The sequence below is a fragment of the Streptomyces sp. NPDC058457 genome (assembly GCF_042720695.1).
GTDB lineage: Bacteria > Actinomycetota > Actinomycetes > Streptomycetales > Streptomycetaceae > Streptomyces.
The window spans coordinates 1-57,671 of sequence record NZ_JBHXLU010000013.1; the positions used below are offsets into that span (position 1 = coordinate 1).

48 protein-coding genes and 1 tRNA gene (1 of these 49 running past the window's edge) are annotated in these 57,671 nt (G+C 72.6%); 27 read left to right on the plus strand and 22 right to left on the minus strand.

Annotated features, from left to right (window positions below; translation table 11 throughout):
- Positions 1-152: 152 nt before the first annotated feature.
- The 11 genes from fabG (at position 153) to ACFWPS_RS13525 (ending at position 10,904) form a co-directional block, all read left to right on the plus strand.
- Entirely contained in the window at positions 153-938 is a 786-nt protein-coding gene (gene fabG / locus ACFWPS_RS13475) for a 3-oxoacyl-ACP reductase FabG (RefSeq protein WP_383704328.1), read from the plus strand.
- 29 nt (positions 939-967) lie between these two features.
- A complete protein-coding gene (locus tag ACFWPS_RS13480; protein ID WP_383704330.1) occupies positions 968-1,906 on the plus strand; it encodes an aromatase/cyclase in 939 nt (312 codons plus the stop codon).
- Between the two features lie 3 nt (positions 1,907-1,909).
- Positions 1,910-4,168 (plus strand): SDR family oxidoreductase, encoded by a 2,259-nt coding sequence (locus ACFWPS_RS13485; RefSeq protein ID WP_383704332.1) that lies wholly within the window; start codon positions 1,910-1,912, stop codon positions 4,166-4,168.
- Between the two features lie 4 nt (positions 4,169-4,172).
- Positions 4,173-5,723 carry an MFS transporter gene (locus tag ACFWPS_RS13490; protein ID WP_383704334.1) on the plus strand — a complete coding sequence of 517 codons (1,551 nt, stop codon included), beginning with the start codon at positions 4,173-4,175 and terminating at the stop codon, positions 5,721-5,723.
- A 2-nt stretch (positions 5,724-5,725) separates the two neighbouring features.
- Positions 5,726-6,181 (plus strand): acyl carrier protein, encoded by a 456-nt coding sequence (locus tag ACFWPS_RS13495; protein ID WP_383704336.1) that lies wholly within the window; start codon positions 5,726-5,728, stop codon positions 6,179-6,181.
- Between the two features lie 8 nt (positions 6,182-6,189).
- Positions 6,190-7,032, plus strand: a complete 843-nt coding sequence (locus ACFWPS_RS13500; protein ID WP_383704338.1) for a 4'-phosphopantetheinyl transferase family protein — start codon at positions 6,190-6,192, stop codon at positions 7,030-7,032.
- Positions 7,033-7,147: 115 nt separating this feature from the next.
- Complete coding sequence (locus tag ACFWPS_RS13505; protein ID WP_383704574.1) at positions 7,148-8,659, plus strand: acyl-CoA carboxylase subunit beta; 1,512 nt, start codon at positions 7,148-7,150, stop codon at positions 8,657-8,659.
- Positions 8,656-8,946, plus strand: coding sequence for an acyl-CoA carboxylase subunit epsilon (locus ACFWPS_RS13510; protein ID WP_383704340.1), 291 nt, complete (start codon positions 8,656-8,658; stop codon positions 8,944-8,946). The genes ACFWPS_RS13505 and ACFWPS_RS13510 overlap by 4 nt, the downstream gene beginning before the upstream one ends.
- Positions 8,947-9,180: 234 nt before the next feature.
- On the plus strand, positions 9,181-9,756 hold the full coding sequence (locus ACFWPS_RS13515) for a nuclear transport factor 2 family protein (protein WP_383704342.1): 576 nt from the start codon (positions 9,181-9,183) through the stop codon (positions 9,754-9,756).
- A gap of 2 nt (positions 9,757-9,758) precedes the next feature.
- Positions 9,759-10,067 carry an acyl carrier protein gene (locus ACFWPS_RS13520; RefSeq protein ID WP_383704344.1) on the plus strand — a complete coding sequence of 103 codons (309 nt, stop codon included), beginning with the start codon at positions 9,759-9,761 and terminating at the stop codon, positions 10,065-10,067.
- A 177-nt stretch (positions 10,068-10,244) separates the two neighbouring features.
- Positions 10,245-10,904: a TetR/AcrR family transcriptional regulator gene (locus ACFWPS_RS13525; RefSeq protein ID WP_383704346.1), complete on the plus strand. Its 660-nt coding sequence runs from the start codon at positions 10,245-10,247 to the stop codon at positions 10,902-10,904.
- 121 nt (positions 10,905-11,025) lie between these two features.
- Here the strand turns inward: ACFWPS_RS13525 and ACFWPS_RS13530 are convergent, their stop codons facing one another.
- A complete protein-coding gene (locus ACFWPS_RS13530) occupies positions 11,026-11,661 on the minus strand; it encodes a TetR/AcrR family transcriptional regulator (RefSeq protein ID WP_383704348.1) in 636 nt (211 codons plus the stop codon).
- 136 nt (positions 11,662-11,797) lie between these two features.
- On the opposite strand from ACFWPS_RS13530, the gene ACFWPS_RS13535 reads away from it, so the two are divergent.
- From ACFWPS_RS13535 to ACFWPS_RS13555, 5 genes are all read left to right on the plus strand, one after another.
- Positions 11,798-12,925, plus strand: coding sequence for a VOC family protein (locus tag ACFWPS_RS13535; RefSeq protein WP_383704350.1), 1,128 nt, complete (start codon positions 11,798-11,800; stop codon positions 12,923-12,925).
- A 23-nt stretch (positions 12,926-12,948) separates the two neighbouring features.
- Complete coding sequence (locus ACFWPS_RS13540) at positions 12,949-13,884, plus strand: fumarylacetoacetate hydrolase family protein (RefSeq protein WP_383704352.1); 936 nt, start codon at positions 12,949-12,951, stop codon at positions 13,882-13,884.
- A 157-nt stretch (positions 13,885-14,041) separates the two neighbouring features.
- Positions 14,042-15,637, plus strand: coding sequence for a bifunctional 3-(3-hydroxy-phenyl)propionate/3-hydroxycinnamic acid hydroxylase (locus ACFWPS_RS13545; protein WP_383704354.1), 1,596 nt, complete (start codon positions 14,042-14,044; stop codon positions 15,635-15,637).
- Positions 15,634-17,619 (plus strand): acetoacetate--CoA ligase, encoded by a 1,986-nt coding sequence (locus ACFWPS_RS13550; RefSeq protein WP_383704356.1) that lies wholly within the window; start codon positions 15,634-15,636, stop codon positions 17,617-17,619. Before ACFWPS_RS13545 ends, ACFWPS_RS13550 begins: the two co-directional genes overlap by 4 nt.
- A 337-nt stretch (positions 17,620-17,956) precedes the next feature.
- Positions 17,957-20,743: an ATP-binding protein gene (locus ACFWPS_RS13555; protein ID WP_383704358.1), complete on the plus strand. Its 2,787-nt coding sequence runs from the start codon at positions 17,957-17,959 to the stop codon at positions 20,741-20,743.
- Between the two features lie 311 nt (positions 20,744-21,054).
- Here ACFWPS_RS13555 and ACFWPS_RS13560 read toward each other — a convergent pair.
- Positions 21,055-21,130 (minus strand) — tRNA-Arg (locus ACFWPS_RS13560).
- Between the two features lie 321 nt (positions 21,131-21,451).
- On the opposite strand from ACFWPS_RS13560, the gene ACFWPS_RS13565 reads away from it, so the two are divergent.
- From ACFWPS_RS13565 to ACFWPS_RS13585, 5 genes are all read left to right on the plus strand, one after another.
- Positions 21,452-23,059 (plus strand): dynamin family protein, encoded by a 1,608-nt coding sequence (locus ACFWPS_RS13565; protein WP_383704360.1) that lies wholly within the window; start codon positions 21,452-21,454, stop codon positions 23,057-23,059.
- Between the two features lie 3 nt (positions 23,060-23,062).
- Positions 23,063-25,099: a YfjP family GTPase gene (locus tag ACFWPS_RS13570; RefSeq protein ID WP_383704362.1), complete on the plus strand. Its 2,037-nt coding sequence runs from the start codon at positions 23,063-23,065 to the stop codon at positions 25,097-25,099.
- A 490-nt stretch (positions 25,100-25,589) separates the two neighbouring features.
- Positions 25,590-26,057, plus strand: coding sequence for a single-stranded DNA-binding protein (locus ACFWPS_RS13575; protein WP_383704364.1), 468 nt, complete (start codon positions 25,590-25,592; stop codon positions 26,055-26,057).
- A 409-nt stretch (positions 26,058-26,466) separates the two neighbouring features.
- Positions 26,467-27,834, plus strand: coding sequence for a Cys-Gln thioester bond-forming surface protein (locus ACFWPS_RS13580; RefSeq protein WP_383704576.1), 1,368 nt, complete (start codon positions 26,467-26,469; stop codon positions 27,832-27,834).
- A 40-nt stretch (positions 27,835-27,874) separates the two neighbouring features.
- A complete protein-coding gene (locus ACFWPS_RS13585; RefSeq protein WP_383704366.1) occupies positions 27,875-28,216 on the plus strand; it encodes a hypothetical protein in 342 nt (113 codons plus the stop codon).
- On the opposite strand, the gene ACFWPS_RS13590 is transcribed toward ACFWPS_RS13585, so the two are convergent.
- The 4 genes from ACFWPS_RS13590 to ACFWPS_RS13605 all read right to left on the minus strand — a co-directional run bounded on the left by ACFWPS_RS13590 (position 28,213) and on the right by ACFWPS_RS13605 (position 31,656).
- Positions 28,213-29,274, minus strand: coding sequence for a zinc-dependent alcohol dehydrogenase family protein (locus ACFWPS_RS13590; RefSeq protein WP_383704368.1), 1,062 nt, complete (start codon positions 29,272-29,274; stop codon positions 28,213-28,215). The two genes, ACFWPS_RS13585 and ACFWPS_RS13590, sit on opposite strands and share 4 nt — an antisense overlap.
- 146 nt (positions 29,275-29,420) lie before the next feature.
- Entirely contained in the window at positions 29,421-30,179 is a 759-nt protein-coding gene (locus ACFWPS_RS13595; RefSeq protein ID WP_383704371.1) for a DUF2182 domain-containing protein, read from the minus strand.
- Positions 30,176-30,790 (minus strand): DUF1326 domain-containing protein, encoded by a 615-nt coding sequence (locus tag ACFWPS_RS13600; RefSeq protein ID WP_383704373.1) that lies wholly within the window; start codon positions 30,788-30,790, stop codon positions 30,176-30,178. The genes ACFWPS_RS13595 and ACFWPS_RS13600 overlap by 4 nt, the downstream gene beginning before the upstream one ends.
- Positions 30,791-30,924: 134 nt before the next feature.
- Positions 30,925-31,656 carry a ferritin-like domain-containing protein gene (locus tag ACFWPS_RS13605; protein WP_383704375.1) on the minus strand — a complete coding sequence of 244 codons (732 nt, stop codon included), beginning with the start codon at positions 31,654-31,656 and terminating at the stop codon, positions 30,925-30,927.
- A gap of 391 nt (positions 31,657-32,047) precedes the next feature.
- Here ACFWPS_RS13605 and ACFWPS_RS13610 point away from each other — a divergent pair, with 391 nt between their 5' ends.
- The 4 genes from ACFWPS_RS13610 (at position 32,048) to ACFWPS_RS13625 (ending at position 35,655) form a co-directional block, all read left to right on the plus strand.
- Positions 32,048-32,269, plus strand: coding sequence for a hypothetical protein (locus ACFWPS_RS13610; protein WP_383704377.1), 222 nt, complete (start codon positions 32,048-32,050; stop codon positions 32,267-32,269).
- A gap of 630 nt (positions 32,270-32,899) precedes the next feature.
- Positions 32,900-34,564 (plus strand): energy-dependent translational throttle protein EttA, encoded by a 1,665-nt coding sequence (gene ettA, locus ACFWPS_RS13615; protein ID WP_383704379.1) that lies wholly within the window; start codon positions 32,900-32,902, stop codon positions 34,562-34,564.
- 6 nt (positions 34,565-34,570) lie between these two features.
- Positions 34,571-34,984 (plus strand): acyl-CoA thioesterase, encoded by a 414-nt coding sequence (locus ACFWPS_RS13620; protein WP_383704381.1) that lies wholly within the window; start codon positions 34,571-34,573, stop codon positions 34,982-34,984.
- Positions 34,981-35,655, plus strand: coding sequence for a hypothetical protein (locus tag ACFWPS_RS13625; protein WP_383704384.1), 675 nt, complete (start codon positions 34,981-34,983; stop codon positions 35,653-35,655). The genes ACFWPS_RS13620 and ACFWPS_RS13625 overlap by 4 nt, the downstream gene beginning before the upstream one ends.
- Before the next feature lie 285 nt (positions 35,656-35,940).
- Here ACFWPS_RS13625 and ACFWPS_RS13630 read toward each other — a convergent pair whose 3' ends face one another.
- Entirely contained in the window at positions 35,941-36,345 is a 405-nt protein-coding gene (locus ACFWPS_RS13630; RefSeq protein WP_383704386.1) for a globin, read from the minus strand.
- Positions 36,346-36,424: 79 nt separating this feature from the next.
- Between ACFWPS_RS13630 and ACFWPS_RS13635 the strand changes: the two genes are divergently transcribed.
- Positions 36,425-37,402 (plus strand): methyltransferase domain-containing protein, encoded by a 978-nt coding sequence (locus tag ACFWPS_RS13635; protein WP_383704388.1) that lies wholly within the window; start codon positions 36,425-36,427, stop codon positions 37,400-37,402.
- 100 nt (positions 37,403-37,502) lie between these two features.
- Here the strand turns inward: ACFWPS_RS13635 and ACFWPS_RS13640 are convergent, their stop codons facing one another.
- The 14 genes from ACFWPS_RS13640 to ACFWPS_RS13705 form a co-directional block, all read right to left on the minus strand.
- Entirely contained in the window at positions 37,503-39,095 is a 1,593-nt protein-coding gene (locus ACFWPS_RS13640; RefSeq protein WP_383704390.1) for an FHA domain-containing protein, read from the minus strand.
- A 68-nt stretch (positions 39,096-39,163) separates the two neighbouring features.
- Positions 39,164-40,504, minus strand: a complete 1,341-nt coding sequence (locus ACFWPS_RS13645; RefSeq protein WP_383704392.1) for a VWA domain-containing protein — start codon at positions 40,502-40,504, stop codon at positions 39,164-39,166.
- 124 nt (positions 40,505-40,628) lie between these two features.
- Complete coding sequence (locus tag ACFWPS_RS13650) at positions 40,629-41,978, minus strand: protein phosphatase 2C domain-containing protein (RefSeq protein WP_383704394.1); 1,350 nt, start codon at positions 41,976-41,978, stop codon at positions 40,629-40,631.
- Positions 41,979-41,981: 3 nt separating this feature from the next.
- The gene (locus ACFWPS_RS13655; protein WP_383704396.1) at positions 41,982-44,507 is read right to left on the minus strand and encodes a tetratricopeptide repeat protein; all 2,526 of its coding nucleotides are present in this window, start codon (positions 44,505-44,507) and stop codon (positions 41,982-41,984) included.
- A 2-nt stretch (positions 44,508-44,509) separates the two neighbouring features.
- Positions 44,510-45,835 carry a hypothetical protein gene (locus ACFWPS_RS13660; RefSeq protein ID WP_383704398.1) on the minus strand — a complete coding sequence of 442 codons (1,326 nt, stop codon included), beginning with the start codon at positions 45,833-45,835 and terminating at the stop codon, positions 44,510-44,512.
- A 47-nt stretch (positions 45,836-45,882) separates the two neighbouring features.
- Positions 45,883-46,923 (minus strand): glutamate ABC transporter substrate-binding protein, encoded by a 1,041-nt coding sequence (locus ACFWPS_RS13665; protein WP_383704578.1) that lies wholly within the window; start codon positions 46,921-46,923, stop codon positions 45,883-45,885.
- Between the two features lie 14 nt (positions 46,924-46,937).
- Positions 46,938-48,353 carry a hypothetical protein gene (locus ACFWPS_RS13670; protein ID WP_383704400.1) on the minus strand — a complete coding sequence of 472 codons (1,416 nt, stop codon included), beginning with the start codon at positions 48,351-48,353 and terminating at the stop codon, positions 46,938-46,940.
- Between the two features lie 416 nt (positions 48,354-48,769).
- Positions 48,770-49,741 carry an N-acetylglucosamine kinase gene (locus tag ACFWPS_RS13675; RefSeq protein WP_383704402.1) on the minus strand — a complete coding sequence of 324 codons (972 nt, stop codon included), beginning with the start codon at positions 49,739-49,741 and terminating at the stop codon, positions 48,770-48,772.
- On the minus strand, positions 49,732-51,000 hold the full coding sequence (locus tag ACFWPS_RS13680; protein ID WP_383704404.1) for a 6-phospho-beta-glucosidase: 1,269 nt from the start codon (positions 50,998-51,000) through the stop codon (positions 49,732-49,734). Before ACFWPS_RS13680 ends, ACFWPS_RS13675 begins: the two co-directional genes overlap by 10 nt.
- A 6-nt stretch (positions 51,001-51,006) precedes the next feature.
- A complete protein-coding gene (locus ACFWPS_RS13685) occupies positions 51,007-51,900 on the minus strand; it encodes a carbohydrate ABC transporter permease (protein WP_089107451.1) in 894 nt (297 codons plus the stop codon).
- A gap of 2 nt (positions 51,901-51,902) precedes the next feature.
- Entirely contained in the window at positions 51,903-52,844 is a 942-nt protein-coding gene (locus tag ACFWPS_RS13690) for a carbohydrate ABC transporter permease (protein ID WP_383704406.1), read from the minus strand.
- A 2-nt stretch (positions 52,845-52,846) separates the two neighbouring features.
- Positions 52,847-54,190, minus strand: a complete 1,344-nt coding sequence (locus ACFWPS_RS13695; protein ID WP_383704408.1) for an ABC transporter substrate-binding protein — start codon at positions 54,188-54,190, stop codon at positions 52,847-52,849.
- A gap of 78 nt (positions 54,191-54,268) precedes the next feature.
- Positions 54,269-55,480, minus strand: a complete 1,212-nt coding sequence (locus tag ACFWPS_RS13700) for an ROK family protein (protein ID WP_383704410.1) — start codon at positions 55,478-55,480, stop codon at positions 54,269-54,271.
- 253 nt (positions 55,481-55,733) lie between these two features.
- Positions 55,734-56,576: a hypothetical protein gene (locus tag ACFWPS_RS13705; protein ID WP_383704412.1), complete on the minus strand. Its 843-nt coding sequence runs from the start codon at positions 56,574-56,576 to the stop codon at positions 55,734-55,736.
- A 253-nt stretch (positions 56,577-56,829) separates the two neighbouring features.
- Between ACFWPS_RS13705 and ACFWPS_RS13710 the strand changes: the two genes are divergently transcribed.
- Positions 56,830-57,369, plus strand: a complete 540-nt coding sequence (locus ACFWPS_RS13710; RefSeq protein WP_383704414.1) for a hypothetical protein — start codon at positions 56,830-56,832, stop codon at positions 57,367-57,369.
- A gap of 12 nt (positions 57,370-57,381) precedes the next feature.
- On the opposite strand, the gene ACFWPS_RS13715 is transcribed toward ACFWPS_RS13710, so the two are convergent.
- A protein-coding gene (locus ACFWPS_RS13715; protein ID WP_383704417.1) for a hypothetical protein crosses the window boundary here: on the minus strand, positions 57,382-57,671 show its 3' portion. The gene runs 10 nt beyond the window's last position; only the last 290 of its 300 coding nucleotides appear in the window; its start codon lies off the right edge, out of view; it ends in the stop codon at positions 57,382-57,384.

A 57,671-nucleotide genomic window follows, 5' to 3' on the forward strand; every position in this document is an offset into this window, starting at 1 on the left:
AGGGTCGGTGACGACGCCGCCGCTGCCTTACCCCCCCCCCCACCCCTTCCCCCACCCCCCCTGCCCCCACCCCCCCTTCCCCCCCCGCCCGCCGGCGCCCGTCCTGACCGGGCGCCGGCGGCTTCCCCATGCCCTGAAAGGGATCGGCAGACATGTCCGAACAGCAGCAGAGGGTCGCCCTGGTCTCCGGGGCCACCAGCGGAATCGGTCTCGCCACGGCACGGCTGCTGGCCCGGCAGGGCCACCGTGTCTTCATCGGCTCCCGCGACGCCGGGAACGTCGAGCGGACCGTCAAGGAACTGCGTGCAGAGGGGTTCGACGTCGACGGGGCGACCCTCGACGTGCGCTCGGCGCTGTCCATCGAGAACTTCGTGCGGGCCGCCGTCGAGCGGTACGGCACCGTCGACGTGCTCGTCAACAACGCCGGGCGGTCCGGCGGCGGCGTGACCGCCGACATCGACGACGAGCTCTGGTACGACGTCGTCGAGACCAACCTCAACAGCGTCTTCCGCCTGACCCGCGCCGCCCTCACCACCGGCGGCATGCGGGAGAAGAGCCGGGGGCGGATCATCAACATCGCGTCCACGGCCGGGAAGCAGGGCGTCGTGCTCGGCGCGCCGTACTCCGCGTCCAAGCACGGGGTCGTCGGGTTCACGAAGGCCCTCGGGAACGAGCTGGCCCCCACCGGTATAACCGTCAACGCCGTCTGCCCGGGGTACGTCGAGACGCCCATGGCGCAGCGGGTGCGCGCCGGTTACGCCGCCGCCTACGACACCAGCGAGGACGCCATCCTCGACAAGTTCACGGCGAAGATCCCGCTCGGCCGCTATTCGACCCCGGACGAGGTGGCCGGCCTCGTCGGCTACCTCGCCTCCGACACCGCCGCCTCCATCACCGCGCAGGCCCTCAACGTCTGCGGCGGCCTCGGCAACTTCTGACACCCCGGCACCCCTCTAGGAGTTCACCCATGTCCGAGCCGAAGGAAGTCGAGCACGGGATCACGATCTCGGCGCCGGCCACCGAGGTCTACCGGCTGATCGCCGACGTGGCCAACTGGCCGCGGATCTTCCCGCCGACCATCTACGTCGACCACCTGGAGCGCTCCGGCGACGAGGAGCTGATCGGGATCTGGGCCACCGCCAACGGCGAGGCCAAGAACTGGACCTCGCGCCGGGTGCTGGACCCCGAGGCCCTGCGGATCACCTTCCGGCAGACCGTCTCCACCCCGCCCGTCGCGAGCATGGGCGGCACCTGGATCATCGAGCCGGCCGACGAGGGCGCCTCGCGGGTGCGGCTGCTGCACGACTACACCGCCGTCGACGACGACCCGGCCGGGCTGGCCTGGATCGACGAGGCCGTCGACCGCAACTCCCGCTCCGAGCTGGCCGCGCTGAAGACGAACGTCGAACTCGCCACCGCCTCCGAGGAGCTGACGTTCTCCTTCGAGGACACCGTCCGGGTCGACGGTTCCGCCAAGGACCTCTACGACTTCGTCAACGAGGCCGACCGCTGGTCCGAGCGGCTCCCGCACGTGGCGACCGTCCGGCTCACCGAGGACACCCCGGGCCTGCAGACCCTGGAGATGGACACCCGCGCCAAGGACGGCTCGACGCACACCACCAAGTCGTACCGGGTCTGCCTGGACGGCCGGAAGATCGCCTACAAGCAGACCACCCTGCCGGCCCTGATGAACCTGCACACCGGCTACTGGACCTTCCGCGAGACCGACGAGGGCACCTTCGCCTCCTCGCAGCACACCGTCGTGCTGCGCCCCGAGAACATCGAGAGGATCCTCGGGCCCGAGGCCGGGGTCGCCGAGGCCCGCGCGTACGTGCAGGGTGCACTCAGCACCAACAGCCGCGCCACCCTGAACCACGCCAAGGCGTACGCCGAAGCGAGGCGCTGACCCATGGCCGGTGCCGACGCGGTCGACACGCACGTCCTGGTGGTCGGCGCCGGACCCGTCGGGCTGATGCTCGCCGGGGAACTGCGTCTCGGCGGCGCCGACGTGACCGTCCTGGAACGGCTGGACGCCCCGACGACGGAGTCCCGGGCGTCCACCCTGCACGCGCGGACGATGGAACTGCTGCGGCAGCGCGGGCTGCTGGACGGGCCCGGCGGCTTCGCCGACCCCGGGCCGCCGCCGAACGAGCCCCGCGGCCACTTCGGCGGTCTTCCGCTCGACCTCACCCTGGACAGCAGCCACCCCGGCCAGTGGAAGGTCCCGCAGACCCGCACCGAGGAACTCCTCGGCGCCTGGGCGGAGCGGCTCGGGGCCCGCGTGCTGCGCGGACACGACGTCTTCGCCCTCACGCAGCACCCGGACCACGTGACCGTCGTGACCGAACACCAGGGTCACCGGCGGGAGTTCACGGCCCGGTACGTCGTCGGCTGCGACGGCGAGCACTCCGCCGTACGACGGCTCGCGGGCATCTCCTTCCCCGGCGACGCCGCCGGACGGGAGCTGATCCGCGCCGATGTCGACGGCATCGACATTCCCGACCGGCGGTTCCAGCGGCTGCCGAACGGGCTCGCCATCGCCGCCCGGCGCGGGGACGGTGTCACCCGGGTGATGGTCCACCGGTTCGGCACCCCGCCGCGCACCGCACCGGCCCGTTTCGCCGACATCGTGGCCGCCTGGCGGGACGTCACCGGCGAGGACATCGGCCACGGCACCCCGCTGTGGGTGAACTCCTTCGGCGACGCCTCCCGGCAGGCCGAGCGCTACCGCGCGGGCCGGGTGCTGCTCGCCGGCGACGCGGCCCACCAGCAGATGCCGATCGGCGGCCAGGCCCTCAACCTCGGCCTCCAGGACGCCGTGAACCTCGGCTGGAAGCTCGCGGCCACCGTCCTCGGCCGGGCCCCGGCGGGGCTCCTTGACACCTACCACGACGAACGGCACACCGTCGGACGCCGCGTCCTGTCCGCCATCCGCGCCCAGGCGCGGCTGCTGCTCGGCGGGCCCGAGGTGGAGTCGCTGCGCTCGGTGATCGGCGAACTCACGTCGTACGAGACGGTCCGGGCACACCTCGCCGGGACGATCAGCGGCCTCGACGTGCGGTACGGGGACGACGACCGGGAGGCGCCGGCCGGCTCGCGGCTGCCGGAGGTGCGGCTCGACTCGGGGGCGACCACGGCCGAACTGCTCCGCTCCGCCCGCGGGCTGCTGCTCGTGACGGACCCGGCGCTGGCCGGGGCCGCGGGGGACCGGTCGGCGTCCGTCGACACGGTCGTCACCCGCCCCGCCGGGCTCCTCGACGGCCTCGCCGCCGTGCTCGTACGGCCGGACGGCTACGTCGCCTGGGCCGGCGACGCGGCGGACGGCCTGCGCGAGGCCCTCGGCCGCTGGTTCGCACCTGACCCACGCGCCTCCCACACACCACAACCAACCGTCAGGAGAAGGAAGATGGGCAACCTGACCGGAAAGACCGCGCTCGTCACCGGCGCCAGCCGGGGCATGGGCCGGGCCACCGCCGAACGGCTGGCCGCCGACGGCGCGCTGGTCGCCGTGCACTACGGCAGCAGCGAGGAGGCCGCCGCCGAGGTGGTCGCCGGGATCGAGAAGGACGGCGGGCGGGCGTTCGCCGTCGGAGCCGAACTGGGCACGCCCGGTGACGTCCACGAGCTGTTCCTCGCCCTGGAGGCGGGACTCAAGGAGCGCACCGGCGAGACCGAGCTGAACATCCTGGTCAACAACGCGGGGGTGATGGGCGGGGTCAAGGCCGAGGACACCACCCCCGAGCAGTTCGACCGGATCTTCGCCGTCAACGCCAGGGCACCGTTCTTCGTCATCCAGCGGGCGCTCGCCGACATGCCCGACGGCGGCCGGATCGTGAACATCTCCTCCGGCCTGACCCGGTTCGCCAACCCGGACGAGATCGCCTACGCAATGAGCAAGGGGGCCGTGGAGCAACTGGCGCTCCACTTCGCCAAGTTGCTGGGCCCGCGCGGGATCACCGTGAACAGCGTCGCGCCGGGCATCACCCGTAACGGCAACCCGCTGTTCGACATCCCCGAGGCCGTCGAGGCCATGTCCGCGCTGTCCGCGTTCAACCGCGTCGGCGAACCGCAGGACGTCGCCGACGTCGTCGCCTTCCTCGTCTCCGACGACGCCCGCTGGGTCACCGGCTCCTTCGTCGACGCGAGCGGCGGCACGCTCCTGGGGTGACGCGGTGACCAGGACCCTTCCGTCACCGGTCGCCGCCGGCCCGGACGAGCGGTTCGGCCCCCGGCTGTGGGGGCTGCTGCTCGTCCTCGCCGGCAACATGCTCATCGACGCGCTGGAGGTGTCCGTGGCGGTGGTGGCGCTGCCCGCCATCGGCACGGACCTGGGACAGCCGCCGACCGTCACCCAGTGGGCGATGACCGGCTTCGCCGCCGGCTTCGGCGGCCTGCTCCTCTTCGGCGCCCGCGTGGTCACCCTCCTCGGCCGCCGCCGCGTCTACCTCGCGGCCCTCCTCGCCTTCGCCGCCGCGTCCGCACTCAGCGCCCTCGCCCACGACCCCTGGCTCCTCCTCGCCACCCGCCTGCTCAAGGGCTTCTGCGCGGCCCTCACCGCCCCCACCGGTCTGGCCATCATCACCAGCACCTTCCCGGAGGGCCGCCCCCGCTCCCGGGCAGTCTCCGTCTACACCCTCTTCGGCGCAGGCGGCTTCACCGCAGGCCTGCTCCTGTCCGGCTGGCTGACAGAAACCTCCTGGCGCTGGGCCTTCGCCTTCCCGGCCCCGGTGGTGCTGCTGCTGTTCGCGTGCGGGCTGCGCCTGATACCGGGTTCTCCGAGAAGCGACCAGAGCAGCGCCCCAAGGGGGCGCGGGGCCGTATTGGATATGCGGCTACCGCCGCGCGGGCGCGACCAGCCCTCACGGCGCCGCACCATGGCCACGGCGGCCCGCCGTTACGACATCCCAGGCGCCCTCACCTTCCTGGGAGCCCTCCTGGCCCTGGTCCAAGGCATCACCCAACTCCCCACCCACAACTGGACCGCCCCGGCAGCCATCGCCCCCCTCACCGCGGCCGCCCTCCTCCTGCTGGCCTTCTGGCAGATCGAGCGACGCTCGGCCGCCCCCCTCCTGAACATCGGCCCCTCGCTGCGCAGCAACCCCGCCCTGATCCGCTCCGCCGCCGGCGCCGCCTGTCTCAACGGCTCCTACCTGGGCCTCCTGTTCGTCCTGACGTACCAGACCCAGACCCTCGCCCGCTGGTCCCCCCTCCACGCGGCGCTCGCCCTGCTCCCGGCCGCCGCGCCCCCGGCGCTCACCGCGCTGGCCTCCGGCCGCCTGGTCGCCAGGTTCGGCGCCCCCCGCCTCATCGTGGCCGGCGCCGCCTGCGCCTTCGCGGGCGGCCTGCTCCAACTCCGCCCGCACGCCTGGCCGCTGGACTACCCGGGCCGGATGCTCCCGACGCTCCTCCTCGTCGGCGCCGCCTTCGTGCTCTCCTTCGCCGCGCTCAACATGCAGGCGATGTCCCGCCTCACCCCCGCCGACCGGCTCACCGGCAGCGGCCTGTACCAGACGGCCGTACAGCTCGCCGCGGTCCTCGCGGTCGCGCTCGTCGCCGCCCTGCTCGCCGCCCACGCCCCGGCGCCCGGCGCCGGTCCGGCCGCCGCGGCCGCCGCCTGCCGGCCGGCGCTGACCCTGGTCGCCGCCCTCGGCCTCCTGGGCCTGTTCGTCGGCCTCACCGGCCTGATCCGCACCTCTCCCTCCTCACTCCACCACGGGGACTGACCATGGACCAGACAACGCAGACCTGGGTCTTCGACGACCTGGACGACGAACTCGACGATCTGGACTACGAGTTCGAGCGCGACCGGATCGTCGAGGTGGTGCCGCCCAGCCTCGTGCACCTCGCCTCCGTCGGCCTCGCCGAGCGCACCCGGCTCATCGACGCGTACGTCCGTGGCGAACTCGCCCGGGTGCTGCGGGTGGCGCCGGACAGCATCGACACCGTGGGCCGCCCGATGAACAGCCTCGGCATCGGGTCCATCAACGGCCTGGAACTCCAGCGCCGGATGGAGGCCGCGCTGTGCGTCGACGTCAACCTCAACCGGCTGCTGCGCGCCAACAGCGCCGCCGAGCTGGTCGACTGCCTCGCCGGGCAGCTCGGCCCGGAGGACAGCCCGCACAAGCACGCCGGCCGGGGCGAGCACCACCTGGTCGCGCACGACGTGCCGAGCCCGAGGTGATCGGGGAGATGCCGGTCCTGGAGTTCGGCACGGCCACCCTCGCCGTCGCGCCGAGACTGCCCGCGGCCGGGCAGCTGGACGTCTGGCTGGTCCGCCGGGCGGCCCTGGAGACCGCGGCCGAGCTGCTCGACCTGTCCGAGCTGAGCGAGGCGGAGCGCCGGCGGACCGCGTCCTTCGTCCGGCCCGCGGACGGGGTGACGTACGCCTCCGCCCATGTCGCCCTGCGCCGGCTGCTCGGCGCCTATCTGGGGCTGCCCCCGCAGGCCGTGCCGTTCGTGCGGGAGCCCTGCCCGGGCTGCGCCGAGCCGCACGGCCGGCCGGCGGTCGCCCACCCCGACCCGCCGCTGCACTTCTCCCTCGCGCACAGCCACGGCATGGCCGTGGTCGCCGTCTCCCGTACGGTCGTCGGCGCCGACGTGGAACGGCTGCCGCGGGCCGAGACCGTCGAGGTCTGCACCCCGGCGCTGCACCCGGGGGAGCAGGCGGAGCTGGCGGCGTACGACGACGCCGGGGAACGGCGCGCGGCCTTCGGGCGGCTGTGGACCCGCAAGGAGGCCTATCTCAAGGCGCTCGGCACCGGGCTCTCCCGCGACCCCGGCCACGACTACCTGGGCGCCGAACCGGACCGCAGGCCGCGCGGCTGGACGCTCCTCGACCTGCCGTCCGGGCCCCGGCACAACGCCGCCGTCGCGGTCCGCGGCGGGGCACCCGAACAGGTCACCGTGCGCTGGGTACCGCCGGCCGCGCTGTACGCGGGCGAGACGGTCGATCTGGACGCCGACGGGACGGTGGGCGTGCCCGTGGCCGTGTCCGTGGGCGTGACCACCCGAGTATCCGACTGGGGAGCGTGACCCGCCAATGTCACTCGAACAGAAAGCCGATCGTGGGGCCGGCCGCCCGAGTCTGCACGACCGCGAGCACCGCGGCCAGTGGACCGCCGCCGAGCGCATCGAGGAGCTCGGCCTGATGAAGGAGGCCGCCCGGCACGGCGACCCCCTCGCCACCGAGCGCCAGCACGCCAAGGGCAAGCTCACCGCCTACGAACGTATCGAACTCCTGCTCGACGAGGGGTCGTTCAACGAGGTCGAGATGCTCCGTAGGCACCGCGCCACCGGCTTCGGCCTGGAGAAGAAGCGGCCGTACACCGACGGGGTGATCACCGGCTGGGGCACGGTCCACGGCCGTACCGTCTTCGTCTACGCGCATGACTTCCGCATCTTCGGCGGCGCCCTCGGCGAGGCCCACGCCCAGAAGATCCACAAGATCATGGACATGGCCATGGCGGCGGGTGCACCCCTGGTGTCGCTCAACGACGGGGCCGGCGCCCGGATCCAGGAGGGCGTCTCGGCGCTCGCCGGCTACGGCGGGATCTTCCAGCGCAACACCCGCGCCTCCGGGGTGATCCCGCAGATCAGCGTGATGCTCGGGCCGTGCGCCGGCGGCGCCGCCTACTCGCCCGCCCTGACCGACTTCGTCTTCATGGTCCGGGACATCGCCCAGATGTTCATCACAGGACCGGACGTGGTGAAGGCGGTGACCGGCGAGGAGATCACCCAGAACGACCTCGGCGGCGCCGACGTCCACGCCGGAGCCTCCGGCGTGGCCCACTTCGCCTACGACGACGTGCGCGGCTGCATGGAGGACGTACGGCACCTGCTGTCCCTGCTGCCGTCCAACAACCGTGACCTGCCGCCCCGTTCGGCGACCACGGACCCGGCCGACCGCCGTACCGACCGGGTGGTGGAGCTGGTCCCGGACGACCCCGGGCGGGTCTACGACATCCGGACCGTCATCGAGGAGATCGTCGACGACGGCGACTACTTCGAGATCCAGCCCGGCTGGGCCACCAACGTGGTGTGCGCGCTGTCCCGGCTGGACGGCGAGGTCGTCGGCCTCGTCGCCAGCCAGCCGGCGTCGTTCGCCGGGGTCCTGGACATCGACGCCAGCGAGAAGGCGGCGCGCTTCGTGCAGTTCTGCGACGCCTTCAACATCCCGCTGGTCACCCTGATCGACGTACCGGGCTTCCTGCCGGGCGTGGACCAGGAGCACAACGGCATCATCCGGCGCGGCGCCAAGCTGCTCTACGCCTACTGCAACGCCACCGTGCCGCGGATCTCCCTGGTGCTGCGCAAGGCGTACGGCGGCGCGTACATCGTCATGGACTCCCGGTCCATCGGCACCGACCTGGCGCTCGCCTGGCCGTCCAACGAGATCGCCGTGATGGGCGCCGAGGGCGCGGCGAACGTCATCTTCCGCCGGGAGATCGCGGCCGCGGACGACCCCGAGTCCACCCGCGCGCAGAAGATCAAGGAGTACCAGGCGGAGCTGATGCACCCCTACTACGCGGCCGAGCGCGGTCTGATCGACGACGTCATCGACCCGCGGGAGACCCGCTCCACCCTGATCCGCGCCCTCGCGATGCTGCGCAGCAAGCAGGCCGACCTGCCGTGCCGCAAGCACGGCAACCCGCCGCAGTGAGCGCGCCGGAGGGCACGGAGGCCACGGCGGGCACGGAGACCACGGCGGGCACGGAGGCCACGGCGGCCACGGACGGCGCCCTGGTCATCAGGCTCGTGAAGGGGCAGGCGAGCCCCGCCGAGCTCGCCGCCCTCACCACCGTGCTGCTCGCCCGCGCGGCCGCCCTGGCCGCGGTGGACCCCTGCCCGCTGGAGCCCCGCCCGGTGGCCGGCTGGCGCCGCCCGGAACGCCTCGCGACGCACCGCGACCCCCGCGGCTGGCGCGTCACCGGCGGCCGGGCGGCGTGACCGGCCCGGCTGAGCGGGGCCGGCGAAGCCCGCTCCGGTTCCGGCAGCGCCCCCGAAGGGGCGCTGGGGGTACCCCCCAGCCGAAGGCTGGGGGAGGAACTGCGCGACCAGCCACGACGGCGCCGCGGCCGACCGACGGCATATCGCGGCACGTCCGCTGAGCACCCGGCCCTCTCGACCGCGTCCCCGACCGCATCCCGACCGACCCCCGACCGAATCGGAGTTCCGGACCCCATGACCTCCCCGTCCCTCGACCGCGCCGACACGGTCTCCGCACTGCGCTCCGAACTCGACGCCCTGCGCGCCGAGTTCGGGGCCCTCGCCGACCGTGCGGCGGTCGCCGAGCTGATCGACCGCTACATCACCCTGCTCGACACCCAGGACGACCACGGCTTCGACCCGGCCTGGCCGGCCGCGGTCTTCACCCCGGACTGCCGCCTGGAGTTCCCGGTCGGCACCGTCGAGGGCCGCGACCGGGCCGCCGCCTTCCACCACGACCGCAAGTCCCGCTTCGCCCGCACCCACCACCTGGCCGCCAACTACGGCATCAGGGTGTCGGGGGACAGCGCCCGGATCCGCGTCCACCTCATCGCGTCCCACGTGCACCACGAGGCCGGCCCGGACCCGGACGGCCGCTTCGACATCGGCGGCTACAGCGAGGGGGAGGCGGTCCGCACCCCGGACGGCTGGCGGCTGCACCGCTGGCGGTTCCGGCTGATGTGGTCCGACGGCGCCGGCCCGCGCCCCGGCCCCGACCCCGACGAACTGCGCAGTTCCCAGCCACGACCACGCCAGACGAAAGGACGATGACCGTGTCAGGCACACCGACCACCGCGCTGAACCTGGGCGCCCTGCGCGAGACCGCCGGCGACGACCGCCGGCGCGCGTTCGAGGCGTTCCTCTGCCGGAACCTCGCCCAGCACCTGGACATCCCCCCGGCCCACCGCATCGCCCGCAACCGCCCCCTCTACACCCAGGGCATCGACTCCCTCACGGCGCTGACCCTCCAGCGCACCCTGGAGTCGGCCCTGAACATCCCGGTACCGGCCCACCACCTGCTGCGTGAACAGTCGGTGGGCGAACTGGCCGCGACCCTGAGCGAACTGGTCGACCGGACCTGAGCCCCGGCGCGACGCCACCGGTGGGACGACGAGCACGGCCACCGGTGGCCTCCGGCACGCGAACCTTGTGACAACGTTGTCAAAGCGAGATGCGGGCCCCTGTTCAAGGTCCGCACCGGGGGGCCCGTGTCAGAATGAGGGCGCCCGCCGTTCGTCCGGTCTTCATCGAGGTTGTCCGTGTCCCAGCCCGTCGGCCGAGTGCCGCAGCGTAGCAACGCACGGTCCAACCGGGCGCGGATCCTGGCCACCGCCCGCCAGGAACTCGGCCGGAACCCCGACATCACCCTGGAGGAGCTGGCTCGCGCCTCAGGTGTCGTACGGCGCACGCTCTTCGGGCACTTCCCGGGGCGGGCCGCGCTGCTGGAGGCCCTGGCCGAGGAGGCCGCCGAGACGTTCCAGGCCGCCGTGGCGCGGGGGGCGGAGCCTGCGGAGCCGGCCGACCGGGCCCTCGCGCGCTTCTCCCTGTCGCTGTGGCCGGTGGGCGACCGCTACCGGATGCTGCTGGCTCTCGCGCACCGGGACCTGGGCGCGGAGCGTGTCACCGAGGTCCTCGAACCGGCCCGGGTCCGGGCCACGGCCATCGTGGAGCGCGGGCAGCGGGACGGTGTCTTCCACCCCCACCTGCCGCCCGCGGTGCTCAGTGCCGCCCTGGAGGGCATGACGATCGCCCTGCTGGAAGAGGTCAACAGCGGGGCGTTCGAGGACGACGGCGCCCGCACGGCCGTCGCCACGCTCATCGCGGCCGGGGTCCCGGAGAAGCAGGCGCACACCGTGGTCGACGAGGTCGCCGCCGAGGTCGCCGCCGGGGCCGCGCCGGAGAACCCCACCGGGACCTGAACCGGGCGGCCCCTGGGCTCTCCCTCTCTCCGCGGCGCGCGGACTCCCGGCGGCGCGCGGACTCCCGGCGGTGTGCGGGCTCCGGGCGGTCGCCGGGCGTCGTCGGTCGTCGGCGGAGCTGTCAGCCGATGTCGGGCAGTGGGCGCCGGGCCACCTCGTGGGCGTCGTCCGGCGGTACGCCCAGCATGCGCAGGGCCATCTCGGCGAGGTTCGCCGCGGCCTCGTCGCCGTCCACCTCGGGGCGGGCGAACCTCAGCTCCACCAGGGACAGCAGGCTGCCGCCGAGGGCGCACAGGGCCACGGTCGGGTCGACGGCGGTGAAGCGGCCGGAGGCCATGCCCACCTGGACGTCCCGCAGCGCCCGCCTGGTCAGGCCGTTCTCGCTGTGGATGTGGCCGAGGCCGCGGCGGCGCAGGACCTGCATCAGCTCCGGGTGCGAGTCCGCCATCCGGGCGCTGAGCCGGAAACCCGCCGCGACCAGCTCCGCCGGGTCGTCGATCCCGGTCAGCCGCTCGTCGAAGGCCTGGCCGAACTCCTCCAGGGCGTCCACCACGGCCGCCTCGAACAGCGCCTGCTTGGACTCGAAGTGGTTGTAGAACGAGCCGAAGCCGACGTCGGCCTGCTCGGCGATGGCCTGGATGCTGGCGCTGGTGTCGCCGGTCTCGGCGAGGATCCGCCGGGCCGCGCGCACGAGCGCCTGACGGGTCTCGGCGCGGCGTCGCTCGAACCGGTTGCCGGGCGGGGCTGACGTAGACATGTGCCGAGTCTAGCCGCGGCGCCGATGGCGGCCGCAGTTCTGATGGATTCATCAGTTAACTTGGGGCGACATCTTGACGATGGAAATCTCATGATTGATGATTTCCTCATTACGGCGATGTTGCTCGGAGGGCACCATGTCTGAAACCGTCAGGACGGCCCATCAGGACCTCCACAGCGAGCGGGGCGCCCTGCGCGGCGAGCATCCGGGCCGGGCCCGGAACCCCGTGATCAAGGTGGCGGACCTGGCCTGGCTGGAATTCGAGAAGCCCGACCTGGACCGGGCCGAGGTCTTCGCCCGTGACTTCGGGTTCGGCATCGCCGCCCGCACGGAGGGCGAGCTGTGGCTGCGCGGCACCTTCGCCGGCTCGCCGTGCATGGTGATCCGCAAGGGCCGCACCAGCCGCTTCATCGGCCCGGCCTTCCGGGCGGCCGAGCGGGCCGACCTGGACCGGCTGGCCGGGGCGACGGCGACGGCCGTACGGGACGCGGACGTGCCCGGCGGCGGCCGGGCGGTCGACCTGCTCGACCCGTCCGGCTTCCCGGTGCGGGTCGTGCACTGCGCCGAGCGGCTGCCGGCGCTCCCCGAGCAGCGGCCGCTGCTCCTCAACTCCGGCACCGACCACCGTCGCAGGAACGCCGCCCAGCGCCCGCCCCGCGAGCCGTCCCGTATCCAGCGGCTCGGCCATGTGGTGCTGGAGACCCGGGTGTTCCGCCGGGCCCTGGACTGGTACCTGGACACCCTCGGCATGATCGTGTCCGACTTCCTGTTCCTGGACGGACAGCGCGACCGTGGCCCGGCCATGGCGTTCGTCCGCTGCGACCTGGGCGGCACCCCGGCCGACCACCACACCCTCGCCATGCACCTGGGTCCCGGCACCGGGTACGTCCACTCCGCCTACCAGGTGACCGACCTGGACTCGATCGCGGCCGGCGGCGAGTACCTCAAGGAGCGCGGCTACCAACGCAGCTGGGGTATCGGCCGGCACATCCAGGGCAGCCAGCTCTTCGACTACTGGCGCGACCCGGACCGCTTCATGCTGGAGCACTTCGCCGACGGCGACCTCTTCTGCGGCGACGTCGAACCCGGCTGGGCCCCGATGTCCACGAGCGGCCTCGCCCAGTGGGGTCCGCCCGCCACCCGCGACTTCCTCGGCGCGAGTCCGTCCCCGCGGCGGGTCCGCGAGGTCGTCCAGGCGCTGCGCGGCGACAACGAGATGGACCCCGCCCGTCTGCTCGGCCTGCTCAAGGCCGCGAATTCCTGAGCCCCTTCACAGAGAGCCACCTCATGAGCACCAACGTCCTGCGCACCGCCGACGGCTGGTGGGCCGTCCGCGGCGACCGCGCCGTCCCTGTCCACACCAAGGCCGCCACCACCGCCGAGCTGATCGCCGACCGCGCCGCCGTACGGGAGGCGGCCGCCTCGGGGGAGCCGGGCACACCACTCGCCGACCTGGCCGTGCTCTCGCCGGTCACCACCCCCTGCCGGGTGGTCGCCCAGATGGTCAACTACCGCAGCCACGCCCACGACTCGGGCTTCACCGGGGACATCCCGCCCGCCTTCTTCCGCAAGGCGTCCGGCTCGGTCAGCGGCCCCGGCGCGGCCGTCGTCCGGCCCGCACACGTCGCCCTCCTCGACTACGAGGTCGAACTCGGCCTGGTCATGGGCGCCCCGCTGCCCGTCGGCACCGCGGTCGAGGAGCGGGACCTGCCGTCGTACGTCGCCGGACTCGTCGTCACCAACGACGTCAGCGCCCGGGACGTGCAGCTCACCAGGACGCAGTTCTACGAGAGCAAGTCCTACCCCACCTTCACGCCCACCGGGCCCTACCTCGCCCTCCTGGAGCCCGAGGACTTCGCCCATCTCCTGGACCTGCGGCTGACCTTGCGCGTCAACGGGGAGCTGCGTCAGGACCGCACCCTCACCGACATGATCGTCCGCCCGGCGCGGGCGCTGAGCCTGCTCGCCCGCTTCCAGGCCCTGGACCCGGGCGACCTGCTGCTGACCGGCACCCCGGGCGGCACCGCCCTCAAGGCACCGCCGAAGCCGGTCGAGAAGCTCGGCGCGCTGCTGCCGCCGGCCGTGAAGTGGAAGGTGTTCTTCAGGAGTCAGGCGAGGAACCCGCGCTACCTGCGCACCGGGGACGTGGTCACGGCGACGATCGCGACCCCGGACGGCCGGATCGACCTGGGCGAGCAGCGTACGCCTGTCACCGACGCGTAGGCGCTCCGCTGGGCGTGCCGCCAGGTGCCGGGTGCCGGGTGCCCGTGTGTCGTCTGCGGCGCCGTCGTGGCTGGTCGCGCCCACGCGGCGGTAGCCGCATATCAGATACGGCCCCGCGCCCCTTCGGGGCGCTCAAGACCCCCTGAAAGAGCCGCATATGACCCTTGAGCCGTTCTCGGTCGATCCACCCGTAGTGATCATCGGCGCCGGGCCGGTGGGTGTGACCGCCGCCCTGCTGCTCGCCCGGCGCGGAGTCCGCAGTGTCGTCCTGGAACGCCACCGGGACGTCTACCCGCTCCCGCGCGCCCTCGTCGTCGACGACGAGGTGCGCCGGATCCTCCAGGCCGCGGGCGTGGGAGAGGAGTTCGACGCCATCGCCCGCCCGGGCAACGGGCTGCGCCTCCTCGACGCCCGGCACCGGGTGATGGCCGAGTTCCGGCGTGCCGGGCACGGCCCGCACGGCTACCCGCAGACCAGCATGTTCGAGCAGCCCCGGCTGGAGCGGCTGCTCCGCGCCGAACTGGCCCGCCGCCCGGAGTGCGAGCTGCGCGTCGGCGCCGAGGTCACCGAGGTCACCGCGGCCGGCCCGGGCACCACCGGCCCGGTGCGGGTCGCCTACCGCGACGACACCGGCGAGCACGAGCTGCGGGCCGAGGCGGTGCTCGGCTGCGACGGCGCCAACAGCCTCACCCGGCGGGCGATCGGCGGCGTCTGGGAGGACCTGCGGTTCGAGGAGAGCTGGACCGTCGTCGACGTCCGCACCCCGGCCGCCGTCCGCTCCTGGGGCGGGGTCGACCAGGTCTGCGACCCGGACCGGCCGGCGACCTTCATGCGCGTCGCCGAGGACCGCTACCGCTGGGAGTTCCGGCTCGGCGAGGGGGAGCACCGGCCGCTGCGCGAGCTGGTCGCGCCGTGGCTGCCGCTGTCGTACGACGGGGAGTTCGAGGTCGTCCGCGAGACGCGGTACACGTTCCGGGCGCGGGTCGCCGACCGGTGGCGCGGCGGCCGGGTCTTCCTCCTCGGTGACGCCGCCCACCTCACCCCGCCGTTCATCGGCCAGGGGCTGTGCGCGGGGCTCCGGGACGCGCACAACCTCAGCTGGAAGCTCGCCCGGGTGCTCCGGGAGGGCGGCGACGAGCGGCTGCTGGACACCTACGAGAGCGAGCGCCGACCGCACGCCCGGCACGTGATCCGGCTTGCCGTGGCGCTCGGCTGGGCCATGACCGGCGGCCAGGACGGCGCCGCCCCGCTGCGCCGCAGGCTGCTGGCCGCCGCCTGCCGAGTCCCCGGCCTGACCGCGGCGGCCGGCCGCGACCTCAGCCCCGCCCTGGCCCCCGGCCCCCTCGTCCGGCGCGGCCCCCGCCGCGGCCTCGCCGGCACCCACTGCCCGCAGCCCTGGGTACGCGCCGACGGCCGCCACAGCCGCCATGTCCGCCTCGACGAGGTGCTCGGCGACGGCTTCACCGTCCTGACCGCCGCCGGTCCCGCGCCCTCGCTGACCGCGCTCGCCCACGGACTCGGCGTCCGTGCCGTCCCGGTGACCGCCCTCCACGACGACGGCACGCTCGCCGCCTGGCTGCGCGCCGGCCGGGCGGACGCCGTCCTGCTGCGGCCGGACCGGGTCGTCCTGGACGTCGTCCCGGCCGGCGGGCGCACCTTCACGGACACCGCCGCCTGGGCGTCCCTGCTGCACACCGTGCGCAGCCCCCACCCCGTCGAGACCAGCCTGCCGAGGAGCACCACCACACCATGAACGGTCCGGACCCCTGTCCCAGCTCCGCCCCCTTCACCACCCCCGACCCGCAGGCCGTGGCGGCGAGCCGCATCGCGGACTTCGCCCGCCGCGCCGGGCGGGACGGCACCGACTACGCCGCCCTGCACCACTGGTCGGTCACCGACCTGGAGGAATTCTGGGCCGCGGTGTGGGAGTACTTCGGCATCGACGCGGCCACCCCGTACGAGCAGGTGCTCGACGGGGAACGGATGCCGGGCGCCCGCTGGTTCACCGGGGCCACCCTCAACTACGCCCACCACGCGCTGCGCCACCTCCCGGCCGACCGGCCCGCGGTCATCGCCCTCGACGAGACCGGCTCCGGGTACGGGGTGACCGGGGACCGGCTGCGCGCCCAGGTCGCCTCCGTCGCCGCCACCCTGCGCGACCTGGGTGTGGCACCGGGCGACCGGGTCGTCGGCTACCTCCCCAACACCCCGCACGCGATCGTCGCGTTCCTCGCCGCCGCCAGCCTCGGCGCCGTGTGGTCGGTGTGCGGGCAGGACTACGCGCCGCGGGCCGCCGCCGCCCGGTTCGGCCAGCTCGAACCCGTCGTGCTGATCGCCGCCGACGGCTACCTCTTCAACGGCGCGACCCACGACCGGCGCGACGCCGTCCTCGAACTCGCCGCCGCCCTGCCGACGTTGAAGGCCACCCTGCTGGTGGACCACGTGGGCCTGCCGTGGCCCGCCCGGCCGTACCCCTCGCTGGTGGTCCCCTGGGAGGACGCGGCCACCCGCACCGAGGAACTCAGCTGTGTGCCGGTCCCGTTCGACCACCCGCTGTGGGTCGTCTTCTCCTCGGGTACGACGGGGCTGCCCAAGGGCATCGTGCACGGCCACGGCGGAGTCCTGCTCGAACACCTCAAGACCCTCGGCCTGCACTCCGACCTCGGCCCCGGCGACCGGCTCCTCTGGTACACCACCACCCACTGGATGATGTGGAACCTGGTCGTCTCGACCCTGCTCACCGGCGCCACGACCTGCACCTACGACGGCAGCCCGGCGCCCTTCGCCAAGCCGGACACGCTGTGGGAGCTGGCCGCCCGGCACCGGGTGACCGTCTTCGGCACCAGCCCCCAGTACCTGCTGGGCATGGCCAAGTTCGGCATCGACCCGTCCGTGCACGACCTCTCGGCGGTCCGCGTGGTCGGCTGCACCGGCTCCGCCCTGCCCGCCTCCGCCTACCCCTGGGTCCGCGACCACGTCGGAGAGCGGGTCCTGCTGGCCTCCATCAGCGGCGGCACGGACGTGGTCTCCGGCTTCGCGGGCAGCGCGCCCAGCACCCCGGTGTGGGCCGGTGAGCTGTCGGCACCGCACCTGGGGGTGGCGCTGGCCGCGTACGACGCCGAGGGCTTCCCGGTGACCGGCCGGGTCGGCGAACTCGTCGTCACCCGGCCCATGCCGTCGATGCCGCTGTACTTCTGGAACGACCCGGACGGCACCCGCTACCACGACGCCTACTTCTCGGTGTACGAGGGCGTGTGGCGGCACGGCGACTGGATCACGGTCACCGGACACGGCTCGGTGATCGTGCACGGCCGCTCCGACTCCACGCTCAACCGGAACGGCGTACGCCTGGGCAGCGCCGACATCCACGACGTCGTCGAACGCCTGCCGGAGATCGCCGAGGCCCTGGTCATCGGCGTCGAGGAGCCCGACGGCGGCTACTGGATGCCCCTGTTCGTGGTCCTCGCGGCCGGGGCGGCCCTGGACGACACCCTCCGCGACCGGATCCGCGCCGCCGTCCGCGCCGGCGTCTCACCCCGGCACGTCCCCGACGAGATCCTCGAAGTGCCGGGCATCCCGCACACCCGTACCGGCAAGAAACTGGAGGTCCCGGTCAAACGCCTGCTCCAGGGCGCCCCGATGACGGACGCCGCCGACCCGTCCGCCGTGGACGCGCCGGACCTCCTCGGCCACTACGCCCGGCTCGGCGCCGCACGCCGGAACCGGTCCGCGTGAGCGCCCACCCGGCGAGCTCCCCGGGCTCCGGGGAGACCCGGAGCCCGCCCGGACGGCCGCCGAGCGCGTCGCCGGGCACGGTGCCGGCGTGCCGACCGGTCCGGCGGGGTCAGAGGGCCCGGCCGCTCCACGGGCTCCGGAGCGGTGCGTGCGTGGTCGCGTGGCCGGCGGGACTACGCGGTTCACGGGATGCGGTGCCGTCGGGCGCGGAAGAAAGCTGGGCGTGTGCTGTCCGGGTACCTGGAGAGCTCCGACGCCTGGCAACCGCTCGTCCTCTCTTCCGCGGCCCGGGGAGCGCACTCGGGCACCGGACGACGAGCGTGGGAGTTGAGTGGTCTTGGGTCGTAGCACACCGCTGCGGGGTCGTTCCGACCAGCTGTCGCTGGGGCTCGCCGTATTACGCCGTACGGTGCGGTCCGGTCAGAGCGGCATAGTTCTCGTCACCGGCGAGCCCGGGATGGGCAAGAGCGCGCTGCTGGACGCCCTGACCTGCGAGGCCGCGCCGCTCGGCTTCGTGATCGGGCGGAGTTCGGTGGACGAGATAGCGCGGACCACGCCCGGCGCGCCCCTGCTGATGGCGCTCAGGTCGGGGCCGCTGGCCTCGGCGGGGGCCGGCGCCGGGGAGATCGCCGAGCTCGACGGGCTGTCGGCGCGGCCCCTCACCTTCATGGACCGGATCGGCGAGATCCTGGAGCGCGCCGCGGCGGACACCCCCGTCCTGATCGCCGTGGACGACGTCCAGTGGGCCGACCAGCTCAGCCGCACGGCGCTGTCCGCGCTGCCCGGCTGGCTCGCGGGGCATCCGCTGGTGTGGGTGTTCACCAGCAGGGACGCCGACTGCCCGGTCTTCAGTGACCTGACGGCCCGCACCACCCCCTCGACACCCGTCACCGTCGTCCCGCTGGCGGCCCTCGGCCGGGACGACGTCCTGCAGATCGCCCGGGACCGGCTCGGCAGCCCGCCCTCGGAGCCGGTCCGCCGGATGCTCGACGGCGTCGGCGGCAGTCCCTTCCTGGCGGTCCAGCTCCTCGAAGGGCTGCTGCGGGCCGCCGCGCGCGGTGAGCCCGCCGACCGCGTCCCCGACGAGTTCATCGCGGGCGTCCGCCGGTCGCTGGCCGGCCTCGACCCGGCCGCCGCCGACGTGGTGCGGATGGCCTCGGTGCTGGGCCGGACGTTCGCCGTGGACGAGATGGCCGAACTCCTCGCCCCCCGGCACGACCACGCGTCGGTCGCCACCTGTGTGGAGGCGGCCCTCGCCTCCGGACTGCTCGGCACCGTCGGGCACCGCATCGGCTTCCGCCACGACCTGGTCCGCGAGACCGTCTACGGCGCCCTCTCCGACGGCGCCCGGCGCCGCTTCCACCGCGGCTGCGCCGCGTTCCTGATCGACGGCGGCCACGGCCCCCTGGAGGCCGCCCCGCACGCCCGGCTCAGCGTCACCCCGGACGACGAGGCCTGCGTCCGCATCCTGCGGGACGCCGCCGAGGAAGCCGTACCGGCACTGCCCGAGACCGCCGGGAAGCTGGTCACCGAGGCGTTCCGGCTGCTGCGGCCGGGCAGCCGGATGTGGCGCGAGACGGGGGAGCACTGCGTGGAAGTGCTGGGCCGGGTGCAGCGTGCGGCCGACGCGGTGCACCTCGCCGAGACGCTGCTGCGGCGCACGAGCGAGCCCGAGGCGACGGCCCGGATCCAGGTGCTGATGTCCCGCGCGCTGTGGCTGACCGGCAACCTCGGCGACTCCGTGGCGCGGATCGGCAGGGTCCTGGCGCTGCCCGGCATCTCACCGGCGCTGCGGGCCAGGCTGGAGGCGGCCCGGGCGCTGGCGCTGACCGGCCACGACGCCACCGCCGCCCGGGCCGTGGCGCCGGCCGCGCTCCAGCAGGCGCGGGCGGTGGACGACCGGGAGGCCATGGTGCTGGCGCTCCAGGCGGTCGGGGAGGTCGGCCGCAACTCCGGGCACCACGTCGACGCCATGGCCGCGTTCCGCGAACTGCGGCAGCTGGAGGGCGTGAACCACGTCGCCGGCGAGATCATCGAACTGCAACTCCTCGACCGCTACGAGGAGTCGGAGGCGCTCATCGCCGCGGCCCTCGCCGACGCCCGGGACGAGGTCGAGGCGGTCCGGCCCTCCCTGCTGTCCGCCCACATGTGGCACGACTTCAACCTCAGCAGGCTGGACGACGCCGAGTCGGGGGCCCGGGCGCTGATCTCCATGAGCCAGGAACTGGGCGGCCATGTATACGAGTTGGACGCCGTCGTGGTGTACGCCTCGGTGTGCGCGCTGCGCGGCGAATGGGAGCGGGCCAAGCGTCTCGTCGCGGACCGGGAGAGCCGGAGCACGGCCGACGACGGCATCCGCAAGCCCAGCCTCCGGCTGATGCGCGGCTGGTTCGCCGCGGCCGAGGGGCGGCCCGCGGACGCCGTGGACATCCTGGCCCCGGTCCTGTACACCGCCCGCGAGTCGAGGACCTGCTGGCCCTGGTGGCCCGGCTGGACGCGGCTGCTGCTGGCGATCGGCACGGCCGCGGGCGACGAGCGCTTCGCCAAGGAGGCGGTCACCCTCGCCGAGGAGGGTGCCGCCCGCAATCCGGGCATCGCCAGCTACGAGGGGATCGCCTACCAGACCCAGGGCCTGGCCCGGCAGGACCTCACCCTGCTGGAACGGGCCGCCGACACGCTCGGCCGCAGCCCCCGCCCCGAACTCCAGGCCGGCGGGGCCGCCGACTACGGGAAGCTGCTCGCGGCCCGGGGCCGGCGCGCGGAGGCCGCCGTCCACTTCGACCGGGCCTGGGCCATCTACGACCGGATGGGCGCCCGCCCGGCACAGGACTCGCTGCACCGCGCGGCCCGCAAGGCGGGCATCCGGCGCCCCGAGTGGTCCGCCGGGGCCGGGAACGCCCGCCCGACCCACGGCTGGGCCGCCCTCACCGACGCCGAGACCAGGGTCGCGGCCCTCATCAGCGCCGGCCACACCAACCGGTCGGCGGCCGCCGAACTCGGTGTCTCGCCCAACACCGTGGGCACCCACCTGCGCTCGGTGTTCACCAAGCTCGACGTCAACTCCCGCGTCCAGCTGGTCAACGCCCACCGCAACCGCACGGACGAGACGTTCGGGATCCGGTAGCGAGCCGGGTCCGCGCGCGAGGAGTCCCGGATCCGTGCGACCGCGGATCCGGTCACCCCGCTGGAGGGAATCTGCCGGGCGGCCGTCGGCCCGGGTGCCGCGGGCCGGCCGCCGGGCAGCGGGTCCGGCGCTCTTCGCGGTGCCCCGGCGGTGTCCACGGTGGCCTGTTCGGTCGCCTCGTCCCCGTCGGCCGAGGGCCGGGCGCTCACATTTCGAGCCACGGGTGTTCGGGATGCCCGGCCACGAGCGCGGCGCCTCGGCGAAACGCGGCGCTGACCTGCGAAGATGTTCAAACAGGTGCGAACCGCGGGTGGCGCCCCCGGCAGGACTCGAACCTGCGGCCAAGCGCTTAGAAGGCGCCTGCTCTATCCACTGAGCTACGGGGGCCGGCTGTGCTGGCCTCGTACGTACTGCCCTGGTGGGGGCGGGTCCGTGACGTTGCCGGGGACAAGGATAGAACTCCCCGATCCCTCTCCCTGCTGCTTCGCCTCCGTGGCTCGATGTGGAGGTTCAGTGAAGCGGTCCTGATAATCGCAGGCAGGTACGAATCGTGCACCGCTTTTGGCGCCTGGCGCACCGGGTGTTGTGCACTCGTTATGCCTGGACTGTGCCTCCGTCCCAGTCGCCCCTTCCGCCCGTTGTGTCCTGTCGGCGCGCAGACATATCTATATGCTTCAGAATTCCCCTAAAATTGGGCATTCTTCGCATGTGGTGACCTTGGACGTACGGCCTCAGCTGCTCGACACACTCTCCGCCCTGCGCGACCGTGTCGCTGCCGCACGCTTCCCGCTGCCCCTGGCGGGGGCTCCACGCGCGCGTGCCAACCGCGACGAACTGCTCGCACAGCTCGACGACTATCTGGTGCCCCGCCTCAGAGAGCCCGAAGCGCCACTTCTGGCCGTCGTGGGCGGATCGACGGGCGCCGGCAAGTCGACCCTCGTCAACTCACTCGTGGGCCGCCGGGTCAGCGAGGCGGGCGTGCTGCGGCCGACCACCCGCACGCCGGTCCTGGTCTGCCATCCGCAGGACCACCACTGGTTCAGCGGCATGCGCGTGCTGCCCGACCTCACCCGCGAGTGGGTACCCCATCAGGAACCCCGCGACGACCCCTTCCTCCCCGACGAGAACCGCGCGCGCGTGCTGCGCGTCGAGACCGCCGACAGCATCCCGCGCGGCCTCGCCCTGCTCGACGCCCCCGACATCGACTCCCTGGTCGTCGACAACCGCGTCCTCGCCGCAGAGCTCATCTGCGCCGCCGACGTCTGGGTGATGGTGACCACGGCCGCCCGCTACGCCGACGCCGTCCCCTGGCACCTGCTGCGCGCCGCCAAGGAGTACGGCGCCACCCTGGTGACCGTCCTCGACCGGGTCCCGCACACGGTCGTCTCGGAGGTCTCCCGGCAGTACGGCGCCCTCCTCACCAAGGCCGGACTCGGCGACGTACCCCGGTTCACGGTGCCCGAACTGCCCGAGTCGGCCTGGGGCGGCGGCCTGCTCCCGGCCACCGCGGTCGCCCCGCTGCGCGCCTGGCTCCTCCACCAGGCCCAGGACCCCGGCGCCCGCACCCACACCCTGGCCCGCACCGCCCACGGCCTCCTCGACTCCCTCAAGGCCCGCATGCCCGAACTGGCCGGCGCCGCCGCCGCCCAGTACGCCGCCGCCCTGCGCCTGACCTCCGCCGTCGACACGGCGTACGACAGCGAGCACGCGCGCGTGCGGGGACGCCTCCAGAGCGGAGCCGTCCTCGCGGGCGACGCCCTCAAGCGCTGGCGCGCCTACCCCCTCGACTGCTCCCCCGGTGAACTCCTGGACGCCCTGGTGGAGAGCCTCGCCGCCCTGCTGCTGTGCTCCGTCACCGCCGCCGACGAACGCATCGACGACACCTGGCGCCGCGAGCCGGCCTCCGCCGCTCCCGGACTCACCGACCGGGACCCCTCCCTGGAGAGCGCCGAGCACCGCATCGGGCTCGCCGTACGGCGCTGGCGGCGCGAACTGGAGGAGTACGCCGACGACGAGGTGCGCGAGCTCGACCGCAGCGTCGCACCGGACTCCGAGGTCGTCGCCGCCCTGGTGGCCACCGCGCTGCTCGGCGGACGCCGTACCAAGGCGGCGGGGGAGCGGCTCGCCGAGCGCATCGGCGCCCACGGCGCGCTGCGGCTGCGCGACCGCGCGGGACGGCTGCTCACCGAGCACGTGGACCGCGTCCTGCAGGCCGAACGCGAACGCCGCATCGCCCCGCTCGACGCCCTCGACGTGCACCCCGAACCCCAGGCCGAACTCATCGCCGCCCTGTCCGTCCTGCAGAAGGAGAGGTGACCGGTGACCGCCGTCACTGACCACGACCACACGGATCACATGGAACGCATGGATCACACCAGTGACTACACCGGTGACTACACCAGCGACTTCGAAACCGGCCTGACCGCGGCGGACCCGACACCGGACGCCCAACGTGGCCCGGACGGCGTCCCGCGTCGGGACGCGACCGGGAAGGAGCCCGCGGACACCGCCGAGCGTCCCGAAGTCCGGAAAGCCACCGAGGCGGCCGCACCCGCCGAGGGCGCCGCCGAAACCGAGAACGTGCCGCACGCGCGCGTGCGGGAGCAGCGGGAGCCGGCCGACGACGGCCCGGCCACCGAGGACGGTCCCGCCGCCGACGACGACGTCTGGGACGACGGTCTCATCGCCCGCCGCGTCACCGAGACCGCCAAGGCCGCCGTACCCGTCCTGGAGACCCGCGGTCCCGGCGCCCCACCCCCCGCCCCGCTCGCGTACGACGGCCCGCTGCGCTCCCGCCTCGACGCGCTGCGCGAACTCGTCGGCCTCTCCCGCACCCGCCTCGACAGCACCGCCCTCGCCGAGGCCGGCCGGGTCCTGGACGAGGCGGCCGCCCGGCGCCGGCTCTCCGGCCAGCACACCGTCGTCGCCCTCGCCGGCGCCACCGGCAGCGGCAAGTCCCAGTTGTTCAACGCGCTCGCCGGCGTCGCCATCTCGGAGACCGGGGTACGACGGCCCACCACCGCCGCGCCCATCGCGTGCAGCTGGAGCGACGGCAGCGCGGCCCTCATCGACCGGCTCGGCATCCCCGGCCGGCTGCGCCGCCGCCCCGTGCACAACCCGGAGGCGGACGCACAACTGCGCGGACTGGTCCTGATCGACCTGCCCGACCACGACTCGGCCGCCGTCCAGCACCGCGAACAGGTCGACCGGATCCTGAAACTGGTCGACGCCGTGATCTGGGTCGTCGACCCCGAGAAGTACGCCGACGCGGTCCTCCACGAGCGCTATCTGCGGCCCATGGCCGGCCACGCCGAGGTCATGTTCATCGTCCTCAACCAGACCGACCGGCTGCCCGGCGAGGCCACCGACCAGGTCCTGGACGATCTGCGCCGGCTGCTCGACGACGACGGCATCGCGCTCGGCGAGTACGGCGACCCGGGTGCGACCGTGCTCGCGCTGTCCGCGCTCACCGGCGACGGCATCGGCGAACTGCGCGAGGTGCTCGGCCAGTTCGTGTCCGAGCGGGGCGCGGCGGCCCGCCGGGTCGCCGCCGACGTGGACTCCGCCGCGGCCCGGCTGCGGCCCGTCTACGCCACCGGGCGGCGCGCCGGGCTCAGCGAGGAGGCGCGCGACGAGTTCGCCGCGCGGCTCGCGGACGCGGTAGGCGCCACCGCCGCCGGCGAGGCCGCGGAGCGGGCCTGGCGGCGCAACGCCAACCGGGCCTGCGGCACGCCCTGGCTGCGGCTGTGGCGCTGGCACCACAAGCGCGGCGAGCCGCCCACCGGGCGCCTGCAGCAGGCCCAGCCCGAGGTGGAGGCCACCGCGAGGCAGCGCGTCGAGCAGGCGGTCCGTACGGTCTCCGAGCGGGCCTCGGCCGGGCTGCCGGGGCCCTGGGCGCAGGCGGTGCGCGAGGCGGCCGTACGCGGCTCGCAGGGCCTTCCGGAGGCGCTCGACGAGCTGGCCGCGCGGGCCGGGCTGCCGCCGGGGCGGCCGCCGCGGCCGGGCTGGTGGCCGGTGGCGGTGTTCGCCCAGGCCGCCATGACGCTCCTTCAGGTGGTCGGCGGGCTGTGGCTGGTGGGGCAGATCTCCGGGGTGATGGCGCCCAACCTGGGCGTTCCGGTGCTGCTGATGGTCGCCGGGATCGTCGGCGGACCGCTGGTCGAGTGGGGCTGCCGGATGGCGGCCCGCGGACCGGCCCGCCGCTACGGCCTGGAGGCGGAGCGCCGGCTGCGGGAGGCGGCGGCCGGCTGCGGCCGGGCCCGGGTGCTGGACCCGGTGGCGGCGGAGCTGCTGCGGTACCAGGAGGTGCGGGAGCAGTACGGGAGGGTGACGCAGGCGAACGCCGGAGCGGTGTGATGACGCGGCCGGCGGCCGGAGCGGTGTGACGCGGTCCGGGCGCCGGAGCGACCCGACCCGGAGCGGCCCGACCCGGAGCGGCCCGACCCGGAGCGGTCCGACCCGGAGTGGCCCGACCCGGAGTGGCCCGACCCGGAGTGGCCCGACCCGGAGGGGGCCGGGTCGGGGCAGGCGCCCGGCTCGGGTGAGGCTCGGTCCGAGTGGTGTCCGGTCTGGGTGAGGCTCCGTCCGGCGGAGGCGGGTCACTCGTCCGGGTGGCGGCGTTTTCCACAGGTCTGCGGTGGTCCACAGCGCTCAGCGGGCCCGGGCCGACGGCGGCAGTCTGGTCCCGCGGCGATCGCGACGCACACGGACGCACGAGGACACGCTCGACGAACACGAGCACGAACGCATCCCGTGCACGCGGTCGCCGCGGTGGACACCGCCGTACGGGACGGACCCGTACGCGGATCCGCCCGGCCGCGGCGGCCGGGCGAGGGAGGGGTTCGTGATGAACGAGACGTTGGTCTGCGCGGTGGGCAACGTGGCGACGCAGCCGGTGTACCGGGAGCTGGCGGCGGGACCGTCGGCGCGGTTCCGGCTGGCGGTGACCTCGCGTTACTGGGACCGCGAGAAGAACGCCTGGACGGACGGCCACACCAACTTCTTCACGGTGTGGGCCAACCGGCAGCTCGCCACCAACGCGGCGACCTCGCTGACGGTCGGTGACCCGGTCGTCGTGCAGGGCAGGCTGAAGGTGCGCACCGAGACCCGGGAGGGCCAGCAGCGGGCCTCCGCCGACATCGACGCGGTGGCGATCGGCCATGACCTCGCCCGCGGTACCGCGGCCTTCCGGCGCAGCGGCAAGCCGGAGACGGCGACACCGGCACCACCGCGCCCGGAGCCGAACTGGGAGACACCGGCGGAGCCCCCGGCGGCCGTCGCCGAACCGGAACCGGAACCGCTGGCCGTGACGTGACGTGACGTGAAGTCGGCCCGCACCACGCCCTGTTCGCCACGAACTGCCCGTGTCGCGGCCGACCGACCACTCATTGACGCTTCTTGACGGCTTGTCGGCGGATGCGCTCCGAAGCACCCGTCGAGGCGATCCAGTGGACTTGTCGACAAGCCCTGCTCGCCGACGCCCCCGCGATAACGATTACGGATCGGATCGCTCATCCGACCATCTCATCGGGAAAGGCCGGTCCGGCTGATCCATAGGATGCCGGGCGTGGCCTCTGGGGTCGCTGATTCTGCTGGTGGGACCACCCCCCCCCGCGTCCAACGGGTCCTGCTCGAAGGGGAATTCTGTGCTCGCTGCGTTCTCTGGTTCCTCGGCGCCCCGCGCGTCCGCCAGGCACTACGGCCCGGCCGTGGCCGCGAGAGGCATGGCCCGCCTCGCCGCCGCGGCACTGGTGTCCGGGCTGGTGGCCGCCGCCGCGCTGACCGGCGCCGGCCGGGCCGCCGCCGACGACGGGACCGCCGCGAGCCAGAGCGGGGCGACGGCGACCATGGGCGGCCTGAAGACCTACGGCGAGGCCGTGGTCCACGGTGACAGCGGCGACGAGCAGGTGGCCGCGGGCCTGTTCGAGATGTCCGTGGACGGCGGCGGCATGCTCCAGACGTACTGCGTCGACCTCCACAACCCCACCCAGCGGGACGCCAAGTACCACGAGACGGCGTGGAGCGGCACCTCGCTCGGCGCCAACAGGAACGCCGGCAACATCCGCTGGATCCTGCAGAACTCCTACCCGCAGGTCAACGACCTCGCCGCGCTGGCCCGCAAGGCAGGCGTCGGCAGCCTGAGCGAACAGGACGCGGCGGCCGGCACCCAGGTGGCGATCTGGCGCTACTCGGACGGCGCGGACGTCGACGCCGTCGACCCGCAGGCCGAGAAGCTCGCCGACTACCTGGAGAAGAACGCCCGCGGCCAGAACGAGCCGCAGGCCTCGCTGACCCTCTCGCCGCCGGCCGTCTCCGGCCGCCCGGGCGGCCTGCTCGGCCCGGTGACGGTCCACACCAACGCGGGCACGGTCACCGTGATCCCGCCGTCCGACGCGGCCCTGAGCGGCGTACGGATCACTGACAAGGCCGGCAAGCCGGTCACCACCGCGCAGAACGGCAGCGAGCTGTACTTCAGGGTTCCCGACGACGCTGCCGACGGCTCCGCCGAGTTGGCCGTCCAGGCGTCGACGACGGTCCCCGTCGGCCGGGCCTTCACCTCCGAGAGCCGCAGCCAGACGCAGATCCTGGCGGGCTCCAGCGAGTCGACGGTCACCGCGACCGCCAACGCGACCTGGGCGGACCAGGGCGCGATACCGGCGCTGTCGGCCGAGAAGGACTGCGCCCGCGGCGGCGTGGACATCACCGCGGCCAACACCGGCGACAAGCCGTTCACCTTCGAGCTGGTGAGCACCGAGTACAGCATCCCCGCCCACACCTCCCGGACGGTGACCATCCCGCTCCAGGAAGACCAGTCCTACGACTTCACGATCACCGGCGCGAACGGCCTCGAACGCCGCTTCACCGGTGTCCTCGACTGCAAGACCCAGGGCACCGACGCCGGCCTCGCCACCCAGACCCTCAGCGAGCCCAGCCCCGCCTCGGTCGGCGGTACCGCGTCCGACGTCAACCTCGCGGCGACCGGCGGCGACTCCGCGACCGGCGTGATCGCGGGCGTGGCCATCGGCCTGGTGGTGATCGGCGGTGCGGTCCTGGTGATCCTGCGCCAGCGGGAGAGCCGGCAGACCGACTGAGTCCAGGACGAGCGGCCGGCCCGCCGGGCACTATGACGTCATGACCAACTCACCCGGCGCGTCGCCGTCCTCGGACTCCGTCCTGTCCCTGTGGTCGCACGACTCGGTGCTGTCGATCGGCTCGGTGGGCTCCGTGCTCTCCATCGGGTCGGTCGGCTCGGCCCTCTCCGTCGGCTCGATCGGCAGCGCCCTCTCGGCGGGCTCGATCGGCTCGGCGCTCTCCCTCGTCTCGGCCGGCTCCTGGCTGAGCACGGGCTCCGTCCTCTCGGCCAACTCCCGCTGGTCGACGCTCTCCTGGCGCTCGGACCGCACCTTCCGCACCGCCGGCGCGGTGGTGGCGGTGGCGGCAACCGCCCTCCTCCTCCACAGAGCCCGGCGCTAGCCGGACCCTTCTCCGTCCCGGCCACCGTCGAGGACGAGGAGCGGTTTGGCGCCGTGAGCGGGTGCTTCGGCGAACGAGACGGCTTCGGCGAAGCGTTCGAGCGGGAACGGCCGGCCCTGGGGGATGCTCAGCACTCCGTCGGTGACGAGGGTGCGCACCTCATACAGCGCGTCCAGCACATCCGCGGGCGAGGCGGCACCGAACCAGCGGTTCAGCCAGAAGCCGCGGACCACCTTGGTCTCGTAGATGAGCGAGCGCGCCGACAGCGGGACCGTCAGCGCCGCCGGGTCGGTCTGCCGATGGGTGGAGAGCGCGCCGTAGACCACGGTCTCTCCCCCCGGAGCCAGCGCCTGGGACACCTGGGCACCCAGGTGCCCCGCGACACAGTCGACGGCCTTGCGCACGCCGGCCGGTCCCGCGATCTCGGCCACCCGCCGCACCAGGTCCTCGTCCTCGGTGCAGATGACCTCGTCGCCGCCGAGCGCCCTGATCTCCTCGACGGCACCGCGCCGCCGCACCACGTTGATCGTGCGAATACCCAGGTGCCCGGCCAGCTGAATGACGAGCCGGCCGACGGTGGAACCCGCCGCCGTCTGCAACAGCCATTCCCCCGGCTGTACATGGAGTTCGCGATTCACCAGGAGCAGCGCGGTCAGCGGGTTGACGGCGAGTTGACAGGCGCTGGAATCACTCAGCCGGCCGGGAACCGGCAGCAGCCTGTGCGTGTCGGCGACCAGGTATTCCTGCCAGGTGCCGGTCACAGGCGGCCCGGGTACGGCCGGGACGGCAGCCACCACCACACGCTCGCCGATCCGCAGTCCCTCGGTGCCCGGCCCCAGGGCCTCGATGAGACCCACGCACTCCATGTACCCCCCGACAGCGGGAAACCCGGGGGAGAAGCCGTAGCGGCCACGCAACACGTGCAGGTCACTGGCGTGAACCGGAGCCGCCTGCACACGGATCAACGCCTGGCCGGCTCCTGCGGTGGGAACAGGCCGGGATTCCAGCCGCAGCACCTCGTTCGGCTCGCCGACCTCTCCGGCTACGAGCGCGCGCATGGATCGCGCCATGAGTGACCTTCCGTCTCCCCGCATCCGACGAACTCGGCGCGTGTTCCGGGCACCCCTCCCAGCCTGCGCTCCTCCCCGATTGCTGTCATGTCGAAAGGAGCCGGGCCGGACACCACTGTCCGGCGGCCCCGTCCTCACATCCCGGCCATGCCGCCACCGGTGAGGCCCGGAGCCAGCGCCGGGACCCAGAAGACGGCACCGGCCAGGGCGATCGAGGCGATCCCGACGGCGCGGGCGACCAGGCGGCCGGCCGGAGCCAGCTTCTCGGCGGTGATCACGGCGGTCAGGACCACCATGGCCCAGAGGTTCATCACACCGAACGCCGCCAGCAGCACCATCAGCGACCAGCAGCAGCCCAGGCAGAAGGCCCCGTGGTGGGCTCCGGCACGCAGGTCGCGCGAGGGCCCCGGGTACGAGGCGTAGCGCAGCATCAGCCCGACCGGCGAGCGGCACCTCGCCAGGCAGCGGTCCTTGAGCGGCGTGAGCTGGTAGACGCCGTTGGCCGCGAACACGGCCGCGGCCACCGCGGTCCCCGCCACGGCCGGGAGGCTCGCCGCGCGGCCCAGGCCGGCGGCCAGCCCGTACGCGGGCAGCCCGGCCGCGGCCCAGACAAGCAGGTAGGCGACCGTGAAGACGACCATGCGAGGTGCCCGGTGCACGGTGATGGTGCGTGCGTACAGCGCGCCGACGGGCGCCGTGGCGGGCAGCATCATCGCAGCCATCATCAGCGTCCACACGGCCAGGAACGAGGGCAGGCCCAGGCCCATGGTGCCCGGCATCGCCCGCATGCCGCCCCAGCGCGTCACCACCCAGACCCAGGCGGCGGCCGCCGCGACCAGCAGCAGTCCGGCGGGACCCGCCCTGCGGCGGACGGCGACCGGCCGACCGGTCACGCGGACCACGTGAAGGGCGCCGAGTGCCCGTTGCCGCCGGAGAAGTCCCAGGACCGGCCGTACACGCCGCCGCCCGTCGCCCGGGTGGACCGGGCAATGGTCAGCGTGCTGTTCACCGGGTGGAAGATGCCGGCCAGGCTCATGACCGGACCGTCCTCACCGAACTGCGGGGCGACCTGGTCCTCGATCTCGATGTCGATGGCGTCGCCCACCCGTGCGCTGTGGCGGCGGCCGTCGTCGCGGTAGTCGATGGGAACGCGCTCCACGCCGAGGACCTCGCCGATGAGCGGAGTGAGCGCCGCCATCGGCCCGCCGGCCCGGCCGGAGAAGACCTTGCCCAGCGCCTCCGCCTGGTCGTCGTCGGCCGAAGCGTCCAGGTACAGCGCCACCTGCCAGCCGCCTTCGGCCATCACCCGGGGCGCGTCGATGAAGACGGCGACGCTGCGGTCGGACACGTCCACGCCGTCCACGTTCCCGCTGTCCACATGGAACGCGAAGGTCACCTGGCAGCGTTCGTGGTCGGCCGGTGCGGTGAGGCCCGAGGTGGTACAGGGGCACACCACATCGCAGTTGCAGCTCTCCAGATACGTGCCGTTCAGATTCCAGGGCATGGCTCCGCGCCTCCCTCGTCCACGTCCCCCTCGGTAAAGGGAGTGCATCGGGAGGCCCCGTTCCGTCCCGGTGCCACTCCTCTCCAGGCTATTCCCGACGCCCCTCCTCGCGCAGAAGGCACCGGGCCATCTCCTCAGCCCGTGCTCGTCCACGCGTCCGGGCGGGGCGCCAGCACCGCGGAGACCACCGCGCGGGACGAGGCCATGACATCGCTGACGAATCGCAGGCGCCCGATGCCCAGCCGGCGCAGTGCCGGTCCGTGGTCGGCGGCGACGACGAGGGAGACCGCGAGCAGCAGGAGCCGCCACAGGGCCATCACCGGACGGCGCACCGCACGGGGCAGCTCCGCCAGGGAGGCGTGCAGGCGCTCGCAGTGGAACGGGACGTGACGCTCCTCGTCGGACAGGATGCGTCGTGCCACCTCCGAGGTGAGCGCGTCGTCGGTGCCGTCGCGCAGGGCCCGGTAGTAACGCAGCGCCACCACCTCCGCGATCATCAGCACCAGCAGCTCCATGCGCAGGCCCATGAGACGCCGCAGCCGTACGAAGACCGTGTCGCTCCAGTGCCCGGCCAACGTCGGCACGCCTCCCGCGGCCAGCAGCCGGGCCAGCAGACGCGCGTGGTTCTGTTCCTCGGCGATGAAGAGCCGGACCGCCCGACCGTAGTCGGCGTCGCCGGCCTGGTCCGCCTTGCCGACGAGGTTGGCGCCGTCACCGTCCTCACCGATCTGGAAGCGCTGGATGCTCGCCCATATCGCGGGATGCAGCGTCGCGCTCTGCCCCCAGTCCGGATCCCCCTGGGCCCGCCTGCGCTCGCGCTCGTCCTCGAACTGCCTTGTCCACTTGGCGAATCCACCCGTAAGCACCCGGTCTCCCCTCTCCGGGGACACGGCCGCCGTGCCCCTGGAGAGGGACGACGCAGACCGGCACCGAAGCGTTCCGCGGACGGCCGCTTCCCGGCGCGATGTGCGTGTGGGCCGGCCGAGCCGGGCAGGGACCCCTGCGGTGTCACCCGACATCGGCAACCGGCATCAACAACAGTGCAGTGAGGCGATCTTGCTCCTGAAACGCGCACCTGATCGATCGGCGCACTCCTGGCGGACTGTCGTCGGCTGAGGCCCGTGCCACAATCGTGCCGGATTATCGGGGCCTCGCCGGTCCGGAAACACCAGGTCAGTGGCGTGATGTGGTTGTCCCCGTCCAAATCTGTGCCGACGGCCACAGCGAGCGGGGACACGGGTAGGCTCATACTGACCTATGACCAAGCCTGCGGCACCCAAGCGTCACCTGCCCACCAGCCCCTTCAAGGCCCCGATCACCCGGGCTCCCGAGCACTTCGCCATCGGCGACCAGGTCACGCATGACGTGCACGGCCTCGGCCGGGTAGTCGGCATCGAGGACGGAATCGCGGCGCTCGTGGATTTCGGCTCGGCACAGATGCGGATCCTGAGCCCGTACTCCAAAATGACCAAGCTGTAGGTCCCCCCTGTGCCCGATCGCGGCACGCCAGGCCCCTCAGGGACCTGTAACGAAAGGCAGACCTCCCATCGACTCGACGTCGCTGTTCTCCGCCCTGGAAGGGCAACCCCGCAGTTCCACCGCGGTATCGCCGCCTCCGACGACACATCCCTTCCAGGCCCCGGACTTCGGAGAAGACGAGACCTCCTGGTCCGAAGATGCACAGGAGCCCGCCTCGGGCACGCGCGTGGCGCGGTCCAAGGCTGCCTAGCGGCGGCCCGGGAGCGCCGCCGAGCCGCTTCGCCGCCCGGCGGCGCTGCGGCTCGGGCTGCTGGAGCAGACGGCACCCACGACGAAGGCCCCGACCGTCTTGCCCGGTCAGGGGCCATCGATGACCTGCGGTGGGTGTGGGATCCGAACCCACGGTGCCCCGTCCTGGCAACCGGCTCGCAAATCGGCCGGCTCCTGGGCCGTCCGAGGCTCCCCGGGCCACTCGACGGCGACCGGCAGTGACCGACCGGCCACCGCAACCACCGCCGAAACCCCAGGTCACACCCCCCGGACCAAACGGGTTAACACCCCACGCTGGACGTCAGGCAAGATGGGGTGTATCTGCCCACTGCCAGATTTCAAGCTGCCGGACGGTTTCTCTTGGCTGAGTACATCTACACCATGCGCAAGACGCGCAAGGCAATCGGCGACAAGGTCATCCTTGACGACGTCTCGCTGAACTTCCTGCCCGGCGCGAAGATCGGTGTGGTCGGCCCGAACGGTGCGGGTAAGTCGACCATTCTGAAGATCATGGCGGGGCTGGAGCAGCCGTCGAACGGTGACGCCTTCCTGTCGCCCGGGTACACCGTCGGCATCCTCATGCAGGAGCCCAAGCTCAACGAGGACAAGACCGTCCTGGAGAACGTCCAGGAGGGTGTCGCCGAGGTCAAGGGCAAGCTCGACCGGTTCAACGAGATCGCCGAGCTGATGGCGACCGACTACTCCGACGCGCTGCTCGACGAGATGGGCAAGCTGCAGGAGGAGCTCGACCACGCCAACGCCTGGGACCTCGACGCCCAGCTCGAGCAGGCCATGGACGCGCTCGGCTGCCCGCCCGGCGACTGGGCCGTCGTCAACCTCTCCGGTGGTGAGAAGCGCCGTGTCGCGCTCTGCAAGCTGCTGCTGGAGGCCCCCGACCTGCTGCTCCTCGACGAGCCCACCAACCACCTCGACGCCGAGTCGGTGAACTGGCTGGAGCAGCACCTCGCCAAGTACGACGGCACCATCGTGGCCGTGACCCACGACCGGTACTTCCTCGACAACGTCGCCGGCTGGATCTGCGAGGTCGACCGCGGCCGGCTGCACGGCTACGAGGGCAACTACTCCAAGTACCTCGAGACCAAGACCACCCGTCTCAAGGTCGAGGGCCAGAAGGACGCCAAGCGGCAGAAGCGGCTCAAGGAAGAGCTGGAGTGGGTGCGGTCCAACGCCAAGGGGCGTCAGGCCAAGTCCAAGGCCCGTCTCGCGCGCTACGAGGAGATGGCCGCCGAGGCCGACAAGATGCGGAAGCTGGACTTCGAGGAGATCCAGATCCCGCCGGGCCCCCGGCTCGGCAGCATCGTCGTCGAGGTCACCAACCTCTCCAAGGGCTTCGGTGACAAGGTCCTCATCGACGATCTCAGTTTCACGCTGCCGCGCAACGGCATCGTCGGCGTCATCGGCCCGAACGGCGCCGGCAAGACCACCCTCTTCAAGATGATCCAGGGTCTGGAGACCCCGGACTCCGGCGACATCAAGGTCGGCGAGACCGTCAAGATCTCGTACGTCGACCAGAGCCGCGCGAACATCGACCCGAAGAAGACCCTGTGGGCGGTCGTCTCCGACGAGCTCGACTACATCAACGTGGGCCAGGTCGAGATGCCGAGCCGCGCCTACGTCTCCGCCTTCGGGTTCAAGGGCCCGGACCAGCAGAAGCCGGCCGGTGTGCTCTCCGGCGGTGAGCGCAACCGCCTCAACCTGGCACTCACCCTCAAGCAGGGCGGCAACCTGCTGCTCCTCGACGAGCCGACGAACGACCTCGACGTCGAGACCCTGTCCTCCCTGGAGAACGCGCTGCTCGAGTTCCCGGGCGCCGCCGTGGTCGTCTCCCACGACCGGTGGTTCCTCGACCGGGTCGCCACCCACATCCTCGCCTACGAGGGCGAGTCCAAGTGGTTCTGGTTCGAGGGCAACTTCGAGTCGTACGAGAAGAACAAGATCGAGCGGCTCGGACCGGACGCCGCGCGTCCGCACCGTGCCACCTACAAGAAGCTGACCCGGGGCTGATCGAACTTGCGTCATCTCTACCGCTGTCCCCTGCGCTGGTCCGACATGGACGCGTACGGCCATGTCAACAACGCGGTCTTCATCCGCTACCTGGAGGAGGCCCGGATCGACTTCCTGTTCCGCCCGGACAAGGAGTTCAAGCAGGGGTCGGTGGTGGCGCGCCACGAGATCGACTACAAGCGGCAGCTCGTCCACCGGCACCACCCGGTCGACATCGAGCTGTGGATCACCGAGATCAGGGCCGCGTCCTTCACCATCACCTACGAGGTGAAGGACGACGACCTGGTCTACGTACGGGCGTCGACGGTGGTCGTGCCGTTCGACTTCGAGGCGGGCCGGCCGCGCCGGATCACCGCCGAGGAGCGGGACTTCCTGGAGGAGTACCGCGACGACGACAAGGAGGAGGCCGTCGCCGCATGACGGTGCTCCATCTCGCTGACGACGGGGAGGCGGCGGATCTCGCGGCCTTCCTCTCCCGGCTGCTCCGCTACGACCGTTCGGCCGCGGTGCGGCTGCAGGCGGCCGGTACCGCACTCGCCGTCTTCGGACGGCCGCCGTCCTTCGATGTGCTCGCGATCCGCGCGGTGCGGCTCGCCAAGCCGTACGAGGACGGCCTGGACGTCACCCTCGACGTGACCGTGTCGGCGGGGGAGCTGCTGGAGTCGGTCGACGAACAGGCCGCCACGGCCGCCGTGCCGAAGGCGGTGACCGGGCCGCCCTGGGCCGGGGTACTGCCGCCGCGGGGCGGCTGGCGGGCCGAGCCCGGGCTGCCCGCGCCGCAGGCGCTGCGGGCCACGGTCGCCGCCGCGGTCGGTGAGTTCCGGTCCCGTACCGAGGAGTTGGCCCCGGACGGTCGTACCCGGGCCGAACTCGACCGGATCGGGCGGGACATCTGGTCCCGGACGGTCGGCGACACCCGGCTGCCGGTCCGGGCCGTGCACGCGGCGCAGTCGCTGGGCTTCCTGCGGCCGGACGACGAGGCCGAGGCCGTGCTGCTCTCGGCGGGCGCGTGGCTGCGGCTGCGCACGCCGTTCGGGTCGATCGCCGTACGGCGGGCGGGACTCGGGGCACTGGACGTCAGCATCCGCTGAGAACCGCCACCACGACCGGCTCATGGTGGCTCGCGGGCAGCGCGGGAACCGCGACCGGCTGCACACCGGCCACCCGGTGCACCTTCCCGCAGCTGACGACGGCCCTCGACAACGGCGGCGCGGAGCCCGTCATCCACACCGCCGGGGTGAGCAAGGGCCGCGACTTCATGTGGATCGGGGCCGTCGACGGCCTGCGGATCAACCGGACCGTCTTCGACTTCGAACCCGGCGGAGTCAGGGCGCACCGCGCCCCCTGAGCAGCCGCCCGCCGAGGACGGGCGGCGGTCAGTCGGGTGTGTTGACCATCGAGGCGGCCGCGTAGGTGAGGTAGTTCCAGAGCTGTTCGCGGTGTTCCTCGGAGAGGCCGAGCTCGTCCACGGCCACCCGCATGTGCTGCAGCCAGGCGTCGTGGGCCGCCCGGTCCACGGTGAACGGCGCGTGCCGCATCCGCAGCCGCGGGTGGCCCCGGTTGTCGCTGTACGTCGTGGGGCCGCCCCAGTACTGGATCAGGAACAGGGTGAGCCGCTCCTCGGCCGGTCCCAGGTCCTCCTCCGGGTACATCGGCTTGAGGATCGGGTCCCCGGCGACGCCCTCGTAGAAACGGTGGACCAGCCGGCGGAAGGTCTCCTCCCCGCCGACCTGCTCGTAGAAGGTCTTCTCCTGAAGCGTGCCGCGCCGAATCTCTCTCACCCGTACATGGTCTCAGACAGGGGGACCCAGGACTCAAGGCTTAGGACCCGGTACGGACGCACGCGCCTAGGGTGGAGACATGGCCGCCTACGACAGCGGGACCGAGGGGCTCGCCGCCGTGGCCCGGGCCGCGCTGGTGCGGGAGATCGACGCCGAGGGGGTCTGGGCGGCGGAGCCGGTGTGGCGGGAGGCGTTCGCGGAGGTGCCCCGGCATCTGTTCGTGCCCTACTACTACGTCGCCGGGGCGCACGGCTATGAGCGCCGGTGGGGCGAGAGCCCGGATCCGGCGGCCCGGGAACGGTGGGTGCGCGGCGCCTACGAGGACGTACCGCTGGCGACCCGGCTGCGCGACGGCGAGCTGCTCTCCTCCAGCAGCCAGCCCTCGCTGATGGCACGGATGCTGGTCGCCCTGCGGGTGGCCGACGGTGACCGGGTGCTGGAGATCGGCGCCGGCACCGGGTACAACGCCGCACTGCTGGCGCATCGGCTGGGCGACGACGACCTGGTCACCACCGTCGACGTGGAGCCGGAGATCAGCGAGTCCGCGCGGCGGCACCTGGCCGCGGCGGGGTACCGGCCGGCCGTGGTCACGGGGGACGGGGCGCGGGGGGTGCCGGAACGGGCGCCGTACGACCGGATCATCGCGACGTGTGCGCTGCCGAGCGTGCCGTGGGCGTGGGTCGCGCAGTGCCGGGAGGGGGCGCGGATTCTCACGCCGGTGGCCACGGGGTTGCTGGCGCTGACCGTGCGGGGTGGGTGTGCCGAGGGGAGGTTTCTGCCGTCGGGGGCGTTCTTCGTGCCGCTGCGGGGCCTGCCGAGGCCGGGGGCGGTGGCGGGAGATCCGGCTGGGGTGCCGTCCCGGGCTCGTGAGGACGACTCGTTCCAGTTCCTGGCGGAGCTGACCCGGGGGGTGGTCAGTCTCCGGGAGGCGTACGAGGTGTGGGCGCGGGAGGGGATGCCCGGGCGGGAGCGGTTTGGGGTGAGCGTCGAGAAAGACAGGGAGTGGGTGTGGCTGGACGACCGGGAGGGGCCGTGTGTTTGGCCGCTCCCGGTCTGAACGCAGTTCTCCGGCTGCGGGCCGGTGGGGACTGGTCGCGCCCACGCGGCGGTAGCCGCAAATTCAACACAGCCCCGCGCCCCTTACGGGGTGCTACGGCTCAGCCTCGTCGAACAGTGATCGTCGTCCAGGCTCCGACATGCACCCGGTCCCCGTCCCGCAGCGGCACCGGGACGAAGGGCTGGATCGGCTCCTCGCCGCCGTTGACCGTGGTGCCGTTCGTCGAGTTCTGGTCGACGACCGCCCAGCTGCCGTCGGGCTGCTGGACCAGGACAGCGTGCTGGTGCGAGACGCCCGGGTCCTCCGGCGGTACCGACAGGTCGATGTCGGGGGTGTCGCCGGTGGAGTGCCGGCGGCGGCCGATGGTGACCTGGTTGCCGGTGAGCGTGCGCTGCTGCTCCGGGGAGTACGCGGGCAGGTTGAGACCGGCCGCCTCGGGGCCCGAGCGCTGCATCATCGCCATGAAGTACTCGCGGTCCGGGCCGATCGTCGCGATCCAGGTCGCCGGGCCCTGCGGGGCCTGCGGGAAGGCGGGGACGGGCGGGGCCTGGGTGGCGCCGGGCTGCGGGTAGCCGTAGCCGCCCGGACGGGCAGGCGCGCCGGGGCCCGCGGCCGGTCCCGGCGGGGAGATCACCCAGTCGTCGTCACCGCCGCCGAAGGGCGGGCCGCCGGCCGGCGGCCTGGTCTCCTGCGGGAAGCCGGGCGGCGCGAGCGGAGCCGACTGCTGGAACGCTCCGGGAGCGCCACCGGTGGTCGCACCGGGACCGCCGGGCGGCGGCGGAACCGGCGGCCGGGACGGGTCCACGCCGCCGAAAGGCCCGGCGGGGCCGCCGGAGGGGTCGCGGGTGAAGGGTCCGGAGGCCTGGCCGGCACCGGGAGGGGCACCGAACGCGGACGGACCGCCGGCGTTCTGGCCCGGGGCTCCGCCGTACGGTGAGGGCGGCGCCGACGGGCCGCGCTCGCCACCGAAGGGCGGGGGAGAGGACTGGCCGCGGTCACCGCCGCCGAAGGCGGGCGGACCCGACTGGCCGCGGTCGCCGCCGAACGCCGGAGGGCCGGGCTGGCCGCGGTCGCCACCGAAGGCGGGCTGACCGGGCTGTCCGCGGTCGCCGCCGAACCCCGGCTGACCGGGCGGGCCCGACGGGCCGGGCTGGCCGCGATCGCCGCCGAACGCCGACGGGCCGCCGCCGCGCTCGCCCGCGAACGGCGTCGGGCCCGAGGGCTCGCTGCCGAAGGACGGGATCGGCTCGGCCGGACGGTTCACCTGCGAGGGGCGCGAGCCCTGGTACTCGTACGAGTCGCCGCCGAACGTCGGCGGGGCCGGCGGCCGGAAGGTGGGCGCGGCCGGACCGGGACCGCCCGCCGGGGGGCGCGGGGCGGCGGGGGTGTACGAGGTGGCCGTGTTGGTCAGGAAGTTCCAGCGGCACTCCTCGCAGAACGGCGCACCGCCCTCACGGGGCGTACGGCACTGCGGGCACAGCTCCGGCTCGTGCGCGTTCGGCACCGCGGACAGATGGCGGCCACCGCCCATCGGGCCACCGGCCGGGACGCCGGGCGCGGGCGGCGGGAAGCCGTAGCCGCCGGCGGTCGGCGGGGGCGGAGGCGGCGGAGGTACGGCACCGGCCATGCGGTGACCGCACACCTCGCACCAGTCGTCGGAACCCGACTGGTGTCCGTTCGGGCAGGTCGGCATGGCGGGCTTCCCTCTCTGTCAGGTTCGTCCTGAGCCTGTCTGGATGGTCCTGCGTATGGACTGTCTGGTCACTTCTTTACACGAACAGTCTTTGTGGACCTTGTCTCGAGAGTCATCTCGTCGGCCTCCTCGACCTTCGCCTTCAGTCGCACAGTACCTGTCGTGGCGTCGACCACGTCCACCACCTTCGCAAGCAGTTTCGCAGTATCCGCGTTCCCGGAAGCGCTTGCCAACTGAACGGCCCGACCCAGTTTGGCCGTTGCCCCGTCCATATCGCCCGCTTTGCGGAGATCCAGACCTTGCTGGATGGCTTGTGCCAGTTCGGCCTGGCCGGTGTAGTGGGCGACTTGGGGGTTGATGGAGGTCGAGGCGACCATGTCGTCCGTCCACACCGCTCTGATCAGGCCCTGCGCGCCCAGGTTCTGGACACTGCTGTCGGGCTGCGGGACGACCAACGACACGCGTGCGGCGAGCATTTCCCGGCCGAGGCCGGCCGTGGGGACCTCCACGCACACGTGGTAGTCACGGGACTCGTCGCCCCAGGAGCCGGTCGGGTAGTCCCCGGCGCGCGGCCCCGCCTCGGTGCGCCGGTCCGTCAACGCCTCGACCGTGGGCGCCACTTGCTTGACGAACTTGATGGTCGTGCCGACCGGGGTCCACAGCCGCAGCGCGACGTCCGCGACCTCCTTGCCCATCGCCGTCTCCATCATCTGCGTGAAGTCGGCGGCCAGGCCCGTGGGGTCGGCGACTATGTCGGCGGTGCCGAGCAGCGCGGAGGCGATGCCTGTGACTTCTTTCACTTCCCAGTCGGTGCCGACACCACGGGCGTCACAGGTGAACCGTCCGGCGCAGGAGTCCAGGGCGGCCCTGAGGTCCTCCGGCGACTCGTGCTCGTTGCGGCCGTCGGTGAGCAGGATGCCGTGCCGGATGGTGATGTCCGCGGAGGAGAGGAGACGGTCGGCGAGCCGGAGCCAGGTGCCGATCGCCGTGCCGCCGCCCGCGCTGAGCCTGCGCAGTGCCTGCTTGGCCTGCTCGCGCGAGGTGCGGTCGGCCACCGCGAGCCGCCCGCCGCCCGGGTAGACCTCCTTGGCGACGTGCGTGCCGCCGATCACCGCGAAGTGGGTGCCGTCGCGCAGGGTGTCGATCGCGGCCGCGGTGGCGTCCCGGGCGTTGCGCATCTTGGTGGGCGGGTAGTCCATCGAACCCGAGCAGTCGACCATGATCGCCACCCCGGCGGAGGGCCCCTGCCCGGGTGCGTACGAGGCGCCGACCGCGGTCCCGACGGTGCCGCCGCCGGTCGCCGTCACCGTGACGATCGCGTTGACCTCGCGGCCGCCCTCCGGCAGGAACTCGTTCTGGTACACGTCCACCGAGAACTGCGGCACGTTCGACTTCGAGAAATTGGCCATGACTGCTCTGGTCCCCCTCCACCCCACGCGTGGTGGGTGCTGACGGTGTGCGGACCGGTCCCCTCCGGTCCGCGGGTACTTCCCCGTGCGTCTCGCTCCCGTTTGCGGCCGTTTTGCGGCGGCCTCAGGCGGATCCTGCCCCCTGCGGGGGTGCCGGGAACGGCAGCAGCGCCACTGTTACGTTGTCGTGGCCCCCGCCGTCCAGGGCGTGGCCCACCAGTACCCGGGCCGCGTGCAGCGGTCGTACGGCCGCGTCCGCGGGGATGATCTCGGCCATCTCCTCGGCCGTCTCCGCGTAGTTCCACAGGCCGTCGGTGCACACCACCACCACACCGGACCGGTCCGGCTTGAAGGACGCGGTGTGCGGCTCCACCTCGTAGGCGTCCGCGCCGAGCCAGCCGGTGATCGCGTGGGCGCGCTCGTCGGCGTACGCCTCCGCCTCGCTCATCAGGCCCGCGGCGACCATCTGCGCCGCCCAGGAGTCGTCCTCGGTGAGCCGGGCCGCCGGAGCGCCCCGGTCCACCGGCACCCAGTAGACGCGGCTGTCGCCCACCCAGCCGACCACCAGCAGGCCCGAGGCCACGATCGAGGCGACGATCGTGCACGCCGGGGCGTTCTGGTGCGGGGTGTGCTCACGGGCCGAGGGGGGCTCCTCCGCGAGGGCGTTGACGGCCTGGGAGGCGGCGACGATCGCGTCGTGCAGCGCCTGCTGCGGATGGGTGCCCTGCTCCAGCGCGGCCAGCAGCGCCTCGATCGCGGCCCGGGAGGCGGCCATGGATGCCTCGTCGGGACGGGTCGCCGAGGAGACGCCGTCACAGACGACCGCCAGCGAGGCCGGGGTGCCGTCGGGCAGCGTGGTGTGGCCGACGGCGAACGCGTCCTCGTTGCGGTGGTGGCGCAGCCCGCGGTCGCTGACGGCGGCCACCGGGCCCGCCTCCTGCTCCATGTGGTCGCGCTCGCGGGGCTGGGCGTGCCCGCAGTTCTCGCAGTAGCCGTCGTCGTCGACCCGGCCCGCGCGGCAGGCCACGCACACCTTCGGCAGCTCGGTGGTCTCGGCGGCGGAGGCGGCCACCCGCGGGTCCGGCGCCTGCAGCGGGTACTCGTCGGGCTCCGGCGGCCGGTCGAACCGCACCCCGGAGGCCGGCGACACCGGCGCACCGTGCGGGGGCGGCGACGCCGGCGCACCGTGCGGCGACGCGGGCAGCGGCTTGCCGCCCGAGTCGGTGGCGGGCAGGTCGGTCGGCAGATGCGGTGCCGCGGGCGTTCCGGAGCTCTCCGGCTCGGGCGGGGGCCAGTCCACGCCCGAGGATCCCACACCGGCGGCGCCCATGGTGAGGGTCGGGTGGTCCGGCGGCGCGGCGGGCACGGCCGACAGGTCGTACCCGCACGCACCGCAGAACAAGTCACCCGATTCGAGCGGCTCCGCGCAGCTCGGGCACTTCGCCGGTGCGGCCTGCTGGGGCATCTGCGACATCAACTACACCCACGTCCGGGGGCGGTAACGGTTGGCCCGTTCCACCAGGTCGATCCTCTCCTCACCGCCGGTCGCCAGTCTGGCCAGCGTGCGGTACGAGCGTTCCAGGCCGAAGCGGAGGCCCCGCTCGTCCAGACCGCTGCCGAGCAGCACCCGGCCGCCGACGGCGGGCCGGGAGTCCTGGCCCCCGGAGAGTATCCAGTCCAGCGCGCAGCCGAGGACTTCCGCCGACAACTGCTCACGACGGGCCGGATCCAGACCGTACGCGTCCAGCGCCTCGATCTGCCCGGCGGCGGCCGTCAGATCGTCCAGGAACGGCGTGTCGTCGGCCGCCGCGGTCCGGTGCCGCAGCCGCGCCCGTACGGCCGCCACCCGGGCCGCCGTGTAGTGGATCGAGGCCTCCGGCACCGACTCCAGCGTCCGTACCGCACCCCGCCGCTCCCCGGCCGCCAGCTGCACCCGGGCCAGGCCGAAAGCGGAGCTGACGAAGCCCGGGTCGGTCGCCCACACCAGCCGGTAGTACTCGGCCGCGTTGTCCAGCTGGCCGAGCACCTCCGCGCACAGACCGAGCGCCAGCTTCGGCGCGCTCTCGCCGGGGAAGGCGTCGTAGATCGCGTCGAAGGACAGCGCAGCGCCCTCGAAGTCGCCGGTGACCAGGGCGGCCACGCCCCGGTACCAGACCACCCGCCAGTCGTCGGGCTGCTCCTCCTCCAGCTCGCCGAGGCTCGTCAGCGCGGCCTCGAAGTCGCCGTTCTCCAGCCGCGCGCGGATCTGCCGCAGCTCGGTCTCGACCGTCTGCGTCGGGACCGCGGCCAGCGCGCCGAGCAGGCTGACCTCACCCACCAGCGAGGTCGACAGGCCCGCCAGGAAACCGGCGTTCGGGTCGTTCTGGTCGACCAGCGGGACCGGCAGGGCGAGCGCGGCGGCCGGGGTGGCGATCGGCCTGACCAGGGCCGGGTCGGCCGGGTCCGGGGCCGCTCCCGACGGGTCCAGCGCGAGCGTTCTGGAGGCCACCGCCCGCGCCCCCAGCCGGGACACGTCCCCGTCCAGCCTGGGGAACAGCTCCGTGTCCGTGACCTTCACCTCGGGCCCGAACAGCGTCGACAGCGCGGGCCGCGCCGTGCCGGACTGCACCGACACGACCTCGCGCAGCACACCGGTCAGCTGCTCGGCCATCTCCTGCGCGGAGGCGAACCGGCGCGCCGGGTCGGGGTCGGTGGCCCGGACCAGCAGCCGGTAGAACGACTCGTACTGCCGGAAGACCTCGATGTTGTCCGGGTCGGGCAGCGAGTCCACGAAGACGGTCGTGTAGCCCTGGAAGTCGAAGGTGAGCACGGCGAGCGTACGGCCGACCGTGTACAGGTCGGAGGCGACGGACGGGCCGACCTCGGCGACCTCGGGCGCCTGGTAGCCGACCGTGCCGTAGATGGCCGACTCCTCGTCGTCCATCCTGCGCACCGCGCCCATGTCGATCAGCTTGAGCTGGTCCTCGGTCTGGATGGCGTTGTCGACCTTGAAGTCGCAGTACAGCAGGTTGCGGCTGTGCAGGTGGCCGAGGGCCTCAAGAGCCTCGATGCCATAAGCACACGCCTGCTCCACCGGGAGCGGGTCCCGGCGGCCCTCCGGGGTACGGCGGTCGTTGGCGATCTCCTTCAGGGACTTGCCGCCGACGTACTCCATGACGATGTAGCCGTCGAGGGAGCCGGTGCGCTGGTCGAGGTGCTCGACGAAGTTGTAGATCCGCACGATGTTGGCGTGCTCGATCTCCGCGAGGAACCGCCGCTCGGAGATCGCGGCGGCCATCGCGTCCTGGTCACCGGTGTCCAGGAGGCCCTTGAGGACCACCCAGCGGTCGGCGACGGCCCGGTCCACGGCGAGGTAGATCCAGCCCAGGCCGCCGTGCGCGAGACAGCCCGCGACCTCGTACTGGCCGTGCACCACGTCGCCGCCCTTGAGCTTGGGCACGAACGAGTACGGGTTGCCGCACTTGGTGCAGAACCCCTCGGTCCGTTCCGGCCGCTCCCCGCGGGCCCGGCCCACCGGCGCCCCGCAGTCCGACCGCGAGCAGAACCGCTTCCGCTCCGGCACCTCGGGGTTCTCCAGGACCATCTCGCGCGGGTCCGGCTTCGGCACCTGCGGCACCGTGACCAGGCCGGCGCCCAGCCGGCTGCGCCCGGACGCACTGGTCGACGAACCCGAGCTGCGCACCGACACCGAACGGCCCGTCGCACTGCCCGACAGGGACCGCGACAGCCGCCCGGAGACCGAACGCCGCGACTTCGACGACTGCGACGACGTACGCGAACTGCCGCGGCTGCTGGAGCGCGAACTGCCGCTGCCCGTCGAGCCCTTGCCGCCGGCCGTGATCCCGGTGTGCGGCGACTCGACCATCCCTCCCCCAGAGGGGGGACCCCCAGCCGAGACGACCGGCGCCAGACCGCAGGTGTCGCAGTACAGCTCACCGCCGCCCACGTCCTCGTACGACCCCTCACAGCCCGGCCGCTGGCAGGCCTCTCCCGCCTGACTCACGACTACTCTCCCCTCCGGTCCTCGGGCCCGCTCTGCTGCGGCACCCGCGGCGCCCCCAGCGCCTCGGCCGTCGCCCGCTGGTAGCGCAGCACCGCCTGCTCCGCGACCCTGAGATCGCAGGGCGCGCTCCACAGCATCCGCCGGGCCGCGTCGTACCGCTCGATCAGGAACGGGTCCTCCGCCAGCCCGTGCCGGGCCACCTTCGCCTTGTACGCGTCCAGCCGGCCGCGCAGCTCCGCGCGCACCGCGAGCGGCGCGGTGACCGCCGTCAACGACTCGCGGGCGCGCAGCAGTTCGTCCTCCGCCTTCTGCTCCAGCGACTCAAGGAGCGGTGACAGGCGGTGCCACTGGGCCTGTCTGCGGTACTCGGCGGCCATCGCCAGCTGCTCCTGCAGCACGGTCGGCGGGCCGCTGACCACCGGCACCTCGGTCGCCGCGATCTTCGCCAGCACCTCACCGCGCGCGGTGCGCGCCTCGGCGAGGGTGCGGTCCGCGCGGGACAGCACGTCCCGCAGCCTGATCAGCCGGGCCTCGGCGTCCTGCCGTACCGTCAGCACGGCGTCGATCTCCCGCCGCACCTCCTCCAGCGCCTGCGCCTCCCGGTCGTACACCGTGGTGTCGGGACGGCCGCCGCCGGGTGCCGAACTCCCCTGCGTGGGAACCCAGAACGTCAGCGGGTCCGACACGACGTCCTCCCGGAGCCTCGTCAGCGTCCGGGTGATCCGCTCCAGGTCGTCGCCCGCCGGGTGCTCGCCGGGGCGCACCCCGACGGAGTGCGCCAGCTTGCGGGTGCGCTGCAGCTCCGCGGCGAGTAAATCGATCCGCGCGGGCAGCGCCGACCACACCGCGTCGGCGGTGACGACCATGTCCAGCGAGGTCGCGTACAGCTCGTTCATCCGGTCGACCAGGCCCGCCAGCGAGAACCGCTCGCTGAGCCGGCCGGCCGCCGACAGCAGGGTCGGCGCGTTCGCCGTCGCGGTCGCGCTGCCCGCCACCGTCACGGACTCGCCGCGCAGCAGCTCGGTCAGCTCCACCAGGTCCTCACGGCTGGACCAGCGGCGCCGGGACCTGATCTCCCGGGCGGAGCGCAGCGCGTCCGTGTAGGCGTCGAAGTAGGCCCACAGCAGGGTGATCGACGCCTCCGCGGCCGCCCACCGCTCCCGGGTCGTCCCGGTCAGCTCGGCGCCTTCCAGGAGCCTGCGGCCCGCGTGGTCCTGCAGGGCGAGCAGCGAGGTCTCGATCGCCTCGTGCTCCGCGCCGAGCCGCGCCAGCGCACGGTCCACCTCGTCCCGGTCCATCACCGGCCCGGCGGGGTCCGTGACGCCCATCGATCACCTCTCGCTTGCTCGTCGGGGCTGGGCCTCGCGGATGCGGGTCAGCTGCTGCGCAGGTACTGCGGCGCGGGCGGCTTCGACGCCGCCGAGTCCCCACCCAGTGTCGCCGACAACCACTTGTCGTACGACGCCTGCCAGCCGTCGGCCCGGTACGCCACCAGGATCTGGTTGACCCGGCGTACCAGATCGGTCGCGTCCTTCTTCATCGCCACGCCGTAGTACTCGGTGGTGAACGCGGCACCCTTCAGCTCGACCGTCGGGTCCTGCGCGGCCTGACTGGCGGCCAGCGCGCCGTCGGTGACCACCGCGTCGACCTCGCCGAGCTGCAGTCGCACCAGGCAGTCGAGTTGGTTGGGAACCGTGGAGGAGATGTCCGCCGAGGCGACCAGCTTCCCGGACTTCTTGTCGGCGTCCAGCTTGGTGTACGCCGTCGAACCGGCCGCCGTGCAGATCCTCTTGTGCGCCAGCGAGTCGTTGTAGCCCGTGATCGACGACGACTTGGGGGCGAGGACCTGCTGCCCGGTCTTGAAGTAGGGCGCGGAGAACGCGACGTCCTTCAGCCGGTCGCAGTTGATGGTCATCGTGCGCACCACCATGTCGACGCGGCCGTCCTGGATCGCCGGTATCCGCTGGCTCGTCGGAATCGCCTTGAACTGCACCGCGTTCGGGTCGCCGAGGATGTCCTGGGCGATCCGGTGCACCAGGTCGATATCGAAACCCTCCAGCTCCGCGTCCGAGTTGTTCGGGTTGCGGTAGCCCCAGCGGTAGCTGTTCTGGTCGACGCCGACGATCAGCTTCCGCTTGGCGCCGGTACGGGCCTTGATGGCGTCGATGGTGGACCCGTCCGCGCCCGACGGCGACCAGGTCTCGTTCTGTGCCTGGGAGTCGGTGCAGTCGTCGGCCTTCGCGGGGCTGCCGGTCGCCAGCCCCGGACCGCCGAGCCCCTCGCCCTGGCCGCCCTCACCACGGGACTGGGTGAGCGGCAGCAGCAGGACGAACGCCAGCGCCAGGGCGCAGCCGACCGCCATCGCACCCACTCCGCCCCAGCCGCGCAGGGAGGCCCTCATCCGCCGCACGAACATCGTCACGCCCCCTCTCACCGGTACTCCGAAAGCCTGCGCCCGATACCGAACAGTGCGCCGGCCGCCGCCGCGACCCCCAGCATGGCGGCCCCGATCGGCAGTCCGGACATCGCGTCCCGCCCGTCGGTGGCCTGCTCCTTGAACTCGGTCTCCTCGTACGCCAGCGCGTTCTTCAGGTTGGTGTCGACGCTGTCGAAGCACTCGCCGGTCGCGTCCTTCGTGCCTATCACCTTGTCCAGCGCCGCCTGGTAGTCGCCGTTCTCGTCCTCGGTGCGGGCGTCGGCGTGCCGCTCCTTCCACACCTTCATGTTCCCCTCGGCCGCCACGACAGGCTTGTTGCCGGCCGTGCCGTCCGCGAGCGCCGCGGCCTCGGTGAGGCCCTTGCCGAGCGCCGTCATGTCCTTGTCGAAGTCGTAGTAGTACGCGTCGTACGTCTGCCCGCCGACCGTGACCGTCTCGGCGCCGCGCGCCACCAGGCTCAGGTTCTCGTTCCCACGGGCCTTCAGGGAGGCGATCCGGGCGTCGTGCAGCACCGTCAGCGAGCGGACACCGTGGTCGTAGGAGCCGTCCAGCCCGGACCGGGCGACGGTGTGGCCGACGACCAGCCACAGCAGCGTGATGACGGTGGCCGCCGAGGCCGCGACCAGGCCGTGGTTCAGCAGGCGGTTCGTACGGCGGTAGTGGCGCAGCTGGGCCCAGGCGAGCGCGGCGAGCGCGAGGAGGCCGAGGACGATCGCCGCCCACGGGTACGGCGTCGCGTCCGAGTAGTCGGAGGCGAGGCGCGCGTTCTCCTTCGTGTAGAGATCCTCCGCGGCCGGGAGCATCTCCTGCTGCATCTTCTCGTTCGCGTACCGCAGATAGGCGCCGCCGACCGGGTAGCCCTGGCGGTTGTACACGCGGGCCCGCTCCACCAGCCCCTCGTACTCCGGCAGCAGCGTGTTCAGCTTCGCCACGGCCGCCTCGGAGGGCGAGCCGGGCTCGGAGTTGGCGGCGGCGGTGACCAGCTTGGCGGCGGCGGTCCGGACGTCCTTCTCGTACCGCGCGCGGGAGGCGGCCGTCTCCTGGCCGCCCGCCAGGAAGCCGCTGGAGGCCGTGGTGTTGGCGTCCGCCAGCGAGCGGTAGATGTCGGCCGCGCCCGAACTGAGCGGCTGGCTGCGGTGCAGCACGTCGTCGGCGGCGGCCGCGCGGTCGGTCATCTGCCAGGCGGTGACGGCACCGAAGGCGACGATCAGCACGGCCAGGACGGCGCCGATGATCCGGAGCCGGCCGGGCTCGGTGGTGGCGGCGGCGCGCACCTGCTCGACGCCCTCCGCGAACGCGGAGCGGCGGCGTGGGGGCGCCGCCTCGGGCGTGGAAGAGCCGGTCCGCTGCGCGGGCAGGGCGGCGCCTGCTCCTGGCGGTGCCGCGCTCTTCGTCGGCGGGTGTGTCACTTGACCTCCCCCATGGTCATCCGGTCGCCGCCCAGTATCGCCGCCCGGACTGACATTCGGCACCGGCCTTCACTGGATCTTGATCGGATCGCAGCGGAACCCCTGCCCATGAATACGCCGGGGGAATCGGTTCGGTTCCGGAGGGGTGGTGAGGGCGCGTCACGGGGCGCGGGCCCGGTGGGGGTTGCCCGCGCCCACGCGGCGGCAGCCGCAAATCGATACAGCCCCGCGCCCCTTACGGGGCGCTGCCCAGCCGCGTCCCACATAGCCGCGCGCGGCCGTGTCAGCTACTCAGCTGCGGGCAGGCGTGCCGCAGGGCGGCACGGATGGGCGCTGGGGGTCCCCCGGCCGAAGGCTGGGGGAGGCACCCGGCCAGCGCCGGTGAGCGAAACCCCCGCCCCAGCCCCCACCCACCGTCACCCTTCGAAGTACCGCCGCACCCTTTCCTGCACAGCCACCCCCGCCCCCACCACGTCCAGCCCCAGCAACGCCGCCCCCAGTACCGGCCGCGCCGTCACCACCCTCGGTACCGCCTTCGGCGCCCGCGCGGCCAACAGCTCCCGCACCCCGTCGTCCAGCTGCGGATGCCCGCCCGCCAGCACCCCGCCCCCCAGCAGCACCGGCGTCTCCTCGTCCAGCAGCTCCAGGCGCGTCAGCGCGACCACGGCCATCGCCACCACCTCCTGCGCCAGCCGGGCCACCACCGCCCGCGCCACCTGGTCGCCGTCGGCCGCCGTCGCGAACAGCACCGGCGTCAACTCGTGCCGCCGGGCGGGCTCGACCTCCTCCCGGTGCAGGGCCTCGATCAGCGCGAGCATGCTGTCGTACCCGAAGTACGCCGGGAGGGCGCGGGCCAGGGCCGTGCGCTCCCCGCGGCCGTCCTCCGCACGGGCCGCGTGCCACAGGGCCTCCTCCGCCAGCCCCCAACCGCCGCCCCAGTCACCGGAGATGCGGCCCAGGGCGGGGAAGCGGGCGGTACGGCCGTCGGGGCGCATGCCGACGCAGTTGATACCGGCACCGCACACGACGGCGACGCCGCGCGGCTCGGTGACGCCGGCCCGGAAGATCGCGAAGGTGTCGTTGCGGACCGCCACCGTCGCCCCCCACGCGCGCGTGGCCAGCGCGGCGGCCAACTGCTCCTCCTCGAACGGGAAGTCGGCGTTGGCCAGGCACGCGGAGACGTGGGCGACGGAGGTGACCCCGGCGGCGGCGTACGCCTCGGCGACCGCCGTCGCCACCTCGTCCACGGCCTGCTCCACGCCCACCACCGGTGGCCGGAAACCGCCGGCCCGGGCCGTGGCGAGGACCTCGCCGTCCGCCGCCACCACCGCGACGTCGGTCTTGCTGTTGCCTGCGTCGATGGCGAGGACACTTGCGGTCAGGCCCACGCGAGGTGCTCCCGGTTGTGCGCGATCAGTCGGTCGGTCAGGGCGTCGGCGTACTCGTACTGGCCGACCAGGGGGTGGGCGAGCAGCGCGCGGAAGACGCGGTCCCGGCCGCCGCGCAGCGCCGCCTCCAGGGCCAGTTCCTCGTACGCCGTCACGTTCGCGACCAGCCCGGCGAAGAGCGGGTCGACGTCCGGGACGGGCAGCGGCACGGGGCCGTGCGCGCCCACCGCCGCCTGCACCTCGATCACCGCGTCGTCGGGGAGGAAGGGCAGCGTGCCGCCGTTGTAGGTGTTCACCACCTGGTAGGGGTTCCCGCTGCTGCCGAGCAGCGCCGCGGCCAGGTCGACCGCCGCCTCCGAGTAGTAGGCGCCGCCGCGCCTGGCGAGCAGCTCCGGCTTCTCGTCCAGGGCCGGGTCGCCGTACATCTCCAGCAACTGCTTCTCCATCGCGGCGACTTCCTCCGCCCGGGACGGCTTGGTGCGCAGTTCCCGTACCACCTCGTCGTGCGCGTAGTAGTAGCGCAGGTAGTAGGAGGGGATGACGCCGCCGAGGCGGTCGAGGAGGGCCGTGGGCAGCTTGAGGTCGGCGGCGATGGTGTCGCCGTGCTCCCCGAGCAGCTTGGGCAGGACGTTCTCGCCCTCGGGGCCGCCGAGACGGACCGCAGTCTCCCAGGTGAGGTGGTTGAGGCCGAGGTGGTCCAGGTGGATCTCGGACGGCGTGACACCCAGCAGGTTCGCGAACTTCCGCTGGAAGCCGATCGCCACGTTGCACAGCCCGACCGCCTTGTGGCCGGCCTGGAGCAGGGCACGGGTCACGATCCCCACCGGGTTGGTGAAGTCGATGATCCAGGCGTTCGGGTTGGTACGGCGGACCCGCTCGGCGATGTCCAGGACGACCGGCACCGTGCGCAGGGCCTTCGCCAGGCCGCCGGCGCCGGTGGTCTCCTGGCCGATGCAGCCGCACTCCAGCGGCCAGGTCTCGTCCTGCTGCCTGGCCGCCTGCCCGCCGACGCGCAGCTGGAGCAGCACCGCGTCGGCGCCCTCCACGCCCGCGTCCAGGTCGGAGGTGGTGACGATCCGGCCGCCGTGGCCCTGCCTGGCGAAGATCCGGCGGGCCAGGCCGCCGACCAGTTCCAGGCGTTCGGCGGCCGGGTCGACCAGGACGAGTTCCTCGACGGGCAGGGTGTCCCGCAGGCGTGCGAAGCCGTCGATGAGTTCGGGGGTGTAGGTCGAGCCTCCGCCGACCACAGTGAGTTTCATACTTGGTTAACCCTTCACTCCGGTGAGCGTGACGCCCTCGACGAACGCCTTCTGGGCGAAGAAGAAGACGAGGATCACGGGGGCCATGACCAGCACGGTCGCGGCCATGGTCAGGTTCCAGTCGGTGTGGTGCATGCCCTTGAACGACTCCAGGCCGTAGGAGAGGGTCCAGGCGCCCGGGTTCTCCGAGGCGTAGATCTGGGGGCCGAAGTAGTCGTTCCACGCGTAGAAGAACTGGAAGAGGGCGACGGCGGCGATGCCCGGCTTCGCCATCGGGATCACCACCCGCAGCAGCGTCCTGAGGTCCCCGCAGCCGTCCACCTTCGCCGCGTCCAGGTACTCGTTCGGGATCGTCATCAGGAACTGGCGCAGCAGGAAGATGGAGAACGCGTCGCCGAACGCCATCGGCACGATCAGCGGCCACAGGGTGCCGGAGAGGTCCAGTTGCTTCGCCCAGAAGAGGTACATCGGGATGATGACCACCTGCGGCGGCAGCATCATCATCGAGATCACCAGCATCAGGGACAGGTTGCGACCCCGGAAACGGAACTTCGCGAGCGCGTACGCCACCGGGAGCGACGACACGACGGTCAGGACGGTGCCGAGTCCGGCGTAGATCAGGGTGTTCTTCCACCACGTCAGGAAGCCGGGCGTGTCGAACACCTTCTTGTAGTTGCCCCACTCCCAGGTGTGCGGGATCAGGTCCCGGCTCAGCGCCTGGCTGTCGCTCATCAGCGAGGTCAGGAACACGAACACGAAGGGGAGGGTGAAGAACAGGGCGGCGGCGACGCCCAGGGAGTGCACCGCCACCCAGTTCAGCAACGCCTTGCGGCGGGCGGTGCGTTCGGCCTCCGACACCGGGGCCTTGAGCTCCGCCGGCCGGTCCAGCACTTGGGTCATCGTCAGTCACCTGCCTGGATGAGACCGCCCCGGCGCCGCATCAGGATCGCGGTGAACGCCATGGACAGGGCGAAGAGCACGAGGGCGACGACACACGCGGAGCCGTAGTCGAAGCGCTGGAAGCCGAGGTTGTAGACGAGCTGGGGGAGGGTGAGCGTCGACTTCTCCGGATAGCCGGGTTCGAACTGCGTTCCCGCGCCCTGGATCACGCCCGAGGCGACCTTTCCGGCGATGAGCGGCTGTGTGTAGTACTGCATCGTCTGGATGACACCTGTGACGACCGCGAACATCACGATCGGCGAGATGTTCGGGAGGGTGACGTACCGGAAGCGCTGCCACGCGGAGGCGCCGTCCAGCTCCGCCGCCTCGTACTGCTCCGTCGGCACGTCGAGCAGCGCGGCCATGAAGATGACCATCAGGTCGCCGACGCCCCACAGGGCCAGCAGGGTCAGGGCCGGCTTGGACCAGCTCGGGTCGTTGAACCAGCCCGGGGCCGGGATGCCGACCTTCTCCAGGATCGAGTTGACCGGCCCGGTACCGGGGTTGAGCAGGAACGCGAAGGCCATGGTGGCGGCGACCGGCGGGGCCAGGTAGGGCAGGTAGAAGAGGGTGCGGAAGACCCCCGTACCCGTCTTGATCTTCGTGATCAGCATGCCGACGCCGAGTCCGAAGACGACCCGCAGCGACACCATGACCAGCACCAGCCACAGGGTGTTGCGCAGCGCGGGCCAGAAGTACGGGTAGTGCTCGAAGACGTACGTCCAGTTCTTCGTGCCGGTCCACGTCGGCGGTTTGAAGCCGTCGTAGTGCATGAAGGAGAAGTAGACCGTGGAGATCAGCGGGTAGGCGAAGAACACCGCGAACCCGATCAGCCAGGGCGACATGAAGGCGGCCGTACGAAGCGCCGACCGGCGGCGCTTCGACGCCAACGTGATGGTGCTCATCGCTACTTCGCCTGCGCGATGTCGGTGTCGATCTGCTTGGCCGTGGCCGCCAGACCGGACTTGAGGTCCTTGACCTTGCCGCTCTCGTAGTCGTATCCGAAGTTCTGGATCGTCGCCAGGTACACACCTCCGTTGATGGAGGCGGGAGACGTCGTGGAGTTCGGGTTGGCGGCGATGTCCAGGAAGGTCTTGAACCGCGGGTCGTACTTCAGCTTCGGCGACTTCAGGGCCGCGAGCGTGGACGGCACGTTGTGGATGGCGTTGGAGAAGTTCACCACCGCGTCCGTGTCCGTGGTGATGTACTTGACGAACTCCCAGGCCGCGTTCTGCTTCTTGCTGTTGGCGGCGACACCGGCGATGGTGCCGGTGATGTAGCCCTTGCCGTACTGCGCGACCTGGTCGTCCGGCACCGGCAGCGGGGCGACGCCGATGTCGAACTTCGTCTTGGCGTCCAGCGCCATGCCGAGCCGCCACTCGCCGTCGAGCTGCATGGCGACCTGGCCGGTCTGGAAGGGGTGCTTGTCACCCCACTCGTCACCCAGCGTCGCCCGGTACTTCTCCAGCTTCTGGAATCCGCCGAGTTCGTCGACGAGGTCCTTCTGCAGCGTGAACGCCTCGGTGAACGCGGGGTCCTTGGCGACGTTCGACTTTCCGTCGGCCGTGAAGTACGTCGGCGAGAACTGCGCCGCGTAGTGCTCGGTCGTGGTCTCCCAGCCGTGGTAGTCCGGCATGAAACCGAGCTGCTTGTAGCTGTCGCCCTGGGCGATCGTCAACTTCTTGGCGTCGGCCTTGAATTCGGACCACGTCTTCGGCGGACTGGTGATACCGGCCGCCTTGAAGGCCGTCTTGTTGTAGTAGAGGCCGTACGCGTCACCGAGCAGCGGCACCGAGCAGCGGTTGCCGTCGTACTGGGTGTACTCGTTCATCGCCTTCGGGAACGTCGTCGCCGGGTCGATGCCGGACTTCTTGAAGAACGGGTTCAGGTCGACCAGCGCGCCCGAGGAGCAGAACTTGCCCACGTTGTTGGTGGTGAACGACGAGATGACGTCCGGGGCCTTGTCGCCGCCGCTGCGCAGCGCCTGGTTGATCTTGTCGTCGGTCATGTTGCTGACGACGTTGACGTGGATGTTGGGGTGCGCCTTCTCGAAGCCGGCGATCAGCGCGTTGACCGCCTTCACCTCGTTCGGGGCGCTCCAGGCGTGCCAGAAGTTGATGGTGGTGTTCGCGGAGGCGTCGTCGTCGGCTCCGGAGGAGGACTGGCCGGTACAGGCGGTGAGCAGAGCCAGCGAACTGGCGGCCGCGGTCAGGGCAAAAGCCGTCTTTCGGGCAGCGGAGGGTATGGGCATGGCGAGGTCTCCCGGGGCGGGCGGTGTGGGAAGGGAACGACTGTGCGGGAAGCTCAGGGGTGGAGAGGGGGCAGGGGCTCAGCGCGAGGTGTCGAAGACCTCGTCGCGGGTGGTCGCGAGGGCGCTCTCCAGCGCGCCGCGCAGCACGGGGTGTTCGCGGACGTCGCCGACGACGAGCCGCGGCCGGGCGGCCGCCAGTTCCTCCAGTTCGGCCTGGACGAGGGCGCGCAGCACCTCGCCGCCGGAGGTCAGGGCGGTGCCGCTGAGGACGACGAGTTCGGGGTCGAGGACGGAGACGAGGGAGGCGAGACCGGTGGCGAGCCGGGTCGCGTAGGTCCGGAGCAGCTGGTGGTAGGGGCCGGTGGCGTGGTCGGCGGCGCGGGCGACGAGTTCGGCGGCCGCCTCGTCGTACGGCCCGTCCGGCAGGTCCTCGATGCCCAGCTCGCGCGCCAGCCGGGGCACGGCCTGCGAACCGGCGAGTTCCTGGTAGCCGCCGCTGTTGGCCTTGGTGACCTGGCGGACCAGCGGGGTGCCCGGCACCGGCAGGAAGCCGACCTCGCCGGCGCCGCCGGTCCAGCCGCGGTGCAGCCGGCCGCCGAGGACCAGGGCGGCGCCGAGGCCCTCCTGGTTCCACAGCAGCACGAAGTCACCGTGGCCGCGGGCCGCGCCGAGCCGCTGTTCGGCGATGGCGGCGAGGTTGACGTCGTTCTCGTACTCGACCGGCATCGGCAGCGCGGCGGCGAGGTCGTCGAGCAGTGCGGGGGAGTGCCAGCCGGGCAGGTGCGAGGCGTACCGCAGCCGGCCGGTGTTGGGGTCGAAGGCGCCGGGTGTGCCGATGACCACCCGGTGGACGTCGTCCCGGGCCAGCCCGGCCGCCTTCACGGCGCCGTCCAGGGCGTCGGTGACCTGCCGTACGACGGACTGCGCGGAGCGCCGGCCGGGGGTCGGCAGTTCGTACTCGCCGACGGTACGGCCGGTGACGTCGGCGACGGCGGCCCGGATCCGGCCCGGGTTGACGTCAAGGCCGGCGGCGTGGGCGGCGGCCGGGTTCACCGAGTACAGCTGGGCGTTGGGGCCCGGCCGGCCCTCGCTGGTGCCGGTCGCCAGCACCAGCCCGGCCGCCTCCAGGCGGGCCAGCAGCTGGGAGGCGGTCGGCTTGGAGAGGCCGGTCAGCTTGCCGATCCGGGTGCGGGACAGCGGGCCGTGCTCCAGCAGCAGGTCCAGTGCGGCGCGGTCGTTCATGGCGCGCAGCACGCGTGGGGTGCCCGGCGTACCCGCGGTTCCTGCCATGGTTTCGACACCTGCCTTTCCAGCCGCTCAGTTTCCCAGTGACGCGGACGATCGGTCCACCCGGATGGACCACCTGAGTCGGCCATCCCTTGATCACTGTTAGGAAAGTTTCCTGTTGGCTGGAAAACGTAAGCCGCCGGAGGGAGAGCGTCAATAGCCCGCCGGGGCGGCAACCCACTCGTTACCTGGGCTTGGGCATGCGAAGGGCCCGCCCGGAAGATCCGGACGGGCCCCGCGTGCGCCTGGGGGTCTGTCAGAGCCGGAGGGCCGGCGGGTCCACCTCGACGTAGTCGCCCGTGGCCTTCGCCGCGGCGGTGGTCGCCGTACCGGCGAAGACGTAGCGGTAATAGCCGCGCTTCGAGGCCTTCACGGTGGTGGACAGCACACCGCCGGTGCCGGAGGTGATGCCCTTGACGTTCTTGTACGTGCTGGTGTCCTCGGCGCGGAACTGGAGGACGACCTTCTGTCCGGTGTACCCCGAGTACTTGCCGGTCTCCCAGTTCGCCCGGGTCAGCTTGCCCTTGACAGTGATCGTCTTGCCCTGGATCGCCGGCTCGGGGGTGGCGTTGACGGTCAGTTTGGCCGCCCGCTGCACCTTGGCGGTGGTCAGGTTGCCCCAGATGGCCGCGTCGTACTCGGAGCTGAGGAAGTCGTCCGAGACGGTGCCGTCGAGGTGGGCGTACAGACCCCCGGCCTTCCACGTGGTGGCGTCCGCGGCCTCGAACAGGTACTCGGGGTCGGCCGGGATGGTCTCGGAGCAGCTCTCGGTGACCGTGGTGTCCGTGGTGGCGGTCGTCGTGCAGGTGGGCATGACTTCCGGGTCCAGCTCGTTGCCGAGGGACTTCAGCGTGCCGCGGTAGAGCATCACCGCGGCGAACGTCTTCTTGTTGTCGATGACCAGGTCGGCGGGCCGGGTCAGGGTGTACGTCACCGGCACGCCCACCGTCTTGGTGGTGCCGACGACGATCGCCTTGCCCTTGTTCACGGTCACGTCGGAGAAGACCAGGTTCGGAGTGGCCGCGGAGGCGGCGGGCGCCGCGATGCCGGCCAGGGCCAGGGCGCCGGACAGGGCGGTGCCTATGGCGAGCTTTCTCATGTATCCCCACATTCGAGACGGGCCCCCGGGCGACGTCGCGCTCCAGAGCAAGGGCCCGTAGTGGGGCGACCATAGATCATCATCGATGCGCGGAGAGCGCGGGGGACCTGTGAAGACCATCTGAATCCGGCCGACGGCCGGATTGTGATCACGGCTGCGTCACGATGTCCGTCACCGCAGGTCGCGAGGCCCCTTCTCACAGTTTCCTGCTCTTTGATCCCGGCAATCCCCACACCGACCAGGAGAACGGCGATTGAAGACGACCCCTCGAATACGGTTGTTCGCACGACTGTCGGGCAACGCGTTGGGCACCTTCGTGGTGCCGGTCCTCACGCTGTGCATCCTCGACTTCATCGACGACGGCTTCTCCTGGACGACGTTCGTGCGTGCCATGGCCGAGTACCCGCCGGTCGGGATCGTGCTCTCGATGCTGTGGGCCGGCTGGCGGACCGGTTCGCTGGTGCGCCGGGCGCGCGGCCTGGGCGTCGAGGCCACCGAGAAGGCGCTGGACGACACCCAGGCCCACACCGTCACCGGCATCCCGTTCGACCGCATCCGCGCCGAGCTGGAGGCAGCGCGCCAGGTGTCGGACCTCACCGACGGCAACCCGGTCCGCTTCCGCTGGCACCCTTACCGCTCCCGGGTGTCCGTCGAGGCCTCGGTCACCTACGACGACACCTCGGGCGAGGCCCGCGTCGAGGTCCGCACCTCCGGAATCTTCGAGAGCGGCTTCTTCCGGGGCGCCGCGTTCACCGTGCTCTGCCGGATAGTGGGCTTGCTCGAAGGGCGTTGAGCTGAGGGTCGCTCAGTCGTCGAGGAAGGGGGCCGTGTCGAGGGTGGGGTAGGGGGCGGGGAGGCGGAGGGGGCGGCCGAGGGCGAAACCCGCCAGAGGGAGCCCAGCGCTGTTGAGCTGGAGAAAGAGCTGCGCGACGACGTCGCTGTGTTCGGCGTCCGGCTGAGGCGGCACAATGCCCGTCTCCTCGAGGTATTCCGCCCGAATCGGCATTGGTGCAGCGGCCTTTTCGAACGAGATCAGCAAGTCGATGGGGTCCACTTGCGGCACGACCGGCTCCATGATCTTCTCCATGATCGGCT

What these genes read in the sequence shown, in the direction of transcription:
- ACFWPS_RS13505 (WP_383704574.1), top strand. Translation starts at nt 7,148, where the DNA reads ATGAAGGAGGCCGCCCGGCACGGCGACCCCCTCGCCACCGAGCGCCAG.
- ACFWPS_RS13600 (WP_383704373.1), bottom strand. Translation starts at nt 30,790, where the DNA reads ATGCCCTGGAATCTGAACGGCACGTATCTGGAGAGCTGCAACTGCGAT.
- ACFWPS_RS13530 (WP_383704348.1), bottom strand. Translation starts at nt 11,661, where the DNA reads ATGTCTACGTCAGCCCCGCCCGGCAACCGGTTCGAGCGACGCCGCGCC.
- ACFWPS_RS13680 (WP_383704404.1), bottom strand. Translation starts at nt 51,000, where the DNA reads ATGAAACTCACTGTGGTCGGCGGAGGCTCGACCTACACCCCCGAACTC.
- ACFWPS_RS13515 (WP_383704342.1), top strand. Translation starts at nt 9,181, where the DNA reads ATGACCTCCCCGTCCCTCGACCGCGCCGACACGGTCTCCGCACTGCGC.
- ACFWPS_RS13695 (WP_383704408.1), bottom strand. Translation starts at nt 54,190, where the DNA reads ATGCCCATACCCTCCGCTGCCCGAAAGACGGCTTTTGCCCTGACCGCG.
- ACFWPS_RS13705 (WP_383704412.1), bottom strand. Translation starts at nt 56,576, where the DNA reads ATGAGAAAGCTCGCCATAGGCACCGCCCTGTCCGGCGCCCTGGCCCTG.
- ACFWPS_RS13585 (WP_383704366.1), top strand. Translation starts at nt 27,875, where the DNA reads ATGACCAACTCACCCGGCGCGTCGCCGTCCTCGGACTCCGTCCTGTCC.
- ACFWPS_RS13580 (WP_383704576.1), top strand. Translation starts at nt 26,467, where the DNA reads ATGGCCCGCCTCGCCGCCGCGGCACTGGTGTCCGGGCTGGTGGCCGCC.
- ACFWPS_RS13665 (WP_383704578.1), bottom strand. Translation starts at nt 46,923, where the DNA reads ATGTTCGTGCGGCGGATGAGGGCCTCCCTGCGCGGCTGGGGCGGAGTG.
- ACFWPS_RS13650 (WP_383704394.1), bottom strand. Translation starts at nt 41,978, where the DNA reads ATGTCGCAGATGCCCCAGCAGGCCGCACCGGCGAAGTGCCCGAGCTGC.
- ACFWPS_RS13540 (WP_383704352.1), top strand. Translation starts at nt 12,949, where the DNA reads ATGAGCACCAACGTCCTGCGCACCGCCGACGGCTGGTGGGCCGTCCGC.
- ACFWPS_RS13495 (WP_383704336.1), top strand. Translation starts at nt 5,726, where the DNA reads ATGGACCAGACAACGCAGACCTGGGTCTTCGACGACCTGGACGACGAA.
- ACFWPS_RS13575 (WP_383704364.1), top strand. Translation starts at nt 25,590, where the DNA reads ATGAACGAGACGTTGGTCTGCGCGGTGGGCAACGTGGCGACGCAGCCG.
- ACFWPS_RS13640 (WP_383704390.1), bottom strand. Translation starts at nt 39,095, where the DNA reads ATGCCGACCTGCCCGAACGGACACCAGTCGGGTTCCGACGACTGGTGC.
- ACFWPS_RS13590 (WP_383704368.1), bottom strand. Translation starts at nt 29,274, where the DNA reads ATGCGCGCGCTCGTAGCCGGAGAGGTCGGCGAGCCGAACGAGGTGCTG.
- ACFWPS_RS13690 (WP_383704406.1), bottom strand. Translation starts at nt 52,844, where the DNA reads ATGAGCACCATCACGTTGGCGTCGAAGCGCCGCCGGTCGGCGCTTCGT.
- ACFWPS_RS13700 (WP_383704410.1), bottom strand. Translation starts at nt 55,480, where the DNA reads ATGGCAGGAACCGCGGGTACGCCGGGCACCCCACGCGTGCTGCGCGCC.
- ACFWPS_RS13625 (WP_383704384.1), top strand. Translation starts at nt 34,981, where the DNA reads ATGACGGTGCTCCATCTCGCTGACGACGGGGAGGCGGCGGATCTCGCG.
- fabG (WP_383704328.1), top strand. Translation starts at nt 153, where the DNA reads ATGTCCGAACAGCAGCAGAGGGTCGCCCTGGTCTCCGGGGCCACCAGC.
- ACFWPS_RS13500 (WP_383704338.1), top strand. Translation starts at nt 6,190, where the DNA reads ATGCCGGTCCTGGAGTTCGGCACGGCCACCCTCGCCGTCGCGCCGAGA.
- ACFWPS_RS13535 (WP_383704350.1), top strand. Translation starts at nt 11,798, where the DNA reads ATGTCTGAAACCGTCAGGACGGCCCATCAGGACCTCCACAGCGAGCGG.
- ACFWPS_RS13635 (WP_383704388.1), top strand. Translation starts at nt 36,425, where the DNA reads ATGGCCGCCTACGACAGCGGGACCGAGGGGCTCGCCGCCGTGGCCCGG.
- ACFWPS_RS13485 (WP_383704332.1), top strand. Translation starts at nt 1,910, where the DNA reads ATGGCCGGTGCCGACGCGGTCGACACGCACGTCCTGGTGGTCGGCGCC.
- ACFWPS_RS13660 (WP_383704398.1), bottom strand. Translation starts at nt 45,835, where the DNA reads ATGGGCGTCACGGACCCCGCCGGGCCGGTGATGGACCGGGACGAGGTG.
- ACFWPS_RS13480 (WP_383704330.1), top strand. Translation starts at nt 968, where the DNA reads ATGTCCGAGCCGAAGGAAGTCGAGCACGGGATCACGATCTCGGCGCCG.
- ACFWPS_RS13610 (WP_383704377.1), top strand. Translation starts at nt 32,048, where the DNA reads ATGACCAAGCCTGCGGCACCCAAGCGTCACCTGCCCACCAGCCCCTTC.
- ACFWPS_RS13685 (WP_089107451.1), bottom strand. Translation starts at nt 51,900, where the DNA reads ATGACCCAAGTGCTGGACCGGCCGGCGGAGCTCAAGGCCCCGGTGTCG.
- ACFWPS_RS13545 (WP_383704354.1), top strand. Translation starts at nt 14,042, where the DNA reads ATGACCCTTGAGCCGTTCTCGGTCGATCCACCCGTAGTGATCATCGGC.
- ACFWPS_RS13645 (WP_383704392.1), bottom strand. Translation starts at nt 40,504, where the DNA reads ATGGCCAATTTCTCGAAGTCGAACGTGCCGCAGTTCTCGGTGGACGTG.
- ACFWPS_RS13550 (WP_383704356.1), top strand. Translation starts at nt 15,634, where the DNA reads ATGAACGGTCCGGACCCCTGTCCCAGCTCCGCCCCCTTCACCACCCCC.